Origin of the sequence: Rossellomorea sp. NPDC071047, assembly GCF_050270195.1 — a bacterium.
Taxonomy (GTDB): Bacteria; Bacillota; Bacilli; order Bacillales; family Bacillaceae_B; genus Rossellomorea.
In genome coordinates this window covers 1,129,000-1,186,670 of the sequence record NZ_JBNNJT010000001.1, presented here as the reverse complement: position 1 = coordinate 1,186,670, position 57,671 = coordinate 1,129,000, and the positions used below count along the sequence as shown (strand labels likewise).

General features: G+C 40.0%; 51 protein-coding genes and 1 tRNA gene (2 of these 52 only partly in view). 45 read left to right on the top strand and 7 right to left on the bottom strand.

Translation table 11 applies throughout. The features are described from left to right. The 12 genes from ACQKFO_RS06165 to ACQKFO_RS06110 form a co-directional block, all read left to right on the top strand. A protein-coding gene (locus ACQKFO_RS06165) for a carbon starvation CstA family protein (protein WP_427597458.1) crosses the window boundary here: on the top strand, positions 1-749 show its 3' portion. 700 nt of this gene lie to the left of the window's left edge; 749 of the gene's 1,449 nt are visible here — the last part of the coding sequence; the start codon falls outside the window, past its left edge; it ends in the stop codon at positions 747-749. A gap of 430 nt (positions 750-1,179) precedes the next feature. After that, positions 1,180-2,070 (top strand): nitrilase-related carbon-nitrogen hydrolase, encoded by an 891-nt coding sequence (locus ACQKFO_RS06160; protein ID WP_427597457.1) that lies wholly within the window; start codon positions 1,180-1,182, stop codon positions 2,068-2,070. Positions 2,071-2,162: 92 nt separating this feature from the next. After that, positions 2,163-3,518 (top strand): NAD(P)-dependent oxidoreductase, encoded by a 1,356-nt coding sequence (locus tag ACQKFO_RS06155; protein ID WP_427597456.1) that lies wholly within the window; start codon positions 2,163-2,165, stop codon positions 3,516-3,518. 22 nt (positions 3,519-3,540) lie between these two features. Beyond that, positions 3,541-4,827 carry an NAD-dependent dihydropyrimidine dehydrogenase subunit PreA gene (gene preA / locus ACQKFO_RS06150; protein ID WP_315633327.1) on the top strand — a complete coding sequence of 429 codons (1,287 nt, stop codon included), beginning with the start codon at positions 3,541-3,543 and terminating at the stop codon, positions 4,825-4,827. 16 nt (positions 4,828-4,843) lie between these two features. After that, positions 4,844-6,271, top strand: a complete 1,428-nt coding sequence (gene hydA, locus ACQKFO_RS06145) for a dihydropyrimidinase (protein WP_427597454.1) — start codon at positions 4,844-4,846, stop codon at positions 6,269-6,271. 131 nt (positions 6,272-6,402) lie between these two features. After that, the gene (locus tag ACQKFO_RS06140) at positions 6,403-7,875 is read left to right on the top strand and encodes an NCS1 family transporter (RefSeq protein WP_427597453.1); all 1,473 of its coding nucleotides are present in this window, start codon (positions 6,403-6,405) and stop codon (positions 7,873-7,875) included. 67 nt (positions 7,876-7,942) lie between these two features. Next, a complete protein-coding gene (locus tag ACQKFO_RS06135) occupies positions 7,943-8,146 on the top strand; it encodes a hypothetical protein (protein ID WP_427597452.1) in 204 nt (67 codons plus the stop codon). Between the two features lie 21 nt (positions 8,147-8,167). After that, a complete protein-coding gene (locus ACQKFO_RS06130; protein WP_427597451.1) occupies positions 8,168-8,353 on the top strand; it encodes a hypothetical protein in 186 nt (61 codons plus the stop codon). Positions 8,354-8,424: 71 nt separating this feature from the next. Beyond that, positions 8,425-10,026, top strand: coding sequence for a PucR family transcriptional regulator (locus ACQKFO_RS06125; protein WP_427597450.1), 1,602 nt, complete (start codon positions 8,425-8,427; stop codon positions 10,024-10,026). A gap of 148 nt (positions 10,027-10,174) precedes the next feature. Next, entirely contained in the window at positions 10,175-11,641 is a 1,467-nt protein-coding gene (locus ACQKFO_RS06120) for a CoA-acylating methylmalonate-semialdehyde dehydrogenase (RefSeq protein ID WP_427597449.1), read from the top strand. Between the two features lie 21 nt (positions 11,642-11,662). Beyond that, the gene (locus ACQKFO_RS06115) at positions 11,663-13,015 is read left to right on the top strand and encodes an aspartate aminotransferase family protein (protein WP_427597448.1); all 1,353 of its coding nucleotides are present in this window, start codon (positions 11,663-11,665) and stop codon (positions 13,013-13,015) included. Positions 13,016-13,117: 102 nt separating this feature from the next. Continuing rightward, the gene (locus ACQKFO_RS06110) at positions 13,118-13,486 is read left to right on the top strand and encodes a glyoxalase (RefSeq protein WP_427597447.1); all 369 of its coding nucleotides are present in this window, start codon (positions 13,118-13,120) and stop codon (positions 13,484-13,486) included. A gap of 48 nt (positions 13,487-13,534) precedes the next feature. On the opposite strand, the gene ACQKFO_RS06105 is transcribed toward ACQKFO_RS06110, so the two are convergent. Then, the gene (locus tag ACQKFO_RS06105; protein ID WP_427597446.1) at positions 13,535-14,461 is read right to left on the bottom strand and encodes a VanW family protein; all 927 of its coding nucleotides are present in this window, start codon (positions 14,459-14,461) and stop codon (positions 13,535-13,537) included. 129 nt (positions 14,462-14,590) lie between these two features. Here ACQKFO_RS06105 and ACQKFO_RS06100 point away from each other — a divergent pair, with 129 nt between their 5' ends. The 4 genes from ACQKFO_RS06100 to mutL all read left to right on the top strand — a co-directional run bounded on the left by ACQKFO_RS06100 (position 14,591) and on the right by mutL (position 20,856). Further along, positions 14,591-15,409 carry a hypothetical protein gene (locus ACQKFO_RS06100; RefSeq protein ID WP_427597445.1) on the top strand — a complete coding sequence of 273 codons (819 nt, stop codon included), beginning with the start codon at positions 14,591-14,593 and terminating at the stop codon, positions 15,407-15,409. 117 nt (positions 15,410-15,526) lie between these two features. Next, positions 15,527-16,147, top strand: a complete 621-nt coding sequence (locus tag ACQKFO_RS06095) for a DedA family protein (RefSeq protein WP_427597443.1) — start codon at positions 15,527-15,529, stop codon at positions 16,145-16,147. A gap of 184 nt (positions 16,148-16,331) precedes the next feature. Next, positions 16,332-18,953, top strand: a complete 2,622-nt coding sequence (mutS, locus tag ACQKFO_RS06090; protein WP_427597441.1) for a DNA mismatch repair protein MutS — start codon at positions 16,332-16,334, stop codon at positions 18,951-18,953. Positions 18,954-18,966: 13 nt separating this feature from the next. Then, positions 18,967-20,856 carry a DNA mismatch repair endonuclease MutL gene (mutL, locus tag ACQKFO_RS06085; RefSeq protein WP_427597439.1) on the top strand — a complete coding sequence of 630 codons (1,890 nt, stop codon included), beginning with the start codon at positions 18,967-18,969 and terminating at the stop codon, positions 20,854-20,856. Positions 20,857-20,908: 52 nt separating this feature from the next. Here mutL and ACQKFO_RS06080 read toward each other — a convergent pair whose 3' ends face one another. After that, on the bottom strand, positions 20,909-21,355 hold the full coding sequence (locus tag ACQKFO_RS06080; protein ID WP_427597437.1) for a DUF4385 domain-containing protein: 447 nt from the start codon (positions 21,353-21,355) through the stop codon (positions 20,909-20,911). A 183-nt stretch (positions 21,356-21,538) separates the two neighbouring features. Between ACQKFO_RS06080 and ACQKFO_RS06075 the strand changes: the two genes are divergently transcribed. From ACQKFO_RS06075 to spoVK, 5 genes are all read left to right on the top strand, one after another. Beyond that, on the top strand, positions 21,539-22,576 hold the full coding sequence (locus ACQKFO_RS06075) for a class I SAM-dependent methyltransferase (RefSeq protein ID WP_427597435.1): 1,038 nt from the start codon (positions 21,539-21,541) through the stop codon (positions 22,574-22,576). Between the two features lie 173 nt (positions 22,577-22,749). Further along, positions 22,750-25,134 (top strand): penicillin acylase family protein, encoded by a 2,385-nt coding sequence (locus ACQKFO_RS06070; protein ID WP_427597433.1) that lies wholly within the window; start codon positions 22,750-22,752, stop codon positions 25,132-25,134. A 298-nt stretch (positions 25,135-25,432) separates the two neighbouring features. Then, on the top strand, positions 25,433-26,392 hold the full coding sequence (miaA, locus tag ACQKFO_RS06065) for a tRNA (adenosine(37)-N6)-dimethylallyltransferase MiaA (protein ID WP_427597431.1): 960 nt from the start codon (positions 25,433-25,435) through the stop codon (positions 26,390-26,392). Positions 26,393-26,419: 27 nt separating this feature from the next. Next, positions 26,420-26,656, top strand: a complete 237-nt coding sequence (gene hfq / locus ACQKFO_RS06060) for an RNA chaperone Hfq (protein WP_113968114.1) — start codon at positions 26,420-26,422, stop codon at positions 26,654-26,656. Positions 26,657-27,018: 362 nt separating this feature from the next. Further along, positions 27,019-27,972 carry a stage V sporulation protein K gene (spoVK, locus tag ACQKFO_RS06055; protein WP_427597429.1) on the top strand — a complete coding sequence of 318 codons (954 nt, stop codon included), beginning with the start codon at positions 27,019-27,021 and terminating at the stop codon, positions 27,970-27,972. Between the two features lie 72 nt (positions 27,973-28,044). On the opposite strand, the gene ACQKFO_RS06050 is transcribed toward spoVK, so the two are convergent. Then, on the bottom strand, positions 28,045-28,653 hold the full coding sequence (locus ACQKFO_RS06050) for a trimeric intracellular cation channel family protein (RefSeq protein ID WP_427597427.1): 609 nt from the start codon (positions 28,651-28,653) through the stop codon (positions 28,045-28,047). A gap of 217 nt (positions 28,654-28,870) precedes the next feature. Between ACQKFO_RS06050 and hflX the strand changes: the two genes are divergently transcribed. The 4 genes from hflX to glnA all read left to right on the top strand — a co-directional run bounded on the left by hflX (position 28,871) and on the right by glnA (position 33,335). Then, a complete protein-coding gene (gene hflX, locus ACQKFO_RS06045) occupies positions 28,871-30,112 on the top strand; it encodes a GTPase HflX (protein ID WP_427597801.1) in 1,242 nt (413 codons plus the stop codon). Between the two features lie 17 nt (positions 30,113-30,129). Continuing rightward, positions 30,130-31,407 (top strand): aminotransferase class I/II-fold pyridoxal phosphate-dependent enzyme, encoded by a 1,278-nt coding sequence (locus tag ACQKFO_RS06040; RefSeq protein ID WP_427597425.1) that lies wholly within the window; start codon positions 30,130-30,132, stop codon positions 31,405-31,407. 139 nt (positions 31,408-31,546) lie between these two features. Beyond that, positions 31,547-31,963 (top strand): MerR family transcriptional regulator, encoded by a 417-nt coding sequence (locus ACQKFO_RS06035; RefSeq protein ID WP_148969245.1) that lies wholly within the window; start codon positions 31,547-31,549, stop codon positions 31,961-31,963. 37 nt (positions 31,964-32,000) lie between these two features. After that, entirely contained in the window at positions 32,001-33,335 is a 1,335-nt protein-coding gene (gene glnA / locus ACQKFO_RS06030; RefSeq protein WP_148969244.1) for a type I glutamate--ammonia ligase, read from the top strand. Between the two features lie 129 nt (positions 33,336-33,464). Here glnA and lexA read toward each other — a convergent pair whose 3' ends face one another. Continuing rightward, positions 33,465-34,085 carry a transcriptional repressor LexA gene (gene lexA, locus ACQKFO_RS06025; RefSeq protein WP_148969243.1) on the bottom strand — a complete coding sequence of 207 codons (621 nt, stop codon included), beginning with the start codon at positions 34,083-34,085 and terminating at the stop codon, positions 33,465-33,467. A gap of 157 nt (positions 34,086-34,242) precedes the next feature. Here lexA and yneA point away from each other — a divergent pair, with 157 nt between their 5' ends. From yneA to ACQKFO_RS05980, 9 genes are all read left to right on the top strand, one after another. Further along, positions 34,243-34,569, top strand: coding sequence for a cell division suppressor protein YneA (gene yneA, locus ACQKFO_RS06020; protein ID WP_427597423.1), 327 nt, complete (start codon positions 34,243-34,245; stop codon positions 34,567-34,569). Between the two features lie 11 nt (positions 34,570-34,580). After that, positions 34,581-35,231, top strand: a complete 651-nt coding sequence (locus tag ACQKFO_RS06015; RefSeq protein WP_427597422.1) for a YneB family resolvase-like protein — start codon at positions 34,581-34,583, stop codon at positions 35,229-35,231. Between the two features lie 105 nt (positions 35,232-35,336). Then, a complete protein-coding gene (locus ACQKFO_RS06010; protein ID WP_113968105.1) occupies positions 35,337-35,570 on the top strand; it encodes a DUF896 domain-containing protein in 234 nt (77 codons plus the stop codon). A gap of 188 nt (positions 35,571-35,758) precedes the next feature. Further along, on the top strand, positions 35,759-37,762 hold the full coding sequence (tkt, locus tag ACQKFO_RS06005) for a transketolase (protein ID WP_427597421.1): 2,004 nt from the start codon (positions 35,759-35,761) through the stop codon (positions 37,760-37,762). Between the two features lie 270 nt (positions 37,763-38,032). Beyond that, positions 38,033-38,470, top strand: a complete 438-nt coding sequence (gene sirA, locus ACQKFO_RS06000) for a sporulation inhibitor of replication protein SirA (protein WP_427597420.1) — start codon at positions 38,033-38,035, stop codon at positions 38,468-38,470. An 84-nt stretch (positions 38,471-38,554) separates the two neighbouring features. Next, positions 38,555-38,776, top strand: coding sequence for a YneF family protein (locus ACQKFO_RS05995; protein ID WP_044337285.1), 222 nt, complete (start codon positions 38,555-38,557; stop codon positions 38,774-38,776). Positions 38,777-38,964: 188 nt separating this feature from the next. Next, positions 38,965-40,086, top strand: a complete 1,122-nt coding sequence (locus ACQKFO_RS05990; RefSeq protein ID WP_427597419.1) for a CamS family sex pheromone protein — start codon at positions 38,965-38,967, stop codon at positions 40,084-40,086. 571 nt (positions 40,087-40,657) lie between these two features. Further along, entirely contained in the window at positions 40,658-42,406 is a 1,749-nt protein-coding gene (locus ACQKFO_RS05985) for an ABC transporter transmembrane domain-containing protein (RefSeq protein ID WP_427597418.1), read from the top strand. 3 nt (positions 42,407-42,409) lie between these two features. Then, on the top strand, positions 42,410-44,215 hold the full coding sequence (locus tag ACQKFO_RS05980) for an ABC transporter ATP-binding protein (RefSeq protein ID WP_427597417.1): 1,806 nt from the start codon (positions 42,410-42,412) through the stop codon (positions 44,213-44,215). A 90-nt stretch (positions 44,216-44,305) separates the two neighbouring features. Here ACQKFO_RS05980 and ACQKFO_RS05975 read toward each other — a convergent pair whose 3' ends face one another. After that, positions 44,306-44,482, bottom strand: a complete 177-nt coding sequence (locus ACQKFO_RS05975; protein WP_113968098.1) for an aspartyl-phosphate phosphatase Spo0E family protein — start codon at positions 44,480-44,482, stop codon at positions 44,306-44,308. Positions 44,483-44,748: 266 nt separating this feature from the next. On the opposite strand from ACQKFO_RS05975, the gene ACQKFO_RS05970 reads away from it, so the two are divergent. The 4 genes from ACQKFO_RS05970 to ACQKFO_RS05955 all read left to right on the top strand — a co-directional run bounded on the left by ACQKFO_RS05970 (position 44,749) and on the right by ACQKFO_RS05955 (position 47,187). After that, entirely contained in the window at positions 44,749-45,456 is a 708-nt protein-coding gene (locus ACQKFO_RS05970; RefSeq protein ID WP_427597416.1) for a cytochrome c biogenesis protein CcdA, read from the top strand. A 120-nt stretch (positions 45,457-45,576) separates the two neighbouring features. After that, the gene (locus ACQKFO_RS05965) at positions 45,577-45,936 is read left to right on the top strand and encodes a response regulator (RefSeq protein WP_427597415.1); all 360 of its coding nucleotides are present in this window, start codon (positions 45,577-45,579) and stop codon (positions 45,934-45,936) included. Positions 45,937-46,058: 122 nt separating this feature from the next. After that, a complete protein-coding gene (locus ACQKFO_RS05960) occupies positions 46,059-46,538 on the top strand; it encodes a CcdC family protein (protein ID WP_149155630.1) in 480 nt (159 codons plus the stop codon). Positions 46,539-46,707: 169 nt separating this feature from the next. Beyond that, positions 46,708-47,187, top strand: a complete 480-nt coding sequence (locus ACQKFO_RS05955) for a site-2 protease family protein (protein WP_427597414.1) — start codon at positions 46,708-46,710, stop codon at positions 47,185-47,187. Positions 47,188-47,332: 145 nt separating this feature from the next. Here the strand turns inward: ACQKFO_RS05955 and ACQKFO_RS05950 are convergent, their stop codons facing one another. Continuing rightward, complete coding sequence (locus tag ACQKFO_RS05950) at positions 47,333-47,758, bottom strand: DUF2621 domain-containing protein (protein ID WP_149155632.1); 426 nt, start codon at positions 47,756-47,758, stop codon at positions 47,333-47,335. Positions 47,759-47,959: 201 nt separating this feature from the next. Here ACQKFO_RS05950 and ACQKFO_RS05945 point away from each other — a divergent pair, with 201 nt between their 5' ends. Continuing rightward, positions 47,960-49,285 carry an ATP-binding protein gene (locus tag ACQKFO_RS05945; RefSeq protein ID WP_427597412.1) on the top strand — a complete coding sequence of 442 codons (1,326 nt, stop codon included), beginning with the start codon at positions 47,960-47,962 and terminating at the stop codon, positions 49,283-49,285. Positions 49,286-49,336: 51 nt separating this feature from the next. On the opposite strand, the gene ACQKFO_RS05940 is transcribed toward ACQKFO_RS05945, so the two are convergent. Then, a tRNA-Sec gene (locus ACQKFO_RS05940) sits at positions 49,337-49,433 on the bottom strand. 302 nt (positions 49,434-49,735) lie between these two features. Here ACQKFO_RS05940 and ACQKFO_RS05935 point away from each other — a divergent pair. From ACQKFO_RS05935 to ACQKFO_RS05910, 6 genes are all read left to right on the top strand, one after another. Then, entirely contained in the window at positions 49,736-50,263 is a 528-nt protein-coding gene (locus tag ACQKFO_RS05935) for a hypothetical protein (RefSeq protein WP_427597410.1), read from the top strand. A gap of 108 nt (positions 50,264-50,371) precedes the next feature. Then, a complete protein-coding gene (locus ACQKFO_RS05930) occupies positions 50,372-50,509 on the top strand; it encodes a YvrJ family protein (RefSeq protein ID WP_148969227.1) in 138 nt (45 codons plus the stop codon). A 174-nt stretch (positions 50,510-50,683) separates the two neighbouring features. After that, positions 50,684-51,829, top strand: a complete 1,146-nt coding sequence (locus ACQKFO_RS05925; protein ID WP_427597408.1) for an exonuclease SbcCD subunit D — start codon at positions 50,684-50,686, stop codon at positions 51,827-51,829. Beyond that, positions 51,826-54,960 (top strand): AAA family ATPase, encoded by a 3,135-nt coding sequence (locus ACQKFO_RS05920; RefSeq protein ID WP_427597407.1) that lies wholly within the window; start codon positions 51,826-51,828, stop codon positions 54,958-54,960. The genes ACQKFO_RS05925 and ACQKFO_RS05920 overlap by 4 nt, the downstream gene beginning before the upstream one ends. Positions 54,961-55,168: 208 nt before the next feature. Next, entirely contained in the window at positions 55,169-56,248 is a 1,080-nt protein-coding gene (locus tag ACQKFO_RS05915) for an endospore germination permease (protein WP_427597405.1), read from the top strand. Positions 56,249-56,260: 12 nt separating this feature from the next. Then, positions 56,261-57,671, top strand: the 5' portion of a protein-coding gene (locus ACQKFO_RS05910) for a spore germination protein (RefSeq protein WP_427597404.1). 65 nt of this gene lie beyond the right edge of the window; the window shows 1,411 of its 1,476 coding nt (coding positions 1-1,411); its start codon is at positions 56,261-56,263; its stop codon lies off the right edge, out of view.

Here is a 57,671-nt window from a genome sequence, read left to right as displayed (position 1 = left end):
CATGTGGGGCAATCTCTGGATTCCATTCCACTCAAAGTCCCATCTTAGCCAGAACATTAAAAAAAGAAAGTGAAGGACGAAAAGTATTCTATGGAGCGATGGTGGCTGAAGGAATCATCGCATTGATCTGGGCGGCAGCGGGCATGGCTTTCTTTAATGGAACAACAGGGCTTCAAGAAGCATTGGCAGCTGGCGGACCTGCAGGAGTGGTAAATGAAATCAGCAAAACGACGTTAGGCACACTAGGTGGAGTACTAGCCGTCCTTGGTGTCATCATCCTTCCAGTCACAACAGGTGATACCGCGTTAAGATCATCAAGAATGATGCTTGCTGATTTAATGAATGATATACGTAAGAAAGATGTTGAAGGGAAATGGCTGCCGGTCTTGTTAGTTATTCCAGTGGCTGTCCCTACGTTTTTACTTACTCAGATTGACTATACCTTCCTGTGGAGATATGTTGGTTGGTCCAACCAGGTAGTAGCAACCGTTATGTTGTGGACCGCTGCCATTTATTTATTGCAACAAGCCAGATTCCACTGGATTTGCAGTATTCCTGCATTGTTCATGACAGGAGTTGTAAGCTCGTATATTTTTTACGCTCCAGAAGGTTTTGGTCTTCCCTATTCAACAGCAATGATGATTGGTTCTGTCATTTGGTTGGCTGTCTTGATTTGGTTTGTGGGACAAGTAGTAAAATACAGGCCTCGCAGGAAACAATTGCTAGAGATGAAGTCAGTTAGTTCATAACGATTATCGACAAAAACAGCCTTTTCACTAGAAAAGGCTGTTTTTTTTTTAGGATAATTTCAAATGGTCTGCAACAGATCATTATGAATGTGAATGATTGATTCAAGAGGATGGTCTATATTTTTTGTCGAATGAAAACTGAATTTTATAAAGATTAAAACAAATCATTCTACAATATTCGTAATGAAAGTATGCTACCTTAAGAGAAACCATTCATTATATTGAATATACATAATGACAAATCAGGAACGCGGTTAGTGTTACAGAATGTATAGTGCATTCTGTAAATGTACGGGTTAAAATAAAGTGAAAATACTTAAAATTCAGATTTTTATTTCAACAGTGAAATCTAGTAAGTGTGAACCAATGGAGCAAAAACAATGAAAGCGCTTACTATTTTATTAAATCTATTTGTGTAGGGGGTAATGAAATGTCAGACTTGGTGAAAATTGGACTTATTCAAGCTTCTCATGATGTAGATGGAAGTGAAGGGGTAGACGTCCATAAAGAGCAAGCGATCAAAAAACATGTGGAACTGGTGCGAGAAGCAGCAGAAAAGGGAGCTCAAATCATTTGTTTACAGGAAATCTTCTATGGTCCTTACTTTTGCTCCGAACAAAATCCAAAGTGGTACGATTCTGCTGAAGAAATACCAAATGGCCCTACAACAAAACTGTTTCAGGCGTTAGCCAAAGAGCTGAGCGTCGTCATCGTTCTACCAATCTATGAGAGAGAAGGAATAGCTACTTACTATAATACGGCAGCGGTCATCGATGCGGATGGATCCTATCTCGGAAAATATCGAAAACAGCATATTCCTCATGTTGGGGTTGGAGAGGAAGGTTACGGATTCTGGGAGAAATATTACTTTAAACCAGGAAATCTCGGGTATCCGGTATTCGATACTGCTTATGCAAAAGTAGGAGTTTATATTTGCTATGATCGCCACTTCCCGGAAGGTGCCCGCTTATTAGGTTTAAAAGGGGCAGAAATTGTGTTCAATCCATCTGCAACCGTAGCTGGTTTATCTGAATACTTATGGAAGCTTGAGCAGCCAGCCCATGCGGTGGCAAACGGCTACTACCTAGGAGCTATTAATCGTGTTGGGTTTGAGGGCCCTTGGAATATGGGTGAATTTTACGGACAGTCCTATTTAGTTGATCCTAGAGGGAGTTTTGTTTCCATTGGAAGCAGAGATAGTGACGAGGTCATTATCGGTGAAATGAATAAGAAGCTATTACGTGAGGTCCGGGATACATGGCAGTTTTATCGGGATCGCAGGCCAGAAACTTATAACGATATGACGGCTTTACTTCCTTAATATATAGAGGCTGACGGTGAACCATCATTGTCAGCCATGAGGTGTTTAACTGGTTGTGGAAATTAATTGGAAATAGATAGGGGGAAGTCAGTTTGTCTAACACAATTTCGTTACTCAATCTTGAGAAGAATTTTCTCGAAGCCCATGAGGGATTGACCAATAGGGAAGCAGTGGAGGAAGCGAATCGCTGCTTGTATTGTTATGATGCTCCGTGCATTACAGCTTGTCCCACAAGCATTGATATACCTTCTTTTATTAAAAAGATTGCATCCGGAAACTTGAAAGGATCGGCAAAAACAATCATGTCTGCAAATCCTGTGGGTGCGAGCTGCTCACGTGTCTGTCCGACAGAAGAGCTGTGTGAAGGGGCCTGTGTACTGAATCATTCTACTAAGCCAATCATGATTGGAGACCTGCAGCGATATGCAACAGATTGGGCAAGGCATAACGAAACAGTGTTATTTGAAGCAGGGGAGCCAAACGGGATTAGAGTGGGGATTATCGGAGGGGGACCAGCAGGTCTATCTGCTGCAAGGGAACTTGCACGCTTCGGTTATGAAGTGACCATTTATGAAGCGGAAAAAGAAGCGGGAGGCTTGAATACTTATGGAATCGTATCTTTCCGCCTTCCCCAGAGCGTATCCTTCTGGGAAGTGGATCAGGTAAAGAAATTGAATGTAGATATTCGTACCAATGTAAAAGTTGGTCAAGATATATCTGCAGATGAAATCGTAGAGAGCCATGATTTTGTCATCCTGGCAGCAGGAATGTCCCATGTTCCAGATTTGAAAATTGAAGGTGAAAACTTAAAAGGTGTTCATGACGCCATTGAATTTGTTAAGGCAACGAAAAGTGGCAACCTGGCGCAAGACTATGTAGGCAAAAAAGTGGTGGTGATTGGGGCGGGAAATACTGCCATCGATGGAGCTACCTGTTCTGTCCGCTTAGGAGCAGACAATGTAAAAATCTTGTACCGACGTACACAGGAAGAAATGACGGCTTATGATTTTGAATACGAATTTGCAAAACAGGATGGAGTAGAATTTCGCTGGCTAACGGCACCTCAGCGAATTATAGGAAATGAAGCGGGAGAAGTAACAGGAATCGAATGCATCAAGATGAAGTTAGGAAAGCCTGGTGAGGATGGAAGAAGACGTCCGATTCCTGTCGAAGGCTCACAGTTTGTGCTTCCTGTTGACGCAGTCATTAAGGCGATTGGTCAAACTCGTCATCTTTCGCTTATTGAACAATTCAAACTGGAACATTCAGACGGTGTTGTACAGGTTAATCGAGACACCTTCCAAACATCTAATCCAAAGATTTTCGCCTGTGGAGACGTTGTTTTCGGTAAGGGAGTAGGAGAAGCAATGGTCGTTACGGCTGCAGAGCAAGGGAAAATTGCCGCCTATCATTTACATGCACAATTGGAAAAAGTCCAAGTGAATTAAGATTGTCCTAGGGGGGGAACTCATGGCAAATTTAAACATTGATTTAGCAGGAATAAAATCACCCAATCCATTTTGGCTGGCGTCCGCGCCACCCACGAACTCAGGGTACCAGGTTCAAAGAGCGTTCGAGGCAGGTTGGGGCGGTGCAGTATGGAAAACATTAGGGGAACCCATTATAAATGTATCTTCAAGGTTCGCAGCTGTAAGTTTTAATGGTCAAAAAGTAGCAGGATTCAATAATATCGAACTCATTACCGATCGACCATTAGAAGTGAATCTGAAGGAAATCTATGAAACAAAAAAACGGTTTCCGGATCATGCGATCATTGCATCTTTAATGGTAGAGCCTAAACAAGAAAAATGGCATGAAATCGTGAAGAAGGTTGAAGACGTTGGTGTTGATGGGCTAGAGCTCAATTTCGGATGTCCACACGGAATGGCTGAAAGGGGAATGGGATCTGCGTCCGGTCAGGTACCAGAACTAGTAGAGAAACAGACTTTTTGGGCGAAAGAGGTGGCCAGGACACCTGTAATTGTAAAATTGACACCAAACATTACAGACATTACTGTCACAGCGGAAGCGGCTGTCCGGGGTGGTGCGGATGCAGTAAGTATGATCAATACAATCAACAGTTTAGCTGGTGTTGATCTGGATTCCTGGAATACCATTCCTCATGTAGCCGGAAAAGGTGCTCATGGAGGTTATTGCGGACCTGCAGTTAAGCCAATTTCATTGAATATGGTTGCCGAATGCGCCAGAAATCCACGTATCAACGTTCCGATCTCAGGAATGGGAGGAGTTTCAAATTGGCAGGATGCCGTCGAATTTATGCTAATGGGAGCATCAGGGGTTCAGGTGTGCACTGCTGCCATGCATCACGGTTTTAGAATTGTCGAGGATATGCTTGATGGCTTAAATAATTATTTGGATGAAAAAGGGATTGCTTCAGTTCAGGATATCGTCGGGAAGTCAGTACCGAGATTTTCTGATTGGGGAAATCTTGATCTTAATTATAGTGTTGTGGCAAAAATCAATACGGATGTTTGTATTAATTGTAATAAATGTCATATTGCCTGTGAAGATACGTCTCATCAATGCATTGATATGTTGAAAGACCCTAAAGGAAACAGTTATTTAAAAGTGCGGGAAGAAGATTGTGTCGGGTGTAATTTATGTTCGATTGTATGTCCGGTTGATGGGGCTATTGACATGATAGAGGTTCCAAGTGGCCATATGCCGATGACGTGGAATGAGCGTCAAGCGGTAGTAGGGAACCTATCCGAAGCTAGAGTAAACGCGGCGAAATAATTCTGGAGGTATGGAAATGAATAAAATTATTCAAAATGGAACCATTGTTACGGCAACAGACACATATAAAGCGGATGTGCTTATACAAAATGGGAAGATCGAAGCTATAGGTAAAGGGTTTGATACTAGCGATGCAGAAATAATTGACGCGAATGGAAAGTACATTTTTCCCGGTGGGATCGACCCCCATACTCATCTGGAAATGCCTTTCGGTGGGACGGTATCAAAGGATGATTTCGAGAGTGGAACCATTGCAGCAGCGTTTGGAGGAACGACGACACTCATTGATTTCTGTTTGACCAATAAGGGTGAACCGCTTCAAAATGCAATTGATACTTGGCATGCGAAGTCTAAGGATAAAGCAGTCATCGATTATAGTTTTCATTTAATGATCGGGGAAATCAATCAAGATGTCCTATCGCAGCTTCCTGAGGTGATGGATAAAGAGGGGATTACATCATTCAAAGTCTTTATGGCATATAAAAATGTATTCCAGGCAGACGATGAAACGCTTTTTAGAACCTTAATAGCCGCGAAGGAATTAGGGGCACTCGTAATGGTACATGCAGAGAATGGCGACGTTATTGAGTATTTAACCGAAAAGGCTTTAGAGGAAGGGAAAACGGAACCAATTTATCACGCGCTGACGAGACCTCCTGAACTGGAGGGGGAAGCGACTGGCCGCGCAGCTAAACTAACCGGGTTGGCAGATTCCCAATTATATGTTGTGCATGTTTCCTGCTCTGATGCCGTTGAACAGATTTCAGCAGCGAGAAGTAAAGGATTGAATGTATGGGGAGAAACATGTCCTCAGTATCTTGTGCTTGATCAAACCTATTTAGAGCGTCCGAATTTTGAGGGAGCTAAATACGTTTGGTCGCCGCCCCTTCGTGAGAAGTGGCACCAAGATGTTCTCTGGAATGCCTTGAAAAGTGGTCAGCTGCAAACATTAGGGTCAGATCAATGCTCATTTGATTTCCAAGGGCAAAAAGATCTTGGAAAAGATGATTTCACTAAAATCCCGAATGGCGGACCGATTGTAGAGGACCGTGTATCCATATTATTCTCAGAAGGAGTTGAAAAAGGGCGGATAAGCTTAAACCAGTTTGTTGATATCATGTCTACTCGAAGTGCAAAGCTGTTTGGTCTCTATCCTCAGAAGGGAACCATTGCAGTAGGTTCTGATGCAGATGTGGTCATTTTCGATCCAAATGCCGAGAGAGTGATAAGTGCTGAAACTCATCATATGGCAGCAGATTATAACCCGTTTGAAGGCATGAAGATAAAAGGTGAACCTGTTTCTGTATTGTCCAGAGGTGAATATGTCATTAAAGACAAACAGTTCGTCGGTAAGCTGGGAACCGGAAAGTATATTAAGAGAGCGAAATACGGTAAGCTTCTTTCAAGTGAAGAGAGTGAAGCACTTCAATCCTCTAAGTCTTAAAAACTTTAGAAAATAATGCATCTTAACTGTCGAACAACTCCTGCCGGAGGAGGATAGACTGCCTTCATCCGGCCTCTCTTGTCAAAGATTTGGTTTTGCCATTTTATGCAAACAAATAAGGGGTGTTCAAGATGAAGAAAAGTTATTTAAAGTCTCCTGATTTATTACCGATTAAAGAGAGTGAAAGAAAAATCACCAAGCTTGGCTATTCATTTATGTGGGTTGGAATGGTTGTAGTACTTGCAACCTTCGCCATTGGGGGAGCCGGGGTCGTATCCCTGCCCCTGCCTCTTGTTGTGCTTGCCACCATCATTGGGTCACTTGCGATCGGTCTATTTATTACATTGACCGGGGATATCGGGATTGAGCATGGGCTATCATTCCCAGTCTATATGAGAGCCCCTTTTGGAACGCTTGGAACCCATATTCCTTCTGTAGTGCGTGGTCTGGCAGCATCAATGTGGTTTGGAATAAACACTTACTTTGGTGCAACAGCGATGAATGGTATTTTAAATATTTTATTTGGTTTTGACAACTGGTTTGTTTGTTTCGTGATTTTTGCGGTCCTTCAATTAGTGAATACAGCTCTTGGGATTAAAGCTGTGGAAAGATTTGCCGACCTTGCCGCACCTATCATCATTCTTATTTCTGTATGGATGTATTCATCCTTATCTGAATCTGCCGCTTCTCAAGGAAGAGACATTTGGAGCTGGGTTGAAAGTCCGGTAACAGGTGCTGCCACGTTTACGGCTTTTCTGGTAGTCATCTTTAGTAATATGGGATTTTGGGCCACACTATCTGCTGATATTCCGTCCATTTCAAGATTCATGAAAGCTCCAAAAAATGAGCGGAATTGGTTTAAGAGAAACAAAAGCTCGTTAATTGGGAACCTTGTAGCTCTTCCTATCACTCAATCATTTATGGTGTTAATTGGCGGGATTTCATATATTGCCGTACTGAATTATGATCCCGTAGTAGCTCTTCAAGAAGCAGCGAGCGGATTCGTTTTAGGTGTCCTCCTTCTGATGATCGTCCTTGCTCAATGGTCAACGAATATTGCTGCGAATATCGTTCCGGCGGCAACAATATTCTCTAATGTCGGGGGACCCAAATTCCCGTTCTGGGCAGGGGTCATCACTGCCGGTATTGTGGGTACGATCGTACAACCATGGAACCTTTTTGGTGTAATCATTCCAGTTCTGCTATTCGTTGGGGGCATTCTGTCAGCCATCGTAGGAATTTTGATTTCAGACTATTATTTTATCAGGAAGCGAAGAGTCAATGTGCCTGCATTATATGAAGACAAAGGACAATTCAAGTATATGAATGGAGTGAATCTTGCAGGGTTCATCTCATGGATTATTGGAGGGGTTGCCTCCTATTACGTTCCAAACTTCTCATTTTTAGTAGGCTTCGGGGTTGGAGCTGTTTGCTATTATGTATTGGCTAAATTCTGGTGGTTCAAGAAATACGAGCAGGCAGAACTAATTGATCCGAGTGATGAGAAATATCTTGGATTGTCTGTCGGCCGAGATTGGGAAATTCAAGTCGAAGAAGAGGTCATTGTCTCAGAAGAATCCCCAACAGGCACAAGTTTTTCTTAAATGGAATGGATTCATTGATTCATGAAGCAATAGTTCTTATCTGAAGATCGATAGAAAGGGTGTCGTCATGTCTGATTATCAAGAGTTTTTAAGTGAACGGGATAAGATTGATTTTCTTATTCAAAAGGGCTTTAAAATAGAGAAAATAACAGAGAACCTAAGTGGGGCATTTGTTCTGTTTAAACATACTGAGAATAAAAGAAGTGCCACTCTTCATGTGAAAACGGCAAATGCACGAAAATATTTTTCAAATCTATTACTTCAAAAATAATGGTTGAAGGGGGTAACTTGGATGAGTGACGTTAAGGGACCGCGTGAAGGAAAGGAACTTACACTATTTCCTGGAAATATGCAAACGTCCGATGAGTTGATCGATTGGGTGTTGGCCGTCTTATCTTCACAACAGCTTTCAGATGAAGAAATAATGAAATGGTGGAGTGAAGAGATCCAGTTTGCAATCCCCTATATAGAAGAATAGAAGCAAATGAAGGGTTGGTTCCGCCAATCCTTTTTCTCCATTTTCCTAAGGCAGAACAAGAGGAGATTTAAATGAAAAGTAATTACTATTTCTCAGTAGAAGATATTCTAGCAAGAAAATACTTTGAACATGCTAAAGTGATTGCTGGGCACAATGGTCTCAGCCGTCAGGTGAAGTGGGTCCATGTAGTCGAAGTAAAATCGATAAAAAATCTTCTTAACGGTAATGAACTGATCCTTTCTACAGGAATCGCTTTACAAGAGGAAAAGACCTTCCTTTCACTCCTTCAACAGTTAATAGAGAGTGAAGCAGCCGCCATTTGCATTGAACTTGATACAAATATATCCACGATTCCGATTTCTGTATTAAAGTGTGCAGACACATTTGATTTTCCTATCATCGTGTTTCAAAAGGAAGTTCCATTCGTTAGTATAACTCAGGATATTCACTCCGTACTCATCAATCAGCAATACGACATGGTTAAAAAACTGGATTCATATGCACAGGAGTTAAACAGAAGGCTGCTCGGCGTTAATCACTTCAGAGAGATCCTTCAGGTTCTACATAAGGAACTTACTGTTCCTGTACTATTCCAGTTAAAAGAACAAGAGGTGGAAATCTATCCTCCCATGTGCTCACCGGATGAAGAAAGAATACGTAAATGTTATCACAGCCAAAAAGATTCCCGTAATCACCATTTTGCCTCCACTAAAGTTATTCTATTTGACCAGGAATACGCAGAGTTATGTATTTACAGAAGCGACCATCCTTTTAGTGAATATGAGCTTCTCATATTGGACAGAACTTCAACGGCGTTAGCTCAGTATTTAATGAGAGAATTGTATTTTAACGAGCAAAAACGGTTAGAAGACTCCAAATGGATTACCTGTTGGCTAAAAGGAGAACAGTCCTATGAGAGACTCACCTCATTTTTAGCCGACTTAAAAGTACAGGTCAATGGTGGAGTCGTCTGTATCTGCCAGACGAATAGGCTGAATGAACAAGAGCCGATTGATATTACCTTTTTTAACCTTGTCACCAGGAGCATTTTTGAACAACAGGGTTTTCGTGTGTTACCCGAAAGAGTAGGGAATGATCTCATTTTCATTCTATTGGACACAAGGAGGACAGGAGATTGGAAATCGAGAGTCACCACTGCCTACGAAAAGATTCTTCAGTCTGATTTTTTTAAAGATTCATCACAAACAGTATTTGCAACCGGCAAATACCAAATGGAGACGATGGAAATTCACAAAAGCTATGATACAGCAAAAGAAAGTCTCATGTTTAAGTCAAAGGTGGATGATTCAAAAGCGTATTTTTTCTTTGATGATTTGCATTTATACAGGCTGATTTCAATCGTTAATAACAATGTTAATCTGTGGGAAATGATCGAAGAGTACCTCACTCCGCTTCTGGATTATGATCGTAAACATGATGGCAGTCTATTAAAGACTTTGAAGGTTTTCCTTGCATGTCAGGGATCAAAACAGGATACATCGAAACAACTATTTATTGTAAGACAAACACTCTACCATCGCCTGAAGAAAATTGAAGATTTACTTGGAGATGATTTCATGACCCCTGATAAACGTGTGGCCATCGAGTTTCTCCTTGCTGCCCATGACTATTTGCAACCACTTAGCTCTTTGAAAAAGTCGAAGATTAATTAATTGTAAAATGTCAAATTGTGAGGTCAGGTTCTTTTACACAATGTCTAATGAAACCACTTACAATTTCTATCATAATAAAACTATAAACGATGCGACAGGTTCTACACCAAGTAGAAAAATCCAATGAAAAAATAAGGAGGAACTGAGTATGACGATAATAAAAAAAGACGTAGCTGAATTAAAGAATTACATTGGAGGTGAATGGGTTGATTCCCTTAGCTCACAGACCTTACAAGTAGTGAATCCTGCTACAAATGAAGAGATTGCAAGAGTTCCGGTTTCTACTAAAGAAGACGTAGCTATGGCTGTGAAAGCTGCTAAGCAAGCCTCACAAACCTGGAAGAAGACGCCGGTTCCAAAACGTGCCCGTATTCTATATAAATACCATTCTTTACTTTCTGACAATCATGAGGAGTTGGCCAAACTGGTTGTACAGGAAAATGGAAAATCATTTAAAGAGGCGTATGGTGAAGTGCAGCGGGGGCTTGAGTGTGTGGAATTCGCTTGTGGTGCCCCCACTTTAATGATGGGTGAAACGCTGAGTGGTATTGCAGAGGATATAGATTCAGAAATGTTCCGTTATCCACTTGGTGTAGTGGGGGGGATCACGCCATTTAACTTTCCTATGATGGTACCCCTGTGGATGTTCCCGCTTGCAATTGCGTGTGGAAATACTTTCGTGTTGAAGCCATCTGAAAGAACCCCGATCTTAGCCAATAGGCTTGCAGAGTTATTAACAGATGCAGGAATGCCCGATGGTGTATTAAATGTCGTGCATGGTGCACATGATGTCGTAAATGGGTTGATCGAGCATAAAGATGTGGCAGCCATATCGTTCGTCGGGTCTCAGCCGGTGGCTAAATATGTATACCAACAGGCTGCCTCTCATGGGAAAAGGGTGCAGGCCTTATCCGGGGCGAAGAATCATCATGTTGTCATGCCTGATGCAGATATGAATAAAGCGGCTGAACATATTATCAGTTCAGCGTTTGGCAGTGCCGGCCAGCGATGTATGGCGTGCAGTGCCGTAGTGGTTGTAGGGGATAATGAACCGTTTGTTAAAGCTTTAAGTAAAAAAGCAGATGAGTTATGTATTGGTAACGGAATGGACGAAGAAGTGCTTCTCACTCCCGTTATTCGAAAAGAACATAGAGAGAAGACACTGGGCTATATTGACAAAGGACTGCAGGAAGGTGCATCCCTCATACGAGATGGGCGTAAAGAAATGGATGACTTCAAGGAAGGAAACTTCTTGGGTGCAACGATCTTTGACCATGTTTCACCGGATATGACCATTGCAAAAGAAGAAATGTTTGCCCCTATCCTCAGTTTACTGAGAGCTAAGGATTTGGATGAAGGACTTGATTATATTCGTCAATCAAGATATGGAAACGGTGCTACGATTTACACGAAAGATGCTAAGGCTGTACGACAGTTCAGAGAAGAAGCAGACGCTGGAATGCTGGGTATCAACGTTGGAGTTCCTGCGACAATGGCGTTCTTCCCGTTTTCAGGATGGAAGGATTCTTTCTATGGGGATATGCATGTAAACGGTAAAGACGGAGTAAATTTCTATACTAGGAAGAAAATGATCACTTCTCGATTTGATTTTTAATCTGAGTTAGGGGGAACTTTCATGGTGAAAGCAGGTCAATCTCAAGATGTATGGTTAAGGAATGATGAAAAGCTCATCTGGCATTCCATGAAACCATACAATCCCGATGGAACAATGGTCGTTACAGAGTCTGCCGGGTCCTGGATTACAGATAAGGATGGTCAAAAATTTCTGGATGGCATGGCAGGGCTATGGTGTGTAAACGTAGGATATGGTCGACAGGAATTAGCAGAGGCAGCCTATCTGCAGCTTAAAAAAATGGCTTACTTTCCACTAACACAAAGTCATCAGCCGGCTATTGAGCTTGCTGAGAAATTAAATAATTTACTTGGGGATGACTATGTCATTTTCTTTTCCAACAGTGGCTCAGAAGCTAATGAAACCGCCTTTAAGATTGCCAGGCAGTATCACCAGCAAAAAGGGGACCACGGACGTTATAAAATTTTCTCCAGATATAGAGGGTATCACGGGAATTCCATGGGGGCCCTGGCTGCAACAGGCCAGGCTCAGAGGAAATATAAGTATGAGCCGTTAGCTCCTGGATTTATCCATATTGCTCCACCTGATAGCTATCGCGATGAAACGTCGGGTGATAGTCCACATGATCTTCCTGGAGTAAAGGCAATTGATCAAGCAATGACCTGGGAGCTAAGTGAGACAGTGGCTGCGTTGATTATGGAACCGATCATCACAGGAGGTGGGATACTCGTTCCTCAAGATGAATATATGAAAGCGGCGAAAGAAGTTTGTGAGAAGCATGGAGCACTTATGATTGTCGATGAAGTGATTTGTGGCTTTGGACGTACAGGCAAGCCATTTGGTTTCATGAATTATGATGTGAAGCCGGATATCATCACAATGGCAAAAGGGATTACAAGTGCGTATCTTCCGTTATCAGCAACAGCCGTGAAGCGGGAGATATATGAAGAGTTTAAAGGAACAGAGGAATATGAATACTTCCGTCATATCAATACATTCGGTGGAAACCCTGCAGCATGTGCCCTTGCTTTGAAAAACATTGAAATCATGGAGAGTGAGAAGCTTTTTGAACGATCCGCTGATCTTGGTGAAAAGGCATTGAACTCGTTGAAAAATCATTTGCAAGATCATCAATATGTTGGAGATGTTAGAGGAAAGGGTCTGTTAATTGGAATTGAAATGGTAAGTGATAGGGAAACAAAAGAACCTTTAGACGTATCGAAGGTCAATGAGGTGATTGGCTACTGTAAACAAAAAGGTGTAATCATTGGGAAAAATGGGGCTACAGTCGCTGGTTTTAACAATGTGCTTACGTTATCACCACCATTGAACATAGAAGAGGAAGATCTGGATCTGTTATTATCCACCGTGATGGATGGGATCAAGCAACTTTAATAATAATGACTGGGAAAACACCTGTTTGTGCAGGTGTTTTCCATTTTCTTGTTAAATTGAATTTTATGGTAATATAAATGAGTAAGAACATAGGGGGAGGGGATGAGCATCATTTTCAAAGGGATTGATCATATTCAGTTTGCTGCTCCAAAAGGCTGCGAAGGGGAAGCTAGAAAGTTCTTTGGTGAAATTCTTGGTTTGAAAGAAATACCGAAACCTGAAAATCTTAAAGGGAGAGGCGGTTGTTGGTTTCAATATGGACCACAAGAAATTCATGTAGGTGTACAAAATGATTTTGTGCCGGCGACAAAAGCGCACCCAGGTTTACTTGTTACAGATTTAGAAGCGCTTAGAAGTAACCTGATGGATAAAGGTATCAGGATAAAAGAAGATGCACCGATAAACGGTAGAGATCGCTTCTTCGTCTCAGATCCATTTGGGAATCGAATTGAATTTTTAGAATACCATTAATAATGAATGCACCTCAGAATTAGGAGGTGCATTTTCATTTTCAGAACACTATTCTTGAATTGAATTATCCACATCTTTTTCTGTAGATAATTTTTGTGAAGCACTGGGCACCTTTCTTTTTTCCACATTGATAAGATCTGAAGAATAGATTGAAGTGATAACTTGCCCGCCAATTACTTTTGCACGGATGAGCAGTGGCTGATTATAAGCGTTTCTAAAAGTGAAGTCGGGTCCATACCAGCTAACTGTAGCATCTCTGCCCATAGGCACGTAAGGAACCCTCTTTGAATGATGATACCGTTCTAAAATTTTTACACCTGCCTGGTCAACCGCATTAAATAAAGTGGATGATACCTGACAAATCCCACCTCCTATATCTTCTGAGAGTTCCCCTTTTACAATCACGGGGGCTTTTTTATATCCCTTTTCTTTCGTTCTTTTTCCAACCACACCGTTAAAGGAGAATACTTCTCCAGGGAACACAACCGTATTATTGATTTTTTCTGTCGCTAGAACGATATTTTGAGTCCGTTCTTCATTATGCTTATTGAAATATGTGACGTATCTTCCAATAAGCTGTGTTCGGATGTGCGCAAGGATCTCACTGTCGACTTTGGGATGTAATGTCATAAGGGGTGCTTCAGTATGGATTGACCCTCTAGAAAAGAAGAAGGAATGAACCAGCTCACGAAATCTCCGTTCATTTAGTTTGTAACCGGCTCTTTCTGAAATAATTTGATTATTCTCATTGATATAAGCATTCTGAGGAGGAGTATAGACCCGCTTTTGCACATTTGAAACTAATTCCTCATATTGCTTTTCGTCCATAATTGGTTCATCTACCAATTGTACATTCAATGAATTTCGTTCTATAGCAATTGGCGCATGATTTTGAAATTGAATATGTAATTGATCTTGACCATTCATAACAGGAAACAGTATAAGACCAATTGAACTAAGTTTAATCCAGAGCATATGAACCCTTCCTTTCGTATGTAGTATCGGTGGAAAAGGCTTCTTTCATGTTAAATCCTAATTGCCAAAAATTGATGGTTATGTATTTGCAGTTGTGATTAGAAACTAAGGAAAAAAAGAGGTCTTTACATGCTTTATTTATTCAGGTTCATGATGGTTGTGTCTTTACTTTTTGCCTGCAGTGCTAAACCTGCGGGGGCAATGCCTAGTTTTACTGTAGAAATACTTCCATGGGATCAAGTGAAAGAAATCATTCCTAAACAATCGTATTTTACGATCATTGATGTAGAAACCGGCCTTTCTTTCAAGGTACAAAGAAGAGCAGGAAGCAAACATGCGGATGTACAACCTGTTACAAAAAAAGACACGAAAATCATGAAATCCATCTATGGGGGAAAATGGAGTTGGGACCGTCGTGCAATTCTCGTTTTAGTACATGATCAACTCATATCTGCCTCAATGAACGGGATGCCCCACGGTGCAGGCGCTTTACAAAACAATTTTCCGGGACATTTCTGCGTGCATTTTTATGGAAGTACAACCCATAAGACACCAACGCCGGATTTAGCCCATAAGATCATGATTTTAAAAGCAGGTGGAAAACTGGATGGATTTCTATACAAATTAGACCCCTATGAGTTGATCAGTGTCATGGAGATTGCTGTCAATCAGCATGATGAAAAGCTACTTTCACAAGTGATGTCCGGAAGTGATGGGACCGTGAAGGAAACCCTTAAGAGAGTGAAACATATAGATGTTACTCAAAGAACGATACTTCCTGTAGAGGATTTACCTGCACATGTTGGAATGAAGCTTAATGTTAGGGTGAAATGGATACGTTCCAATCAATCCAAAGAAGAAAATATCGTTCAATTCATCATTCGGAAAGAAGCTCTTGAGGATCAATGGAAAATAGATGGTCATACATTTCTTCAGGAAATGAAATAAGGTACAATTCAGATACATTATTTCCCTCCAGTGGATAAATTCTTCTTCTCTATGTGCGTTTTTAATATTGAAAATAGGGAAAAGGGTATATAAATAAATCGTGGAGGGAACACACCGATGTTTGATTTTGTAATAAATTTAATCAAGGAGCTTGGAATGTGGGGGTTATTCGCTGGAAATGCAATTGAAGCGTCATCGTTGCCATTTCCGGGAGCCCTCGTGACGCTGACATATGGTTACCTTTTAGATCCATCCTGGACGAAGCTGATCATTTTAGCATTCACAAGCAGCTTGGTATATACGGTCTTTAGTTATATCCCTTATGGAATAGGATATAAACTAAAGGATAAAATCAAAGAAAAAACCAGCTCGAAGAAAATGGCTAAAGGTCAGAAATGGTTTCGGAAATGTGGATTATGGAGTATTGCCATCACGAGACCACTTGGCATTGGTAACTATATTTCTTACGTTGCAGGTATTAGTAAAGTGAACAAGTGGACTTTTGGCGGATTAACGTTCATCGGAATCTTTCCAATTACCCTCACGATGTTAATAGTCGGCAAGAATGGAAATCTCAAGTATGTACAGTCTTTGATGAGTAACATACAAACCTTCCTTCTCATTGGAGGGGTTATACTGTTGATTGGTTTCTTATCATATAAATACCTTTTTAAATTTAAGGAAAAAAACACCAGCTGCTTGGACGATGAGTCAAGCATAGCAAAACCATCCGAATAAACAAGACATCGATTCGCTCCCCATTCGGGAAGCGGATTTTTTTGTGAGAATAGGAGATGTACACACCAACCTTAAGGTGGCTAGATCCGGTTTCCTCAATCTACTACATGCTCCAACCCTTTTACGTGTGATATAATGAATAGTCGAGATTAGTAGATTTACTTGGAAAGGTTTGAATGAAACCATGACACAATATACTCCAATGATAAAACAATACTTACAAGTAAAGGCAGGATACCAAGATGCCTTTTTGTTTTTTCGTTTAGGTGATTTTTATGAAATGTTTTTTGACGATGCCATTGCCGCATCGCAGGAACTTGAAATAACGTTAACAAGTCGTGATGGGGGAGGGAAGGAACGTATTCCCATGTGTGGTGTTCCCTATCACTCTGCTCCTAATTACATAGAGCAGCTCATCGATAAAGGCTTTAAAGTAGCAATATGTGAACAAACCGAAGATCCGAAACAGGCTAAGGGAGTTGTGCGGAGAGAAGTTGTTCAGCTCATTACACCCGGTACGGTTATGGATGGAAAGGGCCTGAATGACAAAGAGAACAACTATATTGCTTCTGTGACCGATTTTAAAGATGAAACATATGGACTGTCTTATAGTGACTTAACAACAGGGGAAACTAAAGTGACTTTGGTAACAGATGGCCTTCAAGCATTGTTGAATGAATTATCTACGATTGGTGCGAAGGAAGTCGTTATTCACCCCGATCTTAATGAAGCGGTACAAGGAAAAATTAAAGAACGAAACGATGTTACCTTGTCATATGAGAAAGGAGCTGACGGCGGAGGAGATTTTGCTCATCTCGTTACCTCTTTAAAACAAGATAAACTAATAAAAGCTTCATCCGTCCTTTTTCACTACCTCTTCCGAACACAGAAGAGAAGCCTGGATCATTTACAAGTAGTTGAGACATATCAGTTGAATCAATTTATGAAAATGGATTACTATTCAAAGCGAAATCTGGAGTTGACGGAAACGATTCGATCAAAAGGAAAGAAAGGTTCCCTTCTTTGGCTATTGGATGAAACGATGACAGCTATGGGAGCCCGGTTACTCAAGCAATGGATCGATCGGCCGCTTATTCATAAACAGGACATTGAAAGACGTCAAACGGTTGTTGAGGTTCTATTGGAGCGATTCTTTGAGAGGCAGGACCTTAGAGAACGATTAAAGGAAGTGTATGACTTAGAGAGGCTGGCGGGGCGTGTTGCGTTCGGTAATGTGAATGCACGTGATTTGATTCAGCTGAAAAAATCACTTCAGCAAGTACCCCTGTTAAAACACCTGGTGGGATCACTCGAAAATGAAGCAACCGATGATCTCGTAAGGAAACTTGATCCATGTGAAGAGCTGACAGATCTTCTTGACCTTGCTTTAGTGGAAAACCCTCCTCTTACAATTAAAGAGGGAAGTCTGATTCGGGACGGGTATCATGATGAACTTGATCAATACCGTGATGCAAGTAGAAACGGGAAGTCCTGGATCGCTCAACTCGAACGTGATGAGAGGGAAAGGACTGGAATCAGGTCCCTTAAAGTTGGATTTAACCGGGTCTTTGGCTATTATATCGAAGTAACAAGAGCAAACCTTCAACACCTGGAAGAAGGCCGCTATGAAAGAAAACAAACATTAACAAATGCTGAGCGATTCATCACCCCGGAGTTAAAGGAAAAAGAAGCGCTTATCCTCCAGGCCGATGAAAAAATCGTGGATCTGGAATATGAGCTGTTCCTAGGGATACGTGAAAGAGTGAAGGGATTTATACCCCGCCTGCAGAAGCTCGCGAAACTCGTGAGTGAACTGGACGTTCTCCAATGCTTTGCAACGGTCAGTGAAAAGCGTCATTATACCCGCCCTGACTTTAATGAAGAGAGAATAATCCAGTTGAGGGACGGACGTCATCCTGTTGTGGAAAAGGTGATGGGTGCCCAGGAATACGTTCCAAACGACTGCTATATGGATCAAGAAAAAGAAGTCTTTCTTATAACGGGACCGAATATGTCGGGGAAAAGTACCTATATGAGACAGGTGGCTCTAACCAGTATTCTTGCTCAAATTGGGTGTTATGTTCCTGCCAGTGAAGCAAACCTGCCAATCTTTGATCAAGTATTTACGCGAATTGGGGCAGCGGATGACCTGATTTCAGGTCAAAGTACTTTCATGGTGGAGATGTTAGAGGCAAAAAATGCAATCATCAATGCGACTCAGCAGAGTTTAATATTATTTGATGAAATTGGACGTGGCACTTCTACTTATGACGGCATGGCATTGGCCCAGGCGATTATTGAATACATTCATGAACATATTGGGGCGAAAACCTTATTCTCCACTCACTATCATGAACTGACGGTTCTTGAAGAAGAATTACAAAAGGTGAAAAACGTGCATGTAAGTGCCATGGAACAAAACGGTAAGCTCGTTTTCCTTCATAAAATCAAGGAAGGAGCAGCTGACAAAAGTTATGGTATTCATGTTGCCGAGCTTGCAGAACTACCTAAAGCCCTGATTGTAAGAGCGAACGAAATCCTTCTTGAGCTTGAGCAAAAGGATGAGCCTTCTCACTACAGAGAAGTGGCTGTTGCGAGGGAATCAGCTGTTGAGAAACACGAACCAAATGAAGAAGATCTTGCCCAGCTATCTTTCTTTACTGCTGAGAAAAAGGAGAGAAAAGAAAATCTTACTTCTAAAGAAAAGAAATGCTTAGATGAGCTTAAAAAGCTCGATATCCTGGAGATGACTCCCTTGGATGCAATGAACACGCTATATGGGATCCAAAAAAAGTTAAAAAATTAAAGGAGGTGAAACTGTGGTAAAAATATTTCAGCTTGATGATTCGCTTTCTAATAAAATTGCCGCTGGTGAAGTTGTGGAAAGACCGGCTTCTGTTGTGAAGGAACTCCTTGAAAACAGCATAGATGCAGGCGGATCCGTCATCGAAATACATATTGAAGAAGCAGGCTTGCATTCAATACGTATCATTGATAATGGGGACGGAATCGAAGAGGATGATGTAAAAACAGCTTTCAAACGCCATGCAACCAGTAAAATCAAAGACGAAAATGATTTATTCCGCATCCGGACATTGGGATTTAGAGGAGAAGCCCTGCCCAGTATTGCTTCCGTTAGTCATTTTGAGCTGAAAACGAGCACGGGAGATGGTCCGGGAACGTATATCGAACTTGAAGGTGGAGAAATCAACTCACTCGAAAAAACGTCGTCAAGAAAAGGCACAGATATCACAGTTTCACAATTGTTCTTCAATACACCCGCACGATTAAAATACATGAAAACCATTCATACTGAGCTGGGAAACATTACAGATGTGGTGAACCGGATTGCCCTGGCACATCCTAACGTTTCAATCAAGCTTTTGCACAACGGTAAAGCTTTATTACACACCAATGGTAATGGAGATGTCCTGCAGGTTCTGGCAGCTATCTATGGGATCGGAATAGCCAAGAAGATGGTGCCAATCGAAGTGAGCTCACTTGATTTCAAGGTTAAGGGCTACATCTCCCTCCCGGAGATCACACGCGCCTCCAGAAATTATATTTCAACGATGATCAATGGTAGGTTTATAAAAAACTATGCTTTGGCGAAAGCAATCGGCGAGGGGTATCATACACTTCTTCCTATAGGTCGTCACCCCATCGTCCTTCTTAGCATAGAGATGGATCCGATTCTGGTAGACGTGAATGTACATCCTTCCAAGATGGAGGTCCGCATCAGTAAAGAAAGTGAATTAAATACATTAGTTACTGAAGGAATCAAAAGGGTGTTTAAAGGAAAAGAATTGATCCCTTCAGGATCCGTGGCACCGAAGATTGTACAGCCGAAATCAGAGCAAACGTTTATGAACCTCGACCATTCGGCTAAAACTCATGCGAAAGAGGAGAGGGCGGGATACCCAGGTGCGGTTCGTGAACGGTTGCTTCCTAAAGAAGAGCTGGAAAAGCTTTATGAGCCAAAACCAGAAATGAACGAATCCCATGAGGCAAAAAATCCTGTTTCAGATGAACCGGAAGTTCCGGACTTAACGCACACATTTGAGGAAAAAATGGAATATCAGGATACAAATGGGGAAGAAGTATTCGATGAGAAAGGTCACTCTCCCAGGGTTCCTCCACTTTACCCTGTTGGCCAAATGCACGGTACTTATATATTCGCCCAAAATGACCGCGGCCTATATATCATTGATCAACATGCAGCTCAAGAACGAATAAAATATGAGTTCTTTAAAGAAAAAGTGGGGGAGGTTGCGAAAGAGCTCCAGGAACTCCTGGTCCCACTTACCCTTGAATTTTCTACAGACGAGTATATAAAAATTAATGAATACCGCCATCTTCTGGAAGAAGTCGGTGTGTTTCTGGAAGAGTTCGGCTATAATAGTTTTATTGTCCGTGCTCATCCTCAATGGTTTCCAAAAGGCGAAGAACAGCAAACCATCGAAGACATGATCGAACAGGTGTTGAAAATGAACCGGGTTGATATCAAAAAACTCCGGGAAGAAGCGGCTATCATGATGAGTTGCAAAGGTTCGATCAAGGCGAATCATCATTTGCGCAATGAAGACATGCAAGCTTTACTGGACGAACTGAGAAGAAGCAGTGACCCATTTACCTGTCCACACGGGCGACCTATCATCATCCACTATTCAACTTATGAAATGGAAAAGATGTTTAAACGAATAATGTAATACCAAAACAAGGGGATGAACCAGCAGTAGTTCATCCCTGTTCTAATTGTCATCAGCCATAATTGGTTTGATGTTCTTTTTTTAAATGAAGATACTCTTCATCCTCCCTGGCAAGCTTCCACTTTACTTCGAATATCGCTGCAGATGCAGCTTTCTCTTCATCTATCTTTCTTTTCTTTAAATCTCCATCTTTATTATACTTTTTCCCTCCTGGATAGTTGGCGTAACGGCGAGCTCTTGTATAGCCCATTTGCAGAAACTTCCTCGCCATGTCCATACCTACAAAATCATTTTCCAGTTTATATTGGATAAACATCTCATATATCTTATTAGAAGACTCTTTGGCAATATCAGTGGTCTTAAAGCGCCAGTGAGGGAGGATTTCCCCCTTATAGGGTTCGACAAGTAAAACCCCTTGTTCCCCACGTCCCACCCGGTATTTTTCAGGCTGCTCCCGAAAATCAATCGACTCGAAATCAAGATCGTAATCAAATGGCATGTTCTAAACCTCCTTCCTGTACTGTACCCAATATGATCAAACCCTCAAACGAAATTTATAGCCTGTTTGTTGTCGATAAAAATATTATGTTTACTAATATTTTTATTTTATTAGAGGTATTTTCATTTTTATCGTTAATTTATATAGTATTGGATTGTAAGGTTTTACTTAGGAGGAGAAAAAATGATAGAACTAGAAAAATCTATTAATAATGAAGTAGTCAGTGCAGAAACATACCTCCAGCCATCTTATCGGGTAGATAAGAGACAGTTCACAGAAAAGGAATATAATAAATTTGTAAAATTAAAAGGTGTAAGAGATTGGTCGACACTATCATGGAAAGATGTAGGAAAGCCTTACGAAGTGACAACTTTCGCTAAAGAAAAAAACGAATGGGAATCAGAGAACGGTAAAGTTCTTCCCGTTCATACTTCATGGGAAATGTTTAATCGCTCCTTTCATGAGTGGTTTGTTAAGGATGTTCCCACTGAGTTGAATCATAGTAGAAAACGATTTGTCAGCAATGCCTTAAAATTGAATTTGAAAGAAACGACTGCTGCATTAGGTGAGCATCTTCGTCTTCATTTATGGAATTATGTTCACCGGATACAAGATGGGGTGTGGGATCCTAGAGGGAAGCGGGCCTTATTTGGTGGACTTGACGTAATAAAGCCTAGAATCTTATTCCTCGGTGCTGCCGAAGGCTATGAAGCCATGCAGCTTGCAGCGATGTATCCGGGTAGTGAAATTGTTCTTGTTGATTATGACCCATTCTGTAGAGATACCCGTTACAGGGATTTTCCGGACACCTACCCTTTCTTGGGACCGAATCCGGCTACGGGGGCGGATAAAATCTACTTTAAAGGTGACTTTCCAACAACGTATATTGTAGATGATATAAGAAACCTATCTTTTGGAAAGGAGTTTGATATTGTACTCAGTGTCGGGCTTCTTGAACATTTCCCTGATGAATATAAATCAGAAGTCGTCGAGTGGCATCGTAAATTTTTGAAGCCAAATGGATACATGGTCCTTACTACTCCCAGAGCTCAGCTCAAATCCAAAATTTATTATGAAGTAATGTCTGATGTGATGAACCACACATATAGGGAACTCATGACCGTTGAACAAATGGGTCTTTATTTATATGAAAACGGAGTGGATATTTTGCAGCATGGTTATATAAAGGTTCATAATGGAATTATTGCAAAAGCCCGGTAAGGAAAAAAGCTTTTGATTGATATGATAATCAATCAAAAGCTTTTTTATTTGACTCTACTATTCTATAAAATATCTAAGACCACTAATTAGTAGAAGGAATTCCTCACTTAAAGAGCTAATAACTAGATATAATAAATAATTTCAGAAAATTAAAATAAATAGGGGGAAAAGGAATGAACGGGGGCATAGAGCTTCAACGGGAGAAAAAGAATAAACGATTAAGAATCACTTTGTGGACGGCGGGGTCACTTCTGTTTATCCTGCTTGGAATATTAATATTTGTAAACTTCTATATTGACAGATCCCTACCCATTACATCAGGTACCATATCGTTAGAGGGGCTATCTGAGGATGTGGAAGTAACAAGGGACAAGGACGGTGTCCCTCATATTCTAGCTCAAAATGAAAAAGATTTATTTATGGCGCAAGGATATGTACAGGCGCAGGATCGTCTATTCCAAATGGACCTAAGCCGAAGGCAGGCTTCAGGACGGTTGAGTGAAGTGGTTGGTGAGAAAGCAATTGATCGGGACAAGTTCTTCCGGACATTTGGTTTGAGGAGGGCAGCGGAGGTTTCATTTGCAGCATATCCGGATGAAGCAAAGCAACTTCTCGAATGGTATGCAGATGGGGTCAACGCTTATTTGCAAGAAGCCACAGATGATGGAAGGCTCCCTATTGAATTCACCCTGCTTGGTTATAAGCCCGAAAGATGGACTCCCATCGATTCATTAACCATCGGGAAGTATATGGCATTTGATTTAGGTGGCCACTGGCAAGGTCAGGCATTCAGGTATTGGGCATTAGAAAACCTGCCAAAGGATAAAGCGTATGATTTATTCCCCTCATACCCTGAAGACGCTCCTACCATTCTAGCAGATATAGGAGAAGTCCAGGTTGATATGGAGCAATCATTTGCCGGTGCAGTCATTCCACCTGAATTTAATGGGAGCAACAACTGGGTGGTAAGCGGAGAGAAAACTGCTAGTGGTAAACCCCTCCTGGCAGACGACCCACACCTCTCATTAGGAACTCCTTCCATATGGTATCAAATGCACCTGGAATCACCACAAGTCAATGTGAGTGGAGTGATTTTTGCCGGTATTCCAGGAATCATCCTTGGTCATAATGAGCAAATTGCATGGGGGGTAACCAATACGGGACCTGATGTTCAGGACTTATATGTAGAAAAACAAAATGAAGAAGATCCTTCTCTGTTTTTATATGATGAAAATTGGGAAAGGGCAACGGTCATAGAAGAGCCCATTAAAGTAAAAGATGGTGACACCATTCCATACGAAGTCACGATCACAAGACATGGTCCGGTGATTTCAGAATTTGCTCATCAAAATGAGGGTGAAAAAGTACTATCAATGAGATGGACAGCTCTTGATCCAAGCCTGGAACTTCTCGCAATCCTTAACATTAATAAGGCAAAGGATTGGGATGAATTTGAAGAAGCCTTAAAGGACTTTCACGTTCCTACGCAAAATTTCGTTTTTGCCTCAGAGGATGGGACGATTGCGTATAAGGCCAATGGGAAAATTCCTATCAGGAAAAAAGGGAACGGGCTTTTGCCTGTTCCCGGGTGGGATCCTGATTATGAATGGGAAGGGTTTATACCATTCGAAGAGCTTCCAAAAGTCATCAATCCCCAATCGGGCTACGTGGCGACAGCAAATAATAAAGTAGTTTCCGATGAATATCCGTATCATATCAGTCATCACTGGGCTCAGCCATATCGGTACATGAGAATATCGGAGTATTTAGAAGCGGAAAAGGATCTCACTCTTTCCGATATGAAAGACCTTCAAATGGATCAGATGAATTTACATGCACGTGAAATGATTCCTATTCTTATTGAGGGTATGGAAAGCGGCTCATTAACAACTAAAGAAAAAGAAGCTCTTGAATTGTTGAAGTCCTGGAACAATAAAGATGATAAAAAGTTAGCTGCGCCACTCATTTTTCATCAATGGATGAATGAAATTTCCGCTGGGCTATTTAAGACCGAAATCCCAAAAGATATGATCAAGTTATTTGAGGGCCGCCAAAGTGTCGTGGATGAGCTCATTCGAAAAGCTCATAACGGAGAGGAGTCTCAGTGGTTTGTGGACAGGGGAGGATACAAGACTTTCCTAACAGCTTCACTTACCCAAGCATTAGAAAAGCTTGAAGAAGCATATGGTTCTTCAATGGACGAGTGGGAGTGGGGACTGTATCATAGAGTATACTTTGAACATCCTTTATCGGGAGCTTCTTCCGTGTTGAAAAAGTTCTTTAATGACAGGGATCCCGAGCCGGTGGGGGGAAGTAGGGTGACGGTGGGTGCTGCGAGTTACAGTGACAGTGGAATCGTCAATCATGGAGCTTCATGGAGGTTTGTTATTGATACAGATAACATGAACAATGGCTACCATATTGTAGGCCCTGGACAAGCGGGGCATTATAAAAGTAAATGGTATCAAAATCAAATGGACGCATGGAAAAACGGGGACTATCATCAAACATCCATCTCAAACCGAAATGGAGATAGGTTAATATTAAAAGCAAATTAAAGTAAGCAGCTGGTCATCAAAGGTTAAATAACAATTTCTACATGAAAGATTATTAATATCTATAAAACAGCCTGGAGACCATCTCCAGGCTGTTTTATAGTATGAGAGTTTACTCTCGATGAGTTTTATCCCCTATATAAATGGGTACATTCACTTCTAAGAAGAAGGGAGGAAAACAGCATCTAATATTGAATAATAATAAGAGAATTGGGTATACTAGCAAGATGTGATTTCATAACATCTATCATTATGGTACGATAATATGTAACGAAACATTTACATAGAAAGCAGTGAACGTATGACAAGAATTGATAAAGAGAAAGTGATCGTTCTTATTGGTCCGACTGCTGTAGGGAAAACCAATACAAGTATAGAACTTGCCAAGAGGTTTAATGGCGAAATCATAAGTGGTGATTCCATGCAGATCTATAAAAAAATGGATATCGGTACCGCGAAAATCACACCTGAAGAGATGGAAGGAGTCCCTCACCATCTCCTTGATATTAAAGATCCCTGTGAAACCTTTTCTGTAGCAGACTTTCAGCAGCTTGTCCGAAAGAAAATTACAGAGATTCACTCACGTGGAAAAACCCCGCTTATTGTAGGGGGGACAGGACTATATATTCAGTCTGTTTTATACGATTATCAATTCACTGAAACTCCAGGTGATGAAAGTTATCGTGAGGAATTAGAAGCTAGCCTTGAGAAAAATGGTTCCGAGTGGCTTCATGATCGATTAGTGTCTGTGGATCCCGTTTCAGCAAGGAATATACACCGGAATAATACCCGACGAGTCATTCGTGCATTGGAAATCCACCATTGTACCGGCAAGACGATGTCTGAGTATCAAGAAGAACAATCCCAGGAGCTGCAGTACGAAGTGGCTTTAATCGGGTTAACCATGGATCGTGAAAAACTTTATGAAAGAATAAACCTTCGTGTTGATCTGATGATGAAACAAGGTTTATTAGAGGAAGTAAAAGAGTTATACGATGAAGGAGTAAGAAATGTTCAGTCTGTTCAAGCCATTGGGTACAAAGAACTTTACGATTATTTTGATGGTACAGTCAGCTTGGAACGGGCAATAGAAAGCCTGAAGCAAAACTCAAGAAGGTATGCAAAGCGCCAACTTACATGGTTCAGAAATAAAATGGATGTTGCCTGGTTCGATATGACAAATGAGAGTCAGCACACCAAAAATATTGAGGATATTTCAGAATTTATTGCAGGAAAGCTACAATTAAAGTCGAATAAGTAATGTAGAGATAGAAGAGGAGGACTAACCATGAAACAATCCATTAATATCCAAGATCAATTCCTTAATCAATTGAGAAAAGAGAGTTCACTATGTACGGTATTTTTATTGAATGGATTCCAAATCCGTGGACAAGTGAAAGGTTTTGATAACTTTACAGTGCTGTTTGAATGCGAAGGAAAACAGCAGCTTGTATATAAGCATGCCATTTCAACATTCGCTCCACAGCGTAATGTCCAAATAAATTTCGAAGAACAAAGCAATTAATATTAAAAAACTGCGAGAGCTGCCTAAATGGGCAGCTTTTTTTGTATTCATTATCAGCATGATTCATGATTGCAAGAATTAATTAATGAAACGAAAAGTAATTGAATAGGATGATAAGAGAGGCTATTTTTATGTCCCTCACTTATAATGTACCAAATTAGTTCTCAATAGTTATGAATATGATGAACGGTTATGAAAAATAAACGAAGCAAAACACTCCGTATTTCTTTTTATTTCTCGGGAAAGCGCAGGAATAGACAGAATTCTTCTAATTTGTCGAAAAAACCAGGTGAAATATAGGCGTTTGTCACCGTAAAATCTTCAGGAGCGTATACTGTCTTAAGAATGGTGAGGTGAATCCATTGGATCAACCAATGAGAATGAAAAATAATGGTCAAATCAGCATTGTATTGAATTCTCAAAAACGGAGTTCAGTAAAAGATACGTTAAAGCATGATTCCGTTCCTCAGTCGCTCCCTCAAGAGCATGTCGCATTAAAAGAAATAGAAGAAGAACTTGGATCTCTAGTCGGAATGGAAGAAATGAAGAAAATGGTGAAAGAAATCTATGCGTGGATATATGTTAATAAGAAACGGGAAACCATAGGTTTGAAAGCGGGAAAACAAGCTCTTCATATGATGTTCAAAGGAAATCCCGGAACAGGAAAGACTACTGTCGCAAGGATTATTGGTAAACTGTTTTTGAAAATGAATGTACTTTCTAAAGGACACTTAATCGAAGCAGAACGGGCTGATCTGGTAGGTGAATATATTGGTCACACAGCTCAGAAAACAAGAGACCTTGTCAAAAAAGCCCTGGGTGGAATTCTGTTTATCGATGAAGCATATTCACTCGGCAGAGGTGGAGAGAAGGATTTCGGGAAGGAAGCCATTGATACACTTGTCAAACATATGGAAGATAAGCAGCATGAATTCATCTTGATCCTGGCAGGATACTCAAGGGAAATGGATCACTTTCTTACCTTGAATCCCGGACTCCAATCACGATTTCCTCTCGTATTTCACTTTCCTGATTATTCAGTTGATCAGTTGATGGAAATCGGGAGAAGGATGTTAGAGGAAAAGGAATATTTATTAAGTCATGATGCAGAAAGAAAGATTAGGGAACATCTTCACTCAGCAAAAAATACATTATCTCCTATGGCATTTTCAAATGGCAGGTATGTTCGTAATGTATTAGAGAAGTCAATTCGTGCTCAGGCTATGCGGCTGCTATTGGAAAATTGCTATGATCGACATGATTTATTAACAATCCGCAGCAATGATTTAATGTTTAACAAAGGGACATCTGAATGACTATACTTAGTAAACATCTAGTAATATAAAAATCTATAAAAAAATGCATTCAAAAGTGAATGCATTTTTTTATTATACATGTGCCCGTAAGCTCCTATTCGGTAACTTCCATTTATATAAATAGGATAGAACACGTAATGTTGTTGTGATCACGAATAAAGAGTAAAGTTCAAATGCTGAATGGACGATCCCGAGCCCGATTGCTGCTCCACACAGGACTGCCCACACAGCATAAATTTCTGAACGAAGCACTAATGGTTTACGACCGGCAAGGAGATCACGAATGATTCCGCCCCCGCTCCCTGTCAGCACAGCAGCTACAATAATAGCGCTTATTGGATGATTCATTTCAGAAGCATACAGTGCTCCTTGGATAGCAAAGGCTGAAAGACCTATGGCATCAAAGAAATTCCCCCATTTTCTCCAGTGTTTAAGGAGATTATTAGGGAAAAGAAAGACAGCTGTTATGGAAAGGAGAGCAATCTGAAACAACATGCCTTGCTCCCATAGAGCGGAAACAGGGACGCCAATAAGCAAATTACGAATAGCCCCTCCACCGAATGCTGTGACAATTCCTAATATATATACACCGAGGATATCGTATTCCTCTTCCATGGCAATTATAGCTCCTGAAATAGCAAAAGCAATGGTACCTATAATACTCAATACTTCCCACGTCATACGCATTCCTCCTAACCCTATTACAATATGCTACATGCCATTATGTAGATTCTTGAATGAGTGTGATTTCGTAAATTCAAACATACTGATTTTAACACGTCTGCACTTAATTGCAACCATTTTTCACTCCTTTTAACATAGAGTTTACGAGTCGGATTTGTTATGATGAAGGTGAAAATGAAATGTACAGAGAGAAGGATGTTTATTGAAGAGTGAAATGAAGGAAAAAGTCATTCTGGTTGGGTGTCAACTGGAAGAAGATGACTTACGTTTTCAATATAGTTTAGCGGAGCTTGAAGAACTGACTCAAACGGCTCAAGGTCAAGTTGTGGCTGCTCTCACCCAAAAACGGGACCGCGTTCATCCTGGTACTTATATCGGGAAAGGAAAAGTAGAAGAGCTGGTCCTGTTGGAAGAACAACTTGAACCGGATATCATCATATTTAATGATGAACTATCTCCGAGTCAGATACGAAACTTATCGAAAGATTTACATGCAAAAGTGATTGATCGAACTCAACTGATCCTGGATATTTTCGCTGGGCGCGCCCGTTCAAGAGAAGGGAAATTACAAGTAGAGCTTGCTCAACTTCAATACCTGCTTCCTCGATTAATCGGTCAAGGAGCTTCTCTCTCAAGGTTGGGAGGAGGAATTGGTACAAGAGGGCCGGGTGAAACAAAGCTCGAAAGTGACCGTCGTCATATTCATCGCAGAATTGATGATATTAAGAAACAACTACAAATCATTGTTGAACATAGAGAAAGGTATCGTGAAAGGAGAAAGCGTAACAAAGCCTTTCAAATTGCACTGGTAGGTTATACAAACGCTGGGAAATCGACTTTGTTTAATCGAATTTCATTAGCAGACTCTTATGAAGAGAATCAACTCTTCGCAACATTGGACCCGATGACCAGAAAAATGCCCTTGCCCAGTGGCTACTTGACATTACTAACGGATACAGTCGGATTTATCCAAGATCTCCCGACTACATTAGTAGCGGCTTTTCGCTCTACACTGGAAGAGGTGAGAGAGGCGGATCTTCTTCTCCATATAGTGGATAGTTCAAATCCCGATTACAGTCAGCATGAAAAAACCGTTCAATCTTTATTAGAAGACCTGGACATGTTTGGACTGCCTCAGTTAACGGTTTACAACAAGAAAGATGTGATGCACAATGACTTTGTCCCAAACAGCGAATGGGATCGTATCATGATCAGTGCCTTAAACGAACAAGATCGCGGGCAGCTTTTATTAAAAATAGAAGAAATCGTAAAAAAACATATGACATCTTATCATGTATTCATTCCAGCTAGTGAAGGGAAGGTCCTTTCACAATTAAAGAATGAAACCATCTTAAAGAAGCTGGAATTTATAGAGGAAAGCCAGATTTATGAATTGACGGGCTATCACCTGGAAGATCATCCAATCGAAGGCAGTATCAAGAAATTTCAAAGGTAGAAGGGAAACAAAACCTCATGTTTGAACAATTAGTGCACGGAAACACTTTAAAACCATTGGTAACAAAAGTTGAAGCAAGCATTAAAGATATACACAATCAAATTGAAGAACGGGCTGAAAATAACCAATTCAGTGTGCTTAGATCTTTTCAAAAGCACCGTGTAAGCGATTCTCACTTCATACCTTCAACTGGATATGGGTATGACGATGCAGGAAGAGACACATTAGAAAGTATTTATGCCGATGTTTTCGGAGGTGAAGCAGGACTAGTGCGACCTCAGATTATTTCAGGTACTCATGCAATCTCCATCGCCTTATTTGGTGTACTCAGACCTGGGGACGAACTAGTGTACATAACGGGAAAACCATATGATACGTTAGAAGAAATTGTAGGGATTCGCGGGGAAGGAACCGGGTCACTGAAAGACTTTCAAATTGGCTATCAAAGTGTAGATTTACTCCAATCTGGAAAGGTCGATTTTGAAGGGGTGGCTAAAACGATTTCCTCCAAAACAAAAATGGTGGGGATTCAGCGATCTAAAGGATATGCCAACCGACCTTCCTTTACTATAGAAGAAATCAAAGAAATGATTGATTTTGTAAAAGAGATCAACCCTGAAATGGTCGTCTTCGTAGACAACTGCTACGGAGAGTTTGTAGAAGAGAGTGAGCCTTGTCACATCGGAGCAGATTTAATGGCAGGCTCCCTTATCAAAAATCCTGGTGGAGGTCTTGCTAAAACCGGGGGTTATATTGTAGGAAAGAAAGAATACGTTGAAGCATGTTCATATCGAATGACCTCTCCTGGAATAGGGGCAGAGGCGGGTGCATCTCTTTATAGCTTGCAAGAAATGTATCAAGGCTTCTTTTTGGCACCCCATGTTGTGGCACAATCATTAAAGGGGGCCGTCTTCACATCTGCACTCTTAACGGAACTTGGCATGAATACAAATCCAAGTCCTCATGCAAAACGAACAGATTTAATCCAGTCCGTACAGTTCGGTGAAAGAGATAAGATGGTCGCATTTTGTCAGGCAATCCAGTTTGCATCACCTATAAATTCTCACTTTACTCCATACCCCAACTATATGCCCGGGTATGAGGATGATGTCATTATGGCGGCAGGAACATTCATTCAAGGTTCCAGCATTGAATTATCTGCAGACGGTCCGATAAGACCACCTTATGTGGCCTATGTCCAGGGGGGATTAACTTACGCCCATGTGAAAATTGCCGTTTGCTCAGCAGTGGATAATTTGATTGAAAAAGGTTTAATCACTGTGACAAAAGGATAATAAAGTAGTAATTGGATAGTCTAAATCTGACTATCCTTTTCTTCTGAAATCTTATGTAAGAAAATCTAACATTTGATTGACAGAACTCCTTACATTACATATAATAAGGTCAAGAAGGAAAACAAAAGGAGGAATCAGGATGAGCGGAAGTGAAATTCGTCGAACGATGGCATTATTCCCAATTAGTATTGTCATGCAGCTCACGGACCTAACAGCTCGTCAGATTCGATACTATGAAGAGCACCAATTGATCAGCCCTGCACGTACTGAGGGGAATCGCAGGCTCTTTTCCTTGAATGACATTGATAAGTTATTAGAAGTAAAGGATCTGTTAGATCAAGGCATCAACATGGCTGGGATTAAGAAGATATATGCGGTATCCAGTCATAATGAAAGTAAAGTAGTATCTGACGTAAGCAATGAAAAGGAAGAAAAAGCACGACAGGATCTATCCGATGACGAGTTGCGTAAATTACTTCGAAATGAATTGATGCATTCCGGTCGATTTACTAAAGCATCTTTGCGTCAAGGTGACATGTCTCGCTTTTTTCATTAAATAAAACCTTTAATAAACTTGAGGAGGAAACACGTAAATGGCAAAGTATACTCGAGAAGATGTTTTAAGATTAGCGAATGAAGAAGGTGTAAAGTTCATCCGACTGCAATTCACTGACATTCTGGGGACGATTAAGAACGTAGAAATCCCTCTTAGTCAGCTTGAGAAGGCATTGGATAACAAGATGATGTTTGACGGTTCTTCAATTGAAGGATTTGTCCGAATTGAAGAATCTGATATGTACCTATTCCCTGATTTAGACACTTGGTTAGTATTCCCATGGACAGCTGAAAAAGGAAAAGTAGCCCGACTGATCTGTGATATCTACAATCCAGATGGGACTCCATTCGAAGGAGATCCGCGTAACAATTTAAAGCGCATCTTAAGTCAAATGGAAGAGCTAGGGTTTACTGATTTCAATCTTGGACCTGAGCCAGAATTCTTCCTCTTTAAATTAGATGTAAATGGTGAGCCGACATTAGAATTAAACGATAACGGTGGCTATTTTGATTTAGCTCCTACAGATTTAGGGGAGAACTGCCGTCGTGATATCGCTTTAGAACTAGAAGAAATGGGCTTTGAAATCGAAGCATCTCACCACGAAGTTGCCCCTGGTCAACATGAGATCGACTTTAAATATGCAAGTGCATTAAGAGCATGTGATGATATCCAAACATTTAAACTAGTGGTTAAAACGATTGCACGTAAGCATGGATTACACGCGACATTCATGCCTAAGCCACTATTTGGTGTAAATGGATCAGGAATGCACTGTAACATGTCCCTATTCAAAAATGGGGAGAACTCTTTCTTCGATGAAAAGGGAGATCTGCAATTAAGCGATACTGCTCGTCAATTCCTTGCAGGTATCATTAAACATGCAACTGACTTTACAGCGATCACGAACCCGACTGTAAACTCATATAAGCGTTTAGTACCAGGATATGAAGCACCTTGTTATGTTGCGTGGTCTGCTCGTAACCGTAGCCCATTAATCCGTATCCCTGCTTCTCGTGGATTAAGCACACGTGTTGAAGTCCGTAGTGTTGACCCGGCGGCTAATCCATACCTGGCGATGGCTGTATTACTGGCAGCTGGATTGGATGGAATCAAAAATAACCTTCCTGCTCCTAAGCCAATTGACCGCAACATTTATGTTATGGACAAAAAAGAGCGTGAAGAAGCGGGAATCGTAGATCTTCCAGCAACTTTACACGCTGCATTAGAAAACCTTAAAACAAATGAAGTAATCGTTAAATCCCTTGGAGAACACATCTTCGAACACTTCGTTGAAGCGAAAGAAATCGAATGGGATATGTTCCGTACACAAGTACACCCATGGGAGCGCGAGCAATACATTCAAATGTATTAATCCTAATTGTAATTAATCAAAAAGGGGAGAGGGGTAGCAGAAATGCTAATCCCCCTCTCCTTTTTTTAGTGCATTCAAGAATACATATGAAATAAAGCCGCTATGTATACATAGCGGCTTTATTTCATATTAATGTACTTGACGATAAACCCCGACAACTTTTCCTAAAATGGATACATTTCTTAAAATGATCGGAGCCATAGTTGAATTCTCTGGTTGTAATCGAACATAATCCTTTTCTTTAAAGAAGCGTTTAACAGTCGCTTCATCTTCCTCGGTCATCGCTACGACGATATCTCCATTGTTCGCTGTTTGTTGCTGACGCACAATAACAAAATCCCCATCCAAGATCCCGGCTTCTATCATACTGTCACCCATGATTTCCAGCATGAAGACCTGTTCATCCGAAGGTGCCATACGCTCGGGCAGTGGGAAGAATTCCTCGACATTCTCAACAGCCGTGATGGGTTGACCGGCTGTAACCTTACCGATTAAAGGAACGTTAACAACCCGCTGACGCGGTATCGTATCCTCTTCAAGATTTAAGATTTCGATGGCTCTTGGTTTAGTGGGATCTCTGCGAATAAGACCTTTACTCTCTAACCTGGCCAGATGTCCGTGTACGGTGGAACTAGAAGCAAGACCAACGGCTTCCCCGATTTCCCGTACGGAAGGTGGGTACCCTTTTTCTCTAACTGCAATTTTGATATATTCTAGTATGTCCTGCTGTCTTTTAGACAATTTTGTCATGTTCACGCACCTCTATTATAGATCTTATGTTCCCATTATAGCATGTCTTTCCAGTCGATACAAACATAAGTTCGAATTTCTGTTGACACCAAACGAATGTTCGTATTACAATGAATATAACAAAAACAGAACAAACATTCGTATGGAGGTATTTTTTATGTTAACACACATTTGGAATCGTTTCTCTTACATTATTATATTATTTATTTTAGCGCTTTTATCTGCAGCCTATTTGCTAGTGGTTATGGCAAACCAGCCGTCATATCAAAGCATCACCGTCCAGGATGGAGACACACTATGGACTATTGCCAAACAGTACAATGAAGAATATTCTATGACAGTGGAAGAATTCATCGCTTGGGTAGGAGAGGAGAATAATCTCTCAACATTCTCAATCAAACCGGGTGAATCACTTGTGTTACCTATAGAAAATCCAACATTATCCACCCATTCAGACTATGAATTGGTAATGAACGAAGAATAGAGGGATAGAAGATGAAGGCAGTAATTTACTGCAGAGTCAGTACAAAGAAAGACACGCAGGAAACATCCTTGGAACGTCAAGAAGAGGAATTAGTGAAATTAGCACAAGAACACCAATACGAAGTGGTTGCTATCATAAAAGATCAAGCAAGCGGTTTTGAGTTGGATCGCCCTGGTGTTCTTGAACTTCTTGATTTGATTAAAGAGGAGTCGATTGAGGCTGTTCTCATACAGGACGAAACAAGAATTGGCAGAGGGAATGCCAAAATTGCTCTCATTCATTGTTTATTAAAAGAGGAAGTCAAGATCATCAGTCAAACACATAGTGGGGAGCTTCACTTATCTGAATCGGATTCTATGGTAATTAATATCGTAAGCATGGTTGAGGAGTATCAAAGGAAACTCCATAATTTAAAAATCAGACGAGGTATGAAAAGGGCAGTGGAAAATGGTTTTCAACCTCATAAAAATCTGAAAAATAAAGGGAATGCAGATGGAAGAGAGCGGATTGAAGTACCCGTTGAGGAAATTGTCAGGTTAAGGAAAAACGAACTGACATTTGCTGAAATTGCAGCCACTTTGAGGGGATTTGGGTATGATGTCTCCAAAGCTACCGTTCATAGGCGTTTTAAAGAATATATGTCTTCATTGGAAAATGCGTAACCCTTGTTTTATCTCCTTTAATTTAGTAACATGACGATAGTATTAATCTTAACTATTAGTTGTGTATTAGATCTTGCTGATTATGCAATAAAGGAGTTTTTATAGATGCTTTCAAAAACAAAAATGAATCGAATCAATGAACTTGCCAAGAAGTCCAAGAGTAGCGGACTAACTGAACAAGAAGCAAAAGAGCAGTCCAAGTTGAGAAAAGAATACCTGGAAACGTTTCGTCAATCGATGAAAGGTACCATTGAAAATACAAGAATCTTTGACCCGGAAGGTAATGAAGTGACCCCTAAGAAGATTCAGGATATACAGACTAAAAAGAAAATGCACTAAATGAATGAACTGCCAGGTCCATTTTAAATGGACCTGGCAGTTATTTTTTTCATTAAAAACCCTTATGATTTCATAGGGGTTTTTATTTTCAACGATTATAAAGTCATGTTATCATTCAAGATAGTTGTATAAACTATCAAAGAAGATTAATATTAATAAGGTACATTAAAAGGAAGGATGTCTGACATATGTTTGATAACACAGATCAATTAGCAATTAATACAATTCGTACATTATCTATTGACGCAATTGAAAAAGCGGGTTCTGGACACCCCGGAATGCCGATGGGAGCAGCTCCGATGGCTTATGCTCTTTGGACAAGATTCATGAATCATAATCCGAAAAACCCTGAGTGGTTTAACCGGGACCGCTTCGTTTTATCTGCCGGTCATGGATCCATGCTATTATATAGCCTGCTTCATTTATCAGGTTATGACGTTTCAATGGAAGATCTTAAGGAATTCCGTCAATGGGGAAGTAAAACTCCGGGTCACCCGGAATACAAACATACTCCAGGAGTAGAGGCTACGACTGGACCATTAGGACAAGGAATCGGTATGGCAGTCGGTATGGCACTAGCTGAAAGACATTTAGCGACTACATACAATAAGGATCAATACGATATGGTAGATCATTTTACATATTCTATCTGTGGAGATGGAGACTTAATGGAGGGTGTGGCCTCTGAAGCAGCTTCATTGGCAGGTCACTTGAAATTAGGTCGTCTAGTAGTTCTCTATGATTCAAATGATATTTCACTTGATGGAGAGTTAGACAAATCTTTCTCTGAAAGTGTGAAAGGCCGATTTGAATCATATGGTTGGCAATATATTCGTGTTGAAGACGGAAATGACCTTGATGAAATTTCCAAAGCAATTGAAGAGGCTCAAGGTGATACTACCCGTCCAACTATGATCGAAGTTAAGACGGTCATCGGATACGGAGCTCCTAATAAATCAGGGAAATCTGCAGTTCACGGTGCTCCGCTTGGTGAAGACGAAATGAAGCTAACGAAAGAAGCTTATCAATGGACGTTTGAGCAGGATTTCCATGTGCCTGAGGAAGTTTACAGCAGATTCGAGGAAAAAATCCAACAAGCAGGTTCTGAAAAAGAAGAAGCTTGGGCTGACCTATTCATAAAATATAAAGAAGAGCATCCAGAGCTTGCTGTCCAATTAGAAGGAGCAATCAAAGGCGATCTTCCAGAAGGATGGGATAAAGATATCCCGGTATATGAAGAAGGAAAAGCACTGGCAAGCAGAGCTTCCTCCGGTGAAGTCTTAAATGCGATTGCAAAGAATCTTCCTTCATTCATTGGCGGATCAGCTGACTTAGCCGGATCTAACAAGACGATGATTAAAGATGAAGCAGACTTTACACATGAATCGCCTGAGGGTCGTAATATCTGGTTCGGTGTTCGTGAGTTCGGTATGGGTGCAGCCATGAATGGTATGGCTCTTCACGGCGGTCTGCACGTATTCGGAGGAACATTCTTCGTATTCAGTGACTATTTAAGACCTGCTATCCGCTTAGCGGCTCTAATGGGCTTACCTGTGACATATGTATTCACACATGATAGTATCGCAGTCGGAGAAGATGGACCTACCCATGAACCTGTAGAACAGCTTGCTTCACTTCGTGCGATGCCTAACCTTTCTGTCATCCGCCCTGGTGACGGAAATGAAGTTGCTGCAGCATGGAAATTATCATTAGAGTCTAAGGATCAGCCTACGATGTTAGTTTTATCTCGTCAGGACCTCCCAACTCTTAAAGGTACTGCAGATAAAGCGTATAACGGCGTAGACAAAGGCGCATATGTCGTATCTGCATCTGGCAAAGAACAGCCTGATGCCTTACTGATTGCAACTGGTTCTGAAGTACATTTAGCAGTAGACGCTCAAAATGCACTTGAAAAAGACGGAATCAGCGTATCTGTCATTAGTATGCCATCTTGGGATCGCTTCGAGAAACAATCAAAAGAATACAAAGAATCTATTCTGCCTAAGAGTGTGAAAAATCGTCTTGCTATCGAAATGGGATCTCCAATGGGTTGGGACCGCTATGTAGGAGACGAAGGCGATATTTTAGCTATTGATGGATATGGTGCATCTGCTCCTGGAGCAAAAGTCATGGAAGAGTACGGCTTTACAACAGACAATGTAGTTTCAAGAATCAAAGCGTTGATACAGTAATGAATTAAAGACATGAAAGGTCGACTTCTTAATACTCTTTAAGGAGTCGACCTTTTTTTAGCTGAATGTAATTGTCGATAAAATGAGTATGTTTGGAAGAGAATGGGTAAATGATGAAAAGTCCCTAAATATTACAACTTGAGCCAATCACCCGTATTTTTGAGTTAACTTGCTCTTCGACAAAACTAGTGTAGATTTTCAACAATTTCCGACAATGACTCCTATCTAGTTGATTTATACTATATGAAAGAAAGGTAGGAGGGTGTAAAGGTGCGAAACTATCAAATCTATTGGATTGAGGAAATGTTTGTTCAGCACTATTATGGTCGGGAAAGAATATTCTATCAGCTGTTTTCCGAATGGGAAGCAAGTTCAGGGGAGCTTCACGATATCATCTCGAAACAAGTAAATTACATTACTAGGCCTATTCCATACCTTCCTACACAAAGACTCCTGCAGCACGAGATCATTAAAATTGAAGGAGCGGCTTGGGTTGATTCTGTTGCAACGATTGAAAGTGGCGATTCAGGTGCTACACTTGTTCTCAATGAGAAATGGATGACTTTGAATGCTTGGGGTCACGATGAATCTGAATATGTCTTTTTTGAAATCCTGCGCAGAAATATGGGTCAGCTACTCGCAATTGATATCCAAAATGAACGTTTTGGGTGGTTAAAACCGATTAAACAAAGAAAATTTATATATTAATAAGAAATTATGACAGAAATATTGTATAATGTTTCATGGTTTAGTACACTTTTATAAGGACAACATGAAGGAGGAAGTAAGAGTATGTCAACGACTGGGTTACTTATTCTAGTTGGAGTTCTAGCATTACTTGCTGGAGTTGCACTAGGATTTTTCATTGCTCGTAAATATATGATGAGCTATCTTAAGAAAAATCCACCAATCAACGAGCAAATGTTACGCATGATGATGATGCAAATGGGTCAAAAACCTTCCCAAAAGAAAATCAATCAAATGATGAATGCAATGAATAAGAACATGAAGTAATAGATAGAAGCACTCAGGTGATGAGTGCTTTTTCTATTTGTGATTATACTATTTATGATGAGTTTAAATTCCTAATTTCTTTAATCAATTAGGCTAAAATGATTATTTTAGTCAATTCATAAAAACTTAATGATTATCATTCAGATTGAAATTGAATTTATGATAGAATAAAGTCCGGAGGGAGTCATATGAAAAAATGGATGATTGCTTCACTGTCTCTCATGATTCTTGTTGCCGGCTGCAGCAATAAGCCTCAAGAAGTGATGGATGAAGAAACACTTGAAATTCAAAATAGTGCAGCTGGAGAAGCACGGGAATATTTAAATTATAAAGTGAACAAAGAGAAGAAATCAATCAATCGTGGTCTTATTACAATGATGATAAATAATCGCAGTGATATGGATGAAATAGAGACTGGCCTCATGTCTTTATCCACCGAGCATTTTTCACCAGAGGATTATGTATACCAGGAAGGTCAATATCTTAAAGATCTAAATTCATGGCTGGGAAGAAAGTCTAAAACAAATAAAATAGGGCTTAATCCTGCTCTGGAGATTAATGATGATATGGGCTGGGAACAACAAATGGAGCTTGAAAAAAAGAATCCCATGTATCTCGCTTATATCCATGAACAGAATTACGTTGACTCAGAAGGTAAAATAAAAGGGATTTCCCTAGGTCTTGCTATGAATACTGTAGATTATATTCGTGTCGAAGATGAAAATAAGCTCATGCATTTTGATGAGGTAAAGATCGATGACCAACAGTTAGAAGAATACGGAAAAAAGATTGCCAACACCGTTGTCAATAGGTTGAAAGCCAATAAGGAACTAAAAGATGTACCTGTATTGATATCCCTATACAAGCTTCAACCATTGAATAGTGTAGTCTCCGGCAACTATATTACTTCTAGCTATGTTGACGAAAATGATAAGACTGCAAAAAAATGGAACGATGTAACGGATAAATATTTTTACTTCCCAAGTGATGAAGGGGAAGAAAAAGATCGAGATCTACATAATCGTATTCGTGATTTAGAAGATTATGTATCAAAATATTTTTCACACCAGGATATTGAGTTTGTCGGAAAAGCCTTATACCAAAAAGATACCTTGAATAAACTCGTGATTGATGTACATACAGGGATGGTGAAAGAAACGGAACTAATAGGCTTTTCTCAGGCAATTGGCCCTGAAATTGTTGATTACTTCCCCCACACACCCGTTTACCTATATGTGAAAACACCAAAGGGTCTGAAAGCAACCATTGTAAAAGAAGTGGACCAAGAACCATTTGTTCAAATCCATTAGTATAATATCAATTATAAGAACATCTCTTAAGACATTAAGAGGTGTTTTTTTTGATTATAAGTCTTATCAAAAGGCTCTTTTCGCAAAGAAAGATTGTTGTTTTCTACCATAGAATCTGCCAGGGCTCTGTCAACCAGCCTATGCTGGATGGTGAGGGGAACTGCTCCGCTTTCCGCGGACGTTCGGCCGAGCCTCCTCAGCTTCGCTTCCGGGGTCTCGGCACGCCCGTACTTCCGCAGGAGTCTGCGCAATTCCCCTCACCATCTTTAATAGAATTTTGTGACAGAGCTTCAAAACATGAAATAAAACCATGTAACTATAAAAATAATACTTCATTCATAAAAGGCAAATCCATCTCTGCCCTTAAATAAGGTTGTTTGCAAAAATTCTTGTTTTTATTGATTTCTATTAAGGATGCATGCTCAGAAAGTTGATTGGAGCGGAAGGATGCTCGACTCCTGCGGGAATAGCTGGACACTTTACGAAAAGAGCCTATCAAAAAAAGATTTCTCATTTTTTTGAAATTTGGTAAAATAAAGAGTCGATTTATTATAGATACGGGGGAGACGGTATGAAAGTCTTTTTAGATTTAAAGTGGTTTTTTCTGCAAGAGAAAAAGTCATATGTCACAGGAACCATCCTTCTTTTATTTGTTGCATTTCTTCAACTCATTCCACCAAAGATCGTAGGGATCATTGTGGACAGTATTAAAGAGAGCACATTGACCCGTCAAGACATGCTGAAGTGGATTTTCATCCTCATCACCACGGCGCTATCGATGTACGGACTTCGGTTTGTATGGAGGATCATGATCTTTGGTTCGGCGACCAAACTTTCCCGCTTGCTCAGGAATCGTTTGTATCATCATTTTACCAATATGTCGCCCTCTTTTTATCAAAAGAGAAGAGTCGGTGATTTGATGGCACATGCCACAAATGATCTTCAAGCGATTCAACAAACCGCAGGAGTTGGAGTATTGACATTTGTAGACTCCATATCTACAGGAGGATTCGTGATACTGGCCATGGCTTTTACAATCAGTTGGAAGCTTACCCTTATTGCTTTGATCCCAATGCCGTTCATGGCTATGCTGACGAGTTACTATGGTACTCTTTTGCATAAACGCTTTCATAAAGCACAGGAAGCATTCTCATCCTTAAATGATAAAACGCAGGAAAGTATAACGGGGATCAAGGTTCTTAAAACGTTTGGGCAAGAGAGAGAGGATATCGAATCATTTCGAAAGCAATCCGAAGATGTAGTGAAAAAGAATATAGCTGTTGCAAAAGTGGATTCCCTTTTCGATCCAACCATTTCAATAATAGTAGGAATTTCTTTCTTTCTTTCCATTGTATTTGGGTCAAGGTTTGTCGTGAGTGGAGAACTGACAATAGGGGAATTGATCTCTTTTACTACCTATCTGGGACTTCTCATTTGGCCGATGCTCGCATTTGGATGGTTATTTAACATTGTGGAGAGAGGACGTGCATCTTACGACCGTGTATCTCAGCTGTTAAATGAAAGGGTAGATATTAAAGATCACGAAGGAGCGCTGGATCGAGTGCCTTCAGGTGATATGGAATATAAGATTGAGTCCTTTGCTTATCCAAATGAAGATGTGCATACATTAGAGAATATTCAATTTTCCTTAAAGAAGGGTCAAACGATAGGGATTGTAGGAAAAACGGGATCAGGTAAAACAACCCTACTCAGATTATTACTAAGGGAATTTGAAGGATATAAGGGTGATATTACGTTGGGTGGGGAGAAGATCCAGAAATATAAATTAAGCCGTTTACGTGAAGGTATAGGATATGTGCCTCAAGATCATTTTCTTTTTTCTGCCACTATTCTTGAGAATATAGCTTTCACTCATCCACATACCCCGAGAGAAAAAGTGGAAGAGGCGGCTGAACTTGCGCATATCCATGATGATATTATTCATTTCAGTGACGGATACGGTACTGTGGTCGGTGAAAGAGGCGTTTCCTTATCTGGTGGACAAAAGCAAAGGATCTCGATTGCAAGAGCACTGTTAATGAATCCAGAGGTACTCATTCTTGACGACTCGTTGTCAGCTGTTGATGCAAGGACAGAGGAATCCATTTTAACATCATTAAAGGAAAATAGAGCCGGAAAAACGACCATGATCACTTCTCATCGATTAAGTGCCATTCAACATGCAGACTTAATCATCGTCCTCGAAGAAGGTAAGGTCATGGAGAGAGGTACTCATAGTGAATTAATGAAGAAAAAAGGATGGTATAGGGAAATGTATCTGCGCCAACAGTTAGAAGAAATAGTGGAACATGGGGGATAAGAAATGGATACGATACCGACGTTATCAGCGAAAGAACAGCGAAACATATTTTTTCGTCTGATGAAATATACGAAGCCTCATAAGAAAACGATTTTATTTGCATTTTCATTATTGCTTTTGACAACGATCGGCGATGTATTTGGACCTATCATCATCAAGGTCTTTATAGACGATTATTTAACCCCAAGAGAGTTTCCTTATGGTCCTCTTGTGGGATTGGGAGCGACCTATTTATTCATCCAAATTGGAAATGTGTTGATTTCTTACTTTCAATTATTGAAGTTTCAGGAAATAGCACTGAAAATCATTCAACAGCTTCGTGTGGATGTTTTTACGAAGGTACAGGGTTTAGGAATGAGATATTTCGATAAAACCCCGGCAGGAAGCATTGTTTCCCGGGTGACCAATGATACGGAAGCGATTAAAGATATGTTTGTGAGTGTACTGGTATCCTTCATTCAAGGAGCTTTCCTATTAACAGGTATCTTCATCGCCATGTTTGCACTCAATACACGGCTTGCCTTCTTCTGTTTATTTATTTTGCCGGTCATTTTTATGATTATGAAGCTTTACCGTAAATTTAGTGCCATCTTCTATCAGGATATGCGCGAGAGATTGAGTCAGCTCAATGCAAAGCTTAGTGAGTCTCTTCAGGGAATGTCCATCATTCAAGTCTTCAGGCAGGAAAAGAGACTTAGAGAAGAATTCGGGGATATCAATGAAAAACATTATTTAGCAGGAATGAAAAATATCAAAGTGGATGGATTATTATTAAGACCCGCCATTGATCTGGTGTATGTAGCTGCCTTGATCGTTGTATTAAGTTATTTTGGCGTAACATCATTTAATCAGCCTATTGAGATAGGTGTATTATATGCCTTTGTAAATTATCTGGACCGATTCTTTGAGCCTGTCAATCAAATCATGATGAGACTATCCATGTTTCAGCAGGCTATCATTGCTTCGTCCCGTGTCTTTAAGCTGCTGGATGAAGATGAACTTTCACCTGTACAGAATGTAGAAAGTCATTCAAAAGGTACAATCATTGAAGGGGAAATAACATTTGATAATGTTTCGTTTTCTTATGATGGAAAGAGAGATGTACTTAAGAATATTTCATTTTCTGCAAGCCCTGGAGAAACAGTTGCTCTAGTGGGACACACAGGAAGTGGTAAGAGCTCAATCATCAATTTACTCATGAGGTTCTATGAATTTGAACGTGGAAATATTTTAATAGACGGTCAAAGCATTAAGTCTTATCCACTAGAAGAGCTCCGTGGGAAAATGGGACTTGTCCTGCAGGATCCATTTCTATTCTTCGGAACCATCAGAGATAATATTAGGCTTCATTCCGAAGAGATGACGGATATAGAAGTGGAGGGAGCTGCCACATTTGTTCAAGCCAATACTTTTATAGAAAAACTACCTGAAGCATATGGGCATCCAGTGGTTGAAAGGGGATCAACGTTTTCGAGTGGCCAAAGGCAATTAATCGCATTTGCGCGAACCATCGCAACCAGACCGAAAATCCTTATCCTGGATGAAGCTACGGCCAACATCGATACGGAAACGGAAGAAGCCATTCAAGAGGCATTATCAAGAATGAGAAAAGGAAGAACAACGATTGCCATTGCTCACAGGCTTTCTACCATTCAAGATGCAGACCTGATCCTGGTCCTTCATCAAGGGGAGATTGTGGAGAGAGGAAGTCACCAGGAATTACTTGTTCAAAAAGGCATTTATCATAAAATGTATCTTCTGCAAAATGGATTAGTAGATGGCATGGAAGATGCCGTGTCTGGATCTTGAACGTATAAAAGGCAGACCCTATGGATGAAGGGACTGCCTATTGTTCGTTAATATTTATATTAGAATAGTATAGTTGTAATCAATAGTGCCTTAGCTCATTTGAGGTGAACATTTTTTTATGTAAAGGGAGTTGTAGCTATTTAACAGACGATCAAGTTCCTGACTAAATTGAATAGCTTGAGGCGACGTGAGTCCATTTTCAGCAACAATATCAATTAATTGAGCACGCTTTTTTTCAATTCGTTCGAGAAGCTCTTTTTTAGACACGGCTGTTTCCTTTCTTTTGTATGTCCTTACAGACGGAATACAAAACTAGTAATAACTGTAACTTTTTATTAGTATAACGAAAATCGAACTGTTTTTCAAAGCAAAATTACTGGATTTTTTAAAAAGAAAAGAGAGTTTAATACATTTGAAAAAGTAAAATGTGCATGTAATATTATGGTCACAAATCTTTCACATAAACATTCCTCATAGAATCCGGGTTTGTTTGATAGAATAGAGATATATACTGAAATGTAGGAGTTGTAAAAATGTCTGATATTAATATTTTTTTAGCATTTGGGGCCGGTTTCCTAAGCTTCATCTCTCCTTGCTGCCTTCCATTATATCCCGCTTTCCTTTCTTATATAACTGGAATGAGTGTAAATGAGCTCAAAACGGATAATGCGATGCTTCAAAGAAGAAGTTTATTACATACGTTATTTTTCTTAGTCGGCTTCTCGGCAATCTTTATCGCAATCGGTTTTGGCACTTCCCTTATCGGAAACTTCTTTTTAGATTATAAAGATCTCATTCGTCAGCTTGGGGCTATCTTCATTGTTGTATTCGGATTGGTAGTCGTTGGAGTATTTACCCCTGAAACCTTGATGAAGGACCGTCGCATTGAATTCAAGAATAGACCGGCAGGCTTTTTTGGTTCAATATTAATCGGAATGGCATTCGCTGCCGGCTGGACACCATGTACCGGACCGATTCTTGCTTCCGTTCTGGCTCTTGCAGCCTCTAATCCAGGATCGGGCGTCATGTATATGACTGCTTACGTATTGGGATTTGCCATTCCTTTTTTCATTCTGTCGTTCTTTATCGGAAGAATGCAATGGATCAGAAAAAACAGTGGAAAGATTGTAAAGGTAGGAGGATATGTGATGATTGTTGTAGGGATCATGCTGTTCTTTGATTGGATGACCGTCATTTTAGCTTATCTTACTTCTTTATTTGGAGGGTTCACTGGGTTTTAATCCAATAATATAAGAGAATTGAATATACAGTGCATTACGTTTTATGGTATAGTTTAAATGGATGAATCAGGAAATAATATTCAATAGACACCGGGTAGCGTATACGAGGAGGAAACATCTGTGGCAACGATACTTGTAGTGGATGATGCGAAATTTATGAGAATGACACTTGGAAGCATGCTTTCCTCTGGCGGTCATGAAGTCATTGGGGAAGCAGAGAATGGACTTATCGCCGTAGAACAGTATCGTGAGCTTCAGCCCGATCTTGTGACAATGGATATCACGATGCCTGAGCTGGATGGAATAGAAGCGGTTAGAAGAATTTTATCCGAGTTTCCCAAAGCTAAAGTAATCATGTGTTCAGCTATGGGACAACAAAAGGTAGTGGTGGAAGCCATTGAAGCGGGAGCAAAGGACTTTATTGTGAAACCCTTTGACGAAGTGCGGGTAGAGGAAGCCATCAAAAGAGTATTAGGATGATAATTTCGAAAGAGAGATTAAGGCTCATTTTAATCTCTCTTTTTTGTGTTTTCGTTTTTCTTTCATTTGGGCTATAATAGGGAAAGGTATGAAAGTAGAAAATAAAAGGATGATGATGGTTTATGATGATTGCTTCATCCATTGTTGCGATTTGCATGGGTTTTATGGTGATATTCATTAGAATGAAGGCTCAGAAAAAGCCTGTTAGCAGTAAGAAGATTATCCTACCTCCTTTGTTTATGAGTACAGGTGCGTTAATGTTCTTATTTCCTGTTTTTCGAGTCACTTTAGGAGAGTTTCTAGAAGCGATTACCGTAGGAATGATCTTTTCTATATTGTTGATCAAGACTTCCAAGTTCGAAATTCGTGATAATGATATTTATTTAAAACGTTCTAAAGCGTTTGCATTTATTTTGATTGGACTCCTATTAATACGAATATTGGCCAAGTCCATTCTAAGTGCATCGATCGATTATGGTGAACTTAGTGGGATGTTTTGGATTCTTGCCTTTGGTATGATTGTTCCTTGGAGAATCACCATGTATCTTCAATATAGAAAGCTGCATCAGGAGCAACAAGATGTAACAACGAATTCAATTTAATTAACTAGGAAAAAAGCAGGGTGATTCCTCTCACTCTGCTTTTTCTTTGTAAATTTCTTCACATAAGATTACGATTTCTTTACAAAACAGACCGATATGCTTAGGGTTGAAACATTTAGGGCAAAGAGAGAGATGAAGAAAATAACAAGAGATATTGGTGGGATAAGCATTGTTTACACTAGCAGATATTTGGACGTTTTTTCTGGCATTCTTTTTAACACTGCCATTGGTCACCATCGTCCATGAAGCAGGTCATATCCTCGTTGCTCGCATATTTGGTGCAAAGATAAAATTTTGCATTGGAACCGGTAAGCATTTAATGAGCATTGGTCCATTGGAAGTGAAGAGAATGTATTTTATGGAAGGTTGGTGTCAATATACAGAATTGAAGTATAACAAGGTGTGGGTTCATGTGCTTATTTATATGTCTGGAAGTTTATTTAACCTGATTGCGATTTTAGCCATTAACTTCCTAATATTTGAAGGAGTCATTCCTGTTCACATCTTTTTCTATCAATTTGTATATTTCTCCGTTTATTTTATATTCTTTTCATTGTTTCCTTTTCGGAATGGAGAGGGGAAACCAAGTGATGGTCAAGCGATACTTGACGTTATTAGATACGGTAAGGCAGAAGATCCCATTGATTAATCATATAAAAAAGGTAAACGACTATCGTTTACCTTTTTTTGCTTTCATCCATCTATAAAATAGAAATGCTGCACCTATAATAAAAATTAAATAAAGCACAATCGGAATAATTAGTATCGATCCCATCCTCTTTCCTTCCTGTCACTTAGAATAAATGTTCGTAAGGGGTCACATCTATTTGCATTTCGTTTAGTTTTTTTCGAAGAAACTTATGATCCCGTTTCGGAGTCGCCAGGATATACCCTCTTATGACTAATTCCTGAGTTATGGAGGAGGCTCTGTCTTTTAAAGCCAATTCTCCAATTTTACCTGCAATTTTTTGCTTAGCTACGTCTCTAAATAATTCGGGTACGGGCGTGACCAACTCATTGAGCATTTTCTTTTCCTCATCACCCCATAAATGGATGGTTTCATTCACATAATGCTCTTCCCAGTCCAAATCGGATTTTCCATCCTCTTTAGGAAATCTCTTTAAGAATTTCCTGAACATAAAGAATCCACCAATAGCAAATGAAGCAACTAAAAATACGACCCAAAATAGTATGAAATATAAGAACCAACCTTCAAGCATGCTTTCACCTCAATTTTTCAAAAAAGCGTATGTATCGTATTCATTATAGACAAGGGAATAGCTTGTGACAAGAATATCGCTGTTTTTACAAAAGAAGTCTATACTGTTCTTAATTAGAAATGATATACTAATAAATAACAAATATCGCGAAAATTCTTTCTATTTCGATTCTCGTGCTTGGATGGATAGGGGGCTCACAGGATGATATATAGAGGGAGAATAGTATCAGTGCTCATGGGACTTTTACTAGTCTTGACTTGGGATTTTATTTATTACTTTGTTCTGCATTATCCAGTAGATTTGAAAGTCGATTTAGTATTCACTCTATTGATTCTCTTTATTAGCTACTATATGGGGAAAAATTATGACACAAGCTACAAAACTCTAGCTGCCCTGCGAAAGAGTGAGGAGAAAGTGAAGCTTCTAAATGAAGAAATGCAACATGTGCTTCAGAGTATAGATGAAGTTGTCTTTCATACCAATTCCAAAGGGGAGTTTCAATTTCTGAATCAATCCTGGGAAGACTACACGGGATATACGGTTAAAGAAAGCTTACATAAGAATGCACTTCATTTTATATCCCTGCATGAACGTCATGAAATCCTTCGAATGGTAAGACAAAGTATAAGCATGAAAAAGGAGAAAATGAAAATGGACTTCTCTTATCAGAAGAGGGATGGTCAGTTTCGTTGGGGTGAAGTGAATGTTAAGTTAAACTACAATGAAAACGGTGATCTTCTTGGAACGGTAGGAACGATCTCAGACATTACCGAGAGAGTACATAATGAAGAAGAATTGATTGAAATGAATGAAACGTTAGCCATAGAATCTCAAAAACTATCTGTCGCCGGGCAATTAGCAGCCGGTATTGCACATGAGGTACGCAATCCCCTTACGTCGATCAACGGTTTTTTACAGTTATTAAGAGATGATGCCGATGAGAAGACGAAGGAATACTTAGGAATTGTCTTTTCTGAAATTAAAAGGATTGAACTTGTGCTTAGCGAATTATTGATTCTAGCAAAGCCCCAATCCGTTACATATAGACGAATCAATATTATTGAGACCCTTGATCATGTTGCGAAATTATTAAATACAAATGCCATTTTATATAATATCGAAATTCAAACCGATTTTCATGAAAGGGAGCTCCATATTCGTGGAGATGAAAATCAGCTAAAACAAGTTTTTATTAACTTACTTAAAAACGCCATAGAAGCAATGCCTCATGGAGGAACGATTACGATAAGTGCAGACCTGTCTTCTTATAACAAGGTTCAATTAACCTTCAAAGATGAGGGAGTAGGCATGAAAAAAGAAACGCTGGATAAACTCGGGGAGCCTTTCTTCACAACGAAGACGAAAGGAACTGGCTTAGGCCTCACCATATGCCTGAGAATTCTTCGTGATCATGGAGCGGATATCAGGGTGCAAAGCGAGCAGGGAGAAGGAACCACCTTCCATATCATGTTTGATGGTGTTCAAGCTTCAGAAAGAAAGAGAAGGGAAACCTTACAAAACCACTGAAATAAGAGCCCTTATGGAACGAACATAAGGGCTCTTTCGTGTGTGAAGATATGGCGGGACTGCCTGGGAATCGAACCCAGCGGAGACGGCACGCGCCTCCCAAGAGGTTTTGAAGACCTAGGCATGCACCAGCTTTACAATCAGCCCCGAAAATAAGTATATATATGTTATACCATGGAAGAAAAACTTGTTCAAATGTTTTTAGAATCTATAGGTACCATAGACCTGTGTGTAAAGTGGGGGAATCAGAAGAAAATAGGCTATATATTTAAAATATTTATAAGATTTAAACTTTGGAGAAATTAGAAAATTCTTCTTTACCAGTCGATTCTCACCGTGATAAGATACTTTTTGCCGGCTTATCATAAATTGAAGAAAGCGATTTCCTATGGGAATGGCTTACCTTCTATACTTGAACATGTTGATTGAGACAGAGAGGGGAAAACAAGTATGAAAAAAGTATGGTTTTTAGGTCTGGGTCTATCTTTAGCACTGGTTGGATGCTCCGATTCAGGTTCTGACGAAGCTAAAAAAGAGGAAACAACAAATGCATCGGAAGAAAACGCAAATGTTGCTGGAGATTTAATGGATTTTTATTTGAATCTAACAACAACCGTCAATGGTGTTGATATTGATCTTAATGGATATGAAGAAGCGATTGCAGGAGAAGAGCCTCCTGCAGGAGAAGAGATGGAGAAAATGAAGGAAGCTGCTGCTGCATCAGCAACACAATCTGCCAAAGCGGTAGAAGGCATGGAGATCCCTGAAGGTCTAGGTGATCATAAAGATGCGGTGAAATCGTTCAAAACGACCTTGACAGAATCATATAATATGAAAGCTGAAGCACTCTCTAATGAGGGCGAAACTGACTTAACGGCAGCCAATGAAAAATTAAACGAAGCAGAAAACCAAATCAAAGAAATTCTTGATGAGGCTGGCTTAGTTAGCTCAAGCTTAATCAGTGACTTAAACGGTTAATCAAAAAAGCGAATCCAGAAGCTTCTGGATTCGCTTTTTTTACTATAAACAAAAACGTAACCTTTTTTTTATAAATTTCCTATATTAATGTCGAGAGGAGGGAATAGGATGGAGACCATTATCGCTTTTGTGTCTGAGGTGGGTTTTCCGATTGTTGTCACAATGTATCTCCTGTATCGTATTGAGACGAAGCTGGATGCTGTGATTACATCGATCCAAACACTGCCACAGCAGTTAAAAGAATAATAGAAGGATACCCCTCATTATTGAAGGGTATCCTTTCTTATTTCTGGAAATCCAATAAGACTTAAGGTGAAATGAGAACAAGTGTTCATTGTAATGACATTTCCTTTCACGTATAACTTCTTAGTTTGATATAATTCAAGGAGATACTCATTGACCGGAGAGGAGACAACAGTGATGAAATTCATTCACACCGCCGATTGGCATTTAGGTAAATTGGTTCATGGCATATATATGACAGAAGAACAGCGATACATATTAGAGGAGTTTATAGAACTTGTAAAAAAGGAAGAACCTGATGCAGTCATCATTGCGGGTGATCTTTATGACCGGTCCGTCCCTCCTACAGAAGCTGTAGAGTTGTTGGACGAAGTTTTATACCGGATTAACGTAGAATTAAAAACACCGATTGTAGCTGTTTCTGGAAATCATGACAGTGCGGAGCGACTATCATTCGGTTCATCATGGTACAAGCACAGTCAATTCCACTTAAAAGGAAAACTGACAAATGACTTTACTCCAATCACCATTAAAGGGGTTCATTTCCACTGCGTTCCTTATGCTGAACCTGGTAATGTCAGACAAATACTAGAAGACGATTCGATTAACTCCCATCATGCTGCGATGGAGGCCATCGTGAAGAGAATCGAAGAGAAAATGAATCCAGATGAGCCGCATGTTTTTGTGGGTCATGCGTTTGTGCTTGGGGGTAAAACCACAGATTCAGAGAGAACCCTTTCTGTTGGGGGATCGGGCTGTGTCGGTGCAGATGTATTTAAGCCTTTCCATTATTCAGCATTGGGCCATCTACATAGTCCAGATGCTATCAAGCATGAAACGATACGATATTCTGGGTCTCTATTAAAATACTCATTCTCAGAAGCGAATCAGCGGAAGTCAGTGAGCATCGTAGAAATGGATGGAGATGGATCCTTCCGTTTACGGGAAAAGGTGCTTAAGCCGAAGCAGGATATGAGAGAACTCCAGGGACTGATGGAAGAACTTCTGGACCCTGCATTCTATCAATCCCAGAAAGTCGATGATTATCTAAAGATCACGTTACATGATGAAGGTACGTTAATCGATCCCATTAATCAATTGCGACAAGTCTATCCGAACGTTTTACATCTGGAGAGGAAAATGGATCTCACCGATGCCAAAAAGAAAAATACTTTCAAGGTATTGGAGGATAAGAAAAGGTCGGAACTGGATTTGTTTAAAGAATTTTACGGAGATATGACCACAGGTGAATTTACCAATGAAAAGGAAGAAGTCCTTAAGAACGTTATTGATAAAGCCAGAAAGGAGGTCGATCAAGCATGAAGCCCCTTCAACTAGTGATGCAAGCCTTTGGACCCTATGCAGGAAGAGAAACGATTGACTTTCGCTCGTTGGGGAACCGCACAATGTTCGTGATATCAGGGAAGACAGGTTCTGGTAAGACGACTATTTTTGATGGAATATCCTATGCGATTTACGGTAAGGCAAGTGGTGAGGATCGCAGTCCGACTGAACTGAGAAGTCAGTTTGCAAGTAATGAGGATATTACGGAGGTAGAACTTACATTCAGTTTAAGAGACAAATCGTATCGCATCTGGCGCTCCCCTCAGCAGGACAAAAAGAAAGCAAGAGGAGAAGGCTACACAACCATCAATGCCCGTTCTGAATTATACGTATACGATGTAGATGGAAAAGAACAGTTACTGGCGGCTAACGTCAGAGACGTGGATGAGAAGATCAAAGGGTTAATTCAACTGGATGCCAATCAATTTAGGCAGATTCTTATGATTCCCCAAGGGGAATTTCGAAAGCTCTTAACTTCAGACAGTAAAGATAAGGAGCTTATCCTTCAACGTCTATTCCATACAGAGCTCTATAAGACCATCCAGGAAAAACTGAAATCGGAGGCAGACGATCTAAAAAAGTCAGTAGAAACCTCTATTGAAGAACGAACAAGGGAATTACTTAGAATTCATTTTGAAGAAAATGAAGAGCTTCAGTCACTATTATTAGAAAGTCCATTGAATGACCATCATATTCTTCAACTTCTTCCAGCTCACATAGAAAGCATAGAAAATAGGGAGAATGAAATGCAGCTTAATTATGAAAGTGTGCAGAAGAAAAGAGATGCCTTTCAGAAGCAGCTTCAAGCGGCGGAAGGATTGGTCGATCAGTACGAGCTTCAAGAAAGACTAAGGGATCAGAAAGAGTCACTTTTAAAATTAAAGCCAGAAATCGAATTAATCGATCGAGACATTTTATTAGCCCAGCGAGCCTCACGTTTGGTTCAACAAGATGAGTATTGCCATAAACTTAATCGAAACCTGAAGGAGCTGAAGGGTCAATTCGCTCAACTTACAGAGGAAAAGAAGGCAATCTTGGAAAAGCTTATAGTAGCTAAAGAAACTCTGAAAGAAGAAGAGAATAACGAAAATCTCAGGGACGACGTTTCAAAGAAGATCACTCAACTCGAAGAAATGGAAAAAGACATAGATTCTCTGGATATGTTGATGAAAGATACCAAAGAAATGAAAAATAGATATGAGCATCAGCAAGACATTGTCAAAAAACAGACAGAGCAGATTTCATTTTTACAAGAAGGCATAAAATCCCGGGAGAAACGACTTGAAGAAGGGGAGAATAGTCAAGCAGATTTATTTCAATTAGAAAAATCATTGCAAGAGAATCAATCCTTTTTAGAGCAGGTAAATGAAATAGAGAGGATGGATCAAAAATTTCAACTCGTCCATAAGCAAGTGCGAAAATTAATAGAACAATATCGTCACCTTCAGAAACAAAGTTTAGATGCGTCTGAAACTCTGACCCATTTAGAAGAAAAGTGGCATTCTGCTCAAGCTGCACACCTTGCAAAAGGGCTGGTTGATCAAGCTCCTTGCCCTGTTTGTGGTTCAGAGCATCATCCTCATCCTGCCGCCGGGGTCGATTCATTACCCTCTCAGGAAGACTTGAAAGCGGCGAAGGAAAAGCAGGAGGAACTCAACCAAGAAGAGAAAAGGATGAGCCTCGCAATCGTTCAAGAGGAAACCAGAATGCATGGTATTCAGGATCAGATAGACGATATCGTTCGGAACATTCGTGAAAAGAAAAGCGACTTTAAGCGGGAAGAAATAGATGATACTCTTTCTCAAATGACTTCAGAGATTGAAGCCTTGAAACGTACAATGGCTGAAAAGAAAAGAGAAGTCGAAGAAGCAAAGGTAATGAGGGAGGAAGTAAGAAAAGGAAGGGAAAAGCTAGAAGAACTGGACGGCTCAAGGTTGAAGAATCTAGACAAGCTACAGGAGCTGAATACTCTGTTCCTTACGAAGGATACTACCCTTCAAAAGGTGAAGGAAGCTATTCCTTATGAGCTTAGATCAAAAGATCAATTTAACAAAGTGTTAAAGGAGCAGAAGCAAAAAAAAGAAGAGTTGAAGACTGCATACGAGCGTGCCCAGAAGCAATATTATGAGCTTGAGAACATGTACAGCGTAAAAGAGTCACAAGTGAGTGACAAAGAAACTCATATTGAAAAGGTAAATGCAGAGTTAAAAACAGAACGTGAAGCATTTCTTACGCTTCTTACAGAACAAGGTTTTTCTCACTATAGAGCATTTCAAGAGGCTAAAAAGTCTGAAGCAGAAATCCTGGATCTTCAAGAAAAAGTGAAGGAGTATGGTGAAGACCTGCGTTCCGTTTCCGATCGTCTATATGATATTGAAAAGCATTTACAGGATAAACATAAGCCTGATGTGAAAAGCATTGAAGAAAACGTAGCACGGGTTACCGAGGAACTTAGGCTTGTAAATGATAAACTTAATAAAATCAAGACAAATAAGAAAGAGAATAAGCTAATTCTTACAAGGGTGACTTCCATTAATGAAGGAATAAAGCATTTAGAATCCAGATATCAAATGATCGGGCATCTGGCAGAAGTGGCCCGGGGTCAGAATGCAAATCGCATCACATTTGAAAGATATGTGTTGGCATCATTCCTTGAAGATATTCTTCAAGTGGCAAATGAACGATTAATCAAAATGACGTCGGGTCGATATCAGCTGATTCGAAAAACGGATAGAAGCAAAGGAAACGTCCAGAGCGGTTTAGAGCTTCTCATATTTGATCAGTATACAGGTCAGGAAAGACACGTTAAAACGTTATCCGGAGGAGAGAGCTTCAAGGCATCGTTAGCACTTGCCCTCGGACTTGCAGATGTCGTACAGCAGTATGCAGGTGGCGTCTCACTTGAAACAATGTTTATTGATGAAGGATTTGGGACACTGGACCCTGAATCTCTGGACCATGCCATTGAAGCACTTATGGATATTCAAAGCAGTGGCCGTCTTGTAGGGTTAATTTCACATGTTCCAGAGTTAAAAGAGAGAATCGACTCCAGATTAGAGGTCATTTCATCTCAAAGCGGAAGCAGGACTGAATTTCAATTTCTTGTTTAGGCTTATTAACACTTTGGATCATCACAATATCATTTAAAAAGGTCAAAGAGAATAGCTCTTTGACCTTTTTATTTCTATTTAAGATAAGACACGATTCATTGTCTGGAAATGTTACGGCATGAAAGGTCCTTAGATGGATTAGGAGGTTTGATTTCTTTTATGTAGGACATAAATAGAGATAAAACAATCTGAAAAATGGAGAAAACCTATGAAAAGCATTCGTCCCATTTTAATTCCCCGACAATTAATACTATTGCTCATCCTTTCAACCGGTTTATTGAATCATGTCATGCTTATACCAAGTATCCTGAATGCAGCCGGGAGAGATGGATGGATCAGTATTATCTTAACCTATCCAATATTATTCATCATGACATTATTGATATATTACATAGTAAAGAATTCCCCGGAGGAAGGGTTCTATCATCTACTTAACCAAAAGTGGAACAAATGGTTTGTATTCCTTTTCTCACTGCCGATGTGTTTATTTTTAATATCAAGTGCATATATAACCTTTGTTGATTTAATAATATGGTTAAGTGCCTATTTCTTAGCAGACGTCCCATCATTATTAGTGGTAGGAAGCATATTCATTATCTGTTTCTTAATCAGTTGGTCAGGGATCAAGCATATGGCCATTGCGAGTGGAATTTTATTGCCATTGGTTATGCTATTTGGTTTTTTTATTGCTTTTACAAACACAAATATGAAAGATCCAAGCCTTTTATTTCCGATTTTCAGTGATGGATATGAGCCTGTCTTTAAAGGGATGATTTATGTATTATCCGGTTTACTTGAATTATATTTGATTGTATTAATACAGCCTTATAGCGAAGGGAAAATTAAATTTCACCATTTAATTGTTCTTGGTTTAATTTTCATGGGCTTGATGTTTGGGCCATTAACCGCTTCCATCATGGAATTTGGTCATATAGAATCAGCGAATATGAGATATCCAGCTTATGAACAATGGAGAATTTTATCCATAGGGGAATTTATTACTCATTTAGATTTTTTTGCTCTCTATCAGTGGTTATGTGGTGCACTTATCAGGATTAGTTTATTCATGTTTCTGTTGGCCGTTTTTTTCACGAAAAAGAAGGATCGTTATCAAATTTCTCTAAAAGTGATGGTACCAATTTTTCTAATACTGCTGGTACTTATTTTTATAGATGTTGATACGTATTTTTTTTATAAGTTCTTATATGAGTACTTTTTCCCTGCAACCGTTGTCCTGTTCATTGTACAAATTGTTACATCAGCAGTGATTCTCCGATTTATAAAGTAAAGGATGTTCTAAATGAAGAAGTCTTCGAAAGAAAAGCGGATAGAGGAAGAAAAAGAGGACACTTTGAAAGAGTTAAAGCAATTATTTTCAAAGAGTCATGATTTACTTATTCGAGAACACTTTTTTCAAGATGAAGTCGTCACCCTGGTGTATTTTGAGAGTTTGGTCGATCGACATTACCTCGATCAGTTCATTCTCCCAAAATTAGAAGAAGCTCCTGAAAAGTCCTATTCAAAAAAGATGGAGGGGAATTTCCAAGCCGTAGATGAAACGGGAAAGACCCTGGATATGCTATCTACTGCTCTATTCAATGGCTATATTTTGTTTTTGATCGATGAAAAAATCATCTCATTACATGCAGGGAACTTTCCTAAACGGCTGCCCGAAGAATCCTCGCTTGAAACATCCATCCGTGGGCCAAAAGATGGATTTGTTGAAGACTTAAATACAAATATATCTTTAATTAGGAGAAGACTTTTCACCCCAACCCTTTCAGTGGAGAAATACAAGATAGGGACCCGCAGTCATACAGAAATCGCCATCATGTACCTGAGTGATGTAATCGATGAGCGTATTCTCAATGAGTTATATACTCGATTGGAAAAAGTAGAAATTGATGTTCTAACCAGTAATCAACAGCTGGAATCAATGTTGGATGACAATCCTAATTCCATTTTCACTAATTTCGATTATACAGGTCGCCCCGATTTTATCGTTGATTCATTGGTTCAGGGAAGATTTGCCCTCTTGGTGGATGGCTATCCTACTGTTTCTATTGCGCCAATAAATCTTTTGTTACAAACGAAATCACCAGAAGATTCAAGTATCAACTATGTATATGTATCTCTGGAAAGAGTCCTGCGAGTAGCAGGGGTTTTGATTTCAGCTTATTTACCAGGATTATGGGTAGCATTTTCGGCTTATAATATTGAACAAATTCCCTATCTGCTCGTGGCGACGATTTCCATGTCCAGGTTCGGCCTGCCCCTTTCCGCTCCTGTAGAAATGTTTATCGTGCTTTTTTTGTTTGAGTTTTTTAATGAGGCGGGTGTCCGGCTACCCAGGGCGATTGGTCAAACAGTTTCTGTGCTTGGGGGCCTTATTGTAGGAGATGCCGCCATACGTGCCGGGTTAACATCCCCAACCATGCTGGTCATCGGAGCCATTACTTATATTTCCTCATTTACACTCGTCAATCAAACGTTGAAGTATGGCACGACGATATTAAGGTTCGGCGTATTGCTCATTAGCACTTTTTTTGGATTATTCGGTGTTGTGATGAGTTTTATTCTTACGGTTATATATTTAGCGACAAAATCTTCCTTTGGTACTCCATTCCTTGGCTCAGTAGCTCCAATCAGTTGGAATGAAGTCATTCGGTCATTTTTTCGATTGCCTATTCAATTTTATAAAAACCGTACCC

Excerpts from the sequence above, each read along its gene's own strand:
- ACQKFO_RS05995 (WP_044337285.1), top strand. The coding sequence starts at position 38,555 with ATGTCAACGACTGGGTTACTTATTCTAGTTGGAGTTCTAGCATTACTT.
- hflX (WP_427597801.1), top strand. The coding sequence starts at position 28,871 with ATGAAGGAAAAAGTCATTCTGGTTGGGTGTCAACTGGAAGAAGATGAC.
- ACQKFO_RS05990 (WP_427597419.1), top strand. The coding sequence starts at position 38,965 with ATGAAAAAATGGATGATTGCTTCACTGTCTCTCATGATTCTTGTTGCC.
- ACQKFO_RS06015 (WP_427597422.1), top strand. The coding sequence starts at position 34,581 with ATGAAGGCAGTAATTTACTGCAGAGTCAGTACAAAGAAAGACACGCAG.
- ACQKFO_RS05960 (WP_149155630.1), top strand. The coding sequence starts at position 46,059 with ATGATGATTGCTTCATCCATTGTTGCGATTTGCATGGGTTTTATGGTG.
- ACQKFO_RS06160 (WP_427597457.1), top strand. The coding sequence starts at position 1,180 with ATGTCAGACTTGGTGAAAATTGGACTTATTCAAGCTTCTCATGATGTA.
- lexA (WP_148969243.1), bottom strand. The coding sequence starts at position 34,085 with ATGACAAAATTGTCTAAAAGACAGCAGGACATACTAGAATATATCAAA.
- ACQKFO_RS05915 (WP_427597405.1), top strand. The coding sequence starts at position 55,169 with ATGAAAAGCATTCGTCCCATTTTAATTCCCCGACAATTAATACTATTG.
- ACQKFO_RS05985 (WP_427597418.1), top strand. The coding sequence starts at position 40,658 with ATGAAAGTCTTTTTAGATTTAAAGTGGTTTTTTCTGCAAGAGAAAAAG.
- ACQKFO_RS05930 (WP_148969227.1), top strand. The coding sequence starts at position 50,372 with ATGGAGACCATTATCGCTTTTGTGTCTGAGGTGGGTTTTCCGATTGTT.
- ACQKFO_RS06080 (WP_427597437.1), bottom strand. The coding sequence starts at position 21,355 with ATGCCATTTGATTACGATCTTGATTTCGAGTCGATTGATTTTCGGGAG.
- ACQKFO_RS06010 (WP_113968105.1), top strand. The coding sequence starts at position 35,337 with ATGCTTTCAAAAACAAAAATGAATCGAATCAATGAACTTGCCAAGAAG.
- ACQKFO_RS05945 (WP_427597412.1), top strand. The coding sequence starts at position 47,960 with ATGATATATAGAGGGAGAATAGTATCAGTGCTCATGGGACTTTTACTA.
- ACQKFO_RS05950 (WP_149155632.1), bottom strand. The coding sequence starts at position 47,758 with ATGCTTGAAGGTTGGTTCTTATATTTCATACTATTTTGGGTCGTATTT.
- hfq (WP_113968114.1), top strand. The coding sequence starts at position 26,420 with ATGAAACAATCCATTAATATCCAAGATCAATTCCTTAATCAATTGAGA.
- ACQKFO_RS06120 (WP_427597449.1), top strand. The coding sequence starts at position 10,175 with ATGACGATAATAAAAAAAGACGTAGCTGAATTAAAGAATTACATTGGA.
- ACQKFO_RS06115 (WP_427597448.1), top strand. The coding sequence starts at position 11,663 with ATGGTGAAAGCAGGTCAATCTCAAGATGTATGGTTAAGGAATGATGAA.
- ACQKFO_RS05935 (WP_427597410.1), top strand. The coding sequence starts at position 49,736 with ATGAAAAAAGTATGGTTTTTAGGTCTGGGTCTATCTTTAGCACTGGTT.
- tkt (WP_427597421.1), top strand. The coding sequence starts at position 35,759 with ATGTTTGATAACACAGATCAATTAGCAATTAATACAATTCGTACATTA.
- ACQKFO_RS06075 (WP_427597435.1), top strand. The coding sequence starts at position 21,539 with ATGATAGAACTAGAAAAATCTATTAATAATGAAGTAGTCAGTGCAGAA.
- ACQKFO_RS06070 (WP_427597433.1), top strand. The coding sequence starts at position 22,750 with ATGAACGGGGGCATAGAGCTTCAACGGGAGAAAAAGAATAAACGATTA.
- mutS (WP_427597441.1), top strand. The coding sequence starts at position 16,332 with ATGACACAATATACTCCAATGATAAAACAATACTTACAAGTAAAGGCA.
- ACQKFO_RS06125 (WP_427597450.1), top strand. The coding sequence starts at position 8,425 with ATGAAAAGTAATTACTATTTCTCAGTAGAAGATATTCTAGCAAGAAAA.
- glnA (WP_148969244.1), top strand. The coding sequence starts at position 32,001 with ATGGCAAAGTATACTCGAGAAGATGTTTTAAGATTAGCGAATGAAGAA.
- ACQKFO_RS06135 (WP_427597452.1), top strand. The coding sequence starts at position 7,943 with ATGTCTGATTATCAAGAGTTTTTAAGTGAACGGGATAAGATTGATTTT.
- ACQKFO_RS05970 (WP_427597416.1), top strand. The coding sequence starts at position 44,749 with ATGTCTGATATTAATATTTTTTTAGCATTTGGGGCCGGTTTCCTAAGC.
- ACQKFO_RS05980 (WP_427597417.1), top strand. The coding sequence starts at position 42,410 with ATGGATACGATACCGACGTTATCAGCGAAAGAACAGCGAAACATATTT.
- ACQKFO_RS06035 (WP_148969245.1), top strand. The coding sequence starts at position 31,547 with ATGAGCGGAAGTGAAATTCGTCGAACGATGGCATTATTCCCAATTAGT.
- ACQKFO_RS06095 (WP_427597443.1), top strand. The coding sequence starts at position 15,527 with ATGTTTGATTTTGTAATAAATTTAATCAAGGAGCTTGGAATGTGGGGG.
- ACQKFO_RS06130 (WP_427597451.1), top strand. The coding sequence starts at position 8,168 with ATGAGTGACGTTAAGGGACCGCGTGAAGGAAAGGAACTTACACTATTT.
- preA (WP_315633327.1), top strand. The coding sequence starts at position 3,541 with ATGGCAAATTTAAACATTGATTTAGCAGGAATAAAATCACCCAATCCA.
- miaA (WP_427597431.1), top strand. The coding sequence starts at position 25,433 with ATGACAAGAATTGATAAAGAGAAAGTGATCGTTCTTATTGGTCCGACT.
- ACQKFO_RS06050 (WP_427597427.1), bottom strand. The coding sequence starts at position 28,653 with ATGACGTGGGAAGTATTGAGTATTATAGGTACCATTGCTTTTGCTATT.
- ACQKFO_RS06140 (WP_427597453.1), top strand. The coding sequence starts at position 6,403 with ATGAAGAAAAGTTATTTAAAGTCTCCTGATTTATTACCGATTAAAGAG.
- ACQKFO_RS05925 (WP_427597408.1), top strand. The coding sequence starts at position 50,684 with ATGAAATTCATTCACACCGCCGATTGGCATTTAGGTAAATTGGTTCAT.
- ACQKFO_RS06040 (WP_427597425.1), top strand. The coding sequence starts at position 30,130 with ATGTTTGAACAATTAGTGCACGGAAACACTTTAAAACCATTGGTAACA.
- hydA (WP_427597454.1), top strand. The coding sequence starts at position 4,844 with ATGAATAAAATTATTCAAAATGGAACCATTGTTACGGCAACAGACACA.
- ACQKFO_RS06110 (WP_427597447.1), top strand. The coding sequence starts at position 13,118 with ATGAGCATCATTTTCAAAGGGATTGATCATATTCAGTTTGCTGCTCCA.
- yneA (WP_427597423.1), top strand. The coding sequence starts at position 34,243 with ATGTTAACACACATTTGGAATCGTTTCTCTTACATTATTATATTATTT.
- ACQKFO_RS06105 (WP_427597446.1), bottom strand. The coding sequence starts at position 14,461 with ATGCTCTGGATTAAACTTAGTTCAATTGGTCTTATACTGTTTCCTGTT.
- ACQKFO_RS05920 (WP_427597407.1), top strand. The coding sequence starts at position 51,826 with ATGAAGCCCCTTCAACTAGTGATGCAAGCCTTTGGACCCTATGCAGGA.
- ACQKFO_RS06100 (WP_427597445.1), top strand. The coding sequence starts at position 14,591 with ATGCTTTATTTATTCAGGTTCATGATGGTTGTGTCTTTACTTTTTGCC.